This is a genomic window from Azospirillum brasilense, from assembly GCF_003349955.1.
Classification (GTDB): Bacteria; Pseudomonadota; Alphaproteobacteria; order Azospirillales; family Azospirillaceae; genus Azospirillum; species Azospirillum brasilense_B.
In genome coordinates, this window is record NZ_QLKQ01000064.1 from 1 (window position 1) to 44801 (window position 44801).

34 protein-coding genes are annotated in these 44801 nt (G+C 69.7%); 9 read left to right on the forward strand and 25 right to left on the reverse strand.

Annotation, left to right across the window (positions count from 1 at the left end):
• Positions 1 to 270: 270 nt before the first annotated feature.
• Complete coding sequence (locus DXK32_RS23590) at positions 271 to 843, reverse strand: polysaccharide biosynthesis/export family protein (protein WP_114860736.1); 573 nt, start codon at positions 841 to 843, stop codon at positions 271 to 273.
• A 232-nt stretch (positions 844 to 1075) separates the two neighbouring features.
• Positions 1076 to 2380, reverse strand: coding sequence for an outer membrane beta-barrel protein (locus tag DXK32_RS23595; protein WP_114860737.1), 1305 nt, complete (start codon positions 2378 to 2380; stop codon positions 1076 to 1078).
• Between the two features lie 884 nt (positions 2381 to 3264).
• Here DXK32_RS23595 and DXK32_RS23600 point away from each other — a divergent pair.
• The 5 genes from DXK32_RS23600 (at position 3265) to DXK32_RS23620 (ending at position 8550) form a co-directional block, all read left to right on the forward strand.
• Positions 3265 to 3705 carry a MarR family winged helix-turn-helix transcriptional regulator gene (locus DXK32_RS23600; RefSeq protein ID WP_114860738.1) on the forward strand — a complete coding sequence of 147 codons (441 nt, stop codon included), beginning with the start codon at positions 3265 to 3267 and terminating at the stop codon, positions 3703 to 3705.
• Between the two features lie 158 nt (positions 3706 to 3863).
• Entirely contained in the window at positions 3864 to 5090 is a 1227-nt protein-coding gene (locus DXK32_RS23605) for an ABC transporter substrate-binding protein (RefSeq protein WP_114860739.1), read from the forward strand.
• A gap of 162 nt (positions 5091 to 5252) precedes the next feature.
• On the forward strand, positions 5253 to 7094 hold the full coding sequence (locus DXK32_RS23610; protein WP_114860740.1) for an ABC transporter permease: 1842 nt from the start codon (positions 5253 to 5255) through the stop codon (positions 7092 to 7094).
• Positions 7091 to 7837, forward strand: a complete 747-nt coding sequence (locus DXK32_RS23615; protein ID WP_114860741.1) for an ABC transporter ATP-binding protein — start codon at positions 7091 to 7093, stop codon at positions 7835 to 7837. The genes DXK32_RS23610 and DXK32_RS23615 overlap by 4 nt, the downstream gene beginning before the upstream one ends.
• Positions 7834 to 8550: an ABC transporter ATP-binding protein gene (locus DXK32_RS23620; RefSeq protein ID WP_114860742.1), complete on the forward strand. Its 717-nt coding sequence runs from the start codon at positions 7834 to 7836 to the stop codon at positions 8548 to 8550. The genes DXK32_RS23615 and DXK32_RS23620 overlap by 4 nt, the downstream gene beginning before the upstream one ends.
• 24 nt (positions 8551 to 8574) lie before the next feature.
• On the opposite strand, the gene DXK32_RS23625 is transcribed toward DXK32_RS23620, so the two are convergent.
• Positions 8575 to 8820, reverse strand: coding sequence for a hypothetical protein (locus DXK32_RS23625; protein WP_035675101.1), 246 nt, complete (start codon positions 8818 to 8820; stop codon positions 8575 to 8577).
• A gap of 76 nt (positions 8821 to 8896) precedes the next feature.
• Positions 8897 to 9721 (reverse strand): trehalose-phosphatase, encoded by an 825-nt coding sequence (gene otsB, locus DXK32_RS23630; protein WP_114860761.1) that lies wholly within the window; start codon positions 9719 to 9721, stop codon positions 8897 to 8899.
• 503 nt (positions 9722 to 10224) lie between these two features.
• On the opposite strand from otsB, the gene nagA reads away from it, so the two are divergent.
• A complete protein-coding gene (gene nagA, locus DXK32_RS23635) occupies positions 10225 to 11412 on the forward strand; it encodes an N-acetylglucosamine-6-phosphate deacetylase (RefSeq protein ID WP_114860743.1) in 1188 nt (395 codons plus the stop codon).
• Positions 11413 to 11647: 235 nt separating this feature from the next.
• Here the strand turns inward: nagA and DXK32_RS23640 are convergent, their stop codons facing one another.
• A complete protein-coding gene (locus DXK32_RS23640) occupies positions 11648 to 11977 on the reverse strand; it encodes a hypothetical protein (protein WP_114860744.1) in 330 nt (109 codons plus the stop codon).
• 72 nt (positions 11978 to 12049) lie between these two features.
• The gene (locus DXK32_RS23645; protein WP_114860745.1) at positions 12050 to 12964 is read right to left on the reverse strand and encodes an ROK family protein; all 915 of its coding nucleotides are present in this window, start codon (positions 12962 to 12964) and stop codon (positions 12050 to 12052) included.
• Between the two features lie 207 nt (positions 12965 to 13171).
• Here DXK32_RS23645 and DXK32_RS23650 point away from each other — a divergent pair, with 207 nt between their 5' ends.
• On the forward strand, positions 13172 to 15589 hold the full coding sequence (locus tag DXK32_RS23650) for an ankyrin repeat domain-containing protein (RefSeq protein ID WP_114860746.1): 2418 nt from the start codon (positions 13172 to 13174) through the stop codon (positions 15587 to 15589).
• An 82-nt stretch (positions 15590 to 15671) separates the two neighbouring features.
• Here DXK32_RS23650 and DXK32_RS23655 read toward each other — a convergent pair whose 3' ends face one another.
• From DXK32_RS23655 to DXK32_RS23735, 17 genes are all read right to left on the reverse strand, one after another.
• Complete coding sequence (locus DXK32_RS23655; RefSeq protein WP_114860747.1) at positions 15672 to 17363, reverse strand: methyl-accepting chemotaxis protein; 1692 nt, start codon at positions 17361 to 17363, stop codon at positions 15672 to 15674.
• A gap of 502 nt (positions 17364 to 17865) precedes the next feature.
• Positions 17866 to 19278 (reverse strand): M20/M25/M40 family metallo-hydrolase, encoded by a 1413-nt coding sequence (locus tag DXK32_RS23660; RefSeq protein ID WP_114860748.1) that lies wholly within the window; start codon positions 19276 to 19278, stop codon positions 17866 to 17868.
• Between the two features lie 183 nt (positions 19279 to 19461).
• Positions 19462 to 20157: an urea ABC transporter ATP-binding subunit UrtE gene (gene urtE, locus DXK32_RS23665; RefSeq protein WP_014241091.1), complete on the reverse strand. Its 696-nt coding sequence runs from the start codon at positions 20155 to 20157 to the stop codon at positions 19462 to 19464.
• Between the two features lie 160 nt (positions 20158 to 20317).
• Complete coding sequence (urtD, locus tag DXK32_RS23670) at positions 20318 to 21064, reverse strand: urea ABC transporter ATP-binding protein UrtD (RefSeq protein ID WP_035675131.1); 747 nt, start codon at positions 21062 to 21064, stop codon at positions 20318 to 20320.
• 5 nt (positions 21065 to 21069) lie between these two features.
• On the reverse strand, positions 21070 to 22209 hold the full coding sequence (gene urtC, locus DXK32_RS23675) for an urea ABC transporter permease subunit UrtC (RefSeq protein WP_114860749.1): 1140 nt from the start codon (positions 22207 to 22209) through the stop codon (positions 21070 to 21072).
• 4 nt (positions 22210 to 22213) lie between these two features.
• Positions 22214 to 23818, reverse strand: a complete 1605-nt coding sequence (urtB, locus tag DXK32_RS23680; protein WP_114860750.1) for an urea ABC transporter permease subunit UrtB — start codon at positions 23816 to 23818, stop codon at positions 22214 to 22216.
• Positions 23819 to 24005: 187 nt separating this feature from the next.
• Positions 24006 to 25325 carry an urea ABC transporter substrate-binding protein gene (gene urtA / locus DXK32_RS23685; protein ID WP_114860751.1) on the reverse strand — a complete coding sequence of 440 codons (1320 nt, stop codon included), beginning with the start codon at positions 25323 to 25325 and terminating at the stop codon, positions 24006 to 24008.
• Between the two features lie 213 nt (positions 25326 to 25538).
• Entirely contained in the window at positions 25539 to 26402 is an 864-nt protein-coding gene (locus tag DXK32_RS23690; protein ID WP_114860752.1) for a sugar phosphate isomerase/epimerase family protein, read from the reverse strand.
• Positions 26403 to 26557: 155 nt separating this feature from the next.
• A complete protein-coding gene (locus DXK32_RS23695; RefSeq protein WP_114860753.1) occupies positions 26558 to 27730 on the reverse strand; it encodes a dihydrodipicolinate synthase family protein in 1173 nt (390 codons plus the stop codon).
• Positions 27731 to 27746: 16 nt separating this feature from the next.
• On the reverse strand, positions 27747 to 28898 hold the full coding sequence (locus tag DXK32_RS23700; RefSeq protein ID WP_114860754.1) for a Gfo/Idh/MocA family protein: 1152 nt from the start codon (positions 28896 to 28898) through the stop codon (positions 27747 to 27749).
• A 20-nt stretch (positions 28899 to 28918) separates the two neighbouring features.
• The gene (locus DXK32_RS23705; RefSeq protein ID WP_114860755.1) at positions 28919 to 30211 is read right to left on the reverse strand and encodes a hypothetical protein; all 1293 of its coding nucleotides are present in this window, start codon (positions 30209 to 30211) and stop codon (positions 28919 to 28921) included.
• Between the two features lie 188 nt (positions 30212 to 30399).
• Complete coding sequence (locus tag DXK32_RS23710) at positions 30400 to 31224, reverse strand: ABC transporter ATP-binding protein (protein WP_035675144.1); 825 nt, start codon at positions 31222 to 31224, stop codon at positions 30400 to 30402.
• Between the two features lie 26 nt (positions 31225 to 31250).
• Positions 31251 to 32249: an ABC transporter substrate-binding protein gene (locus tag DXK32_RS23715; RefSeq protein ID WP_014241101.1), complete on the reverse strand. Its 999-nt coding sequence runs from the start codon at positions 32247 to 32249 to the stop codon at positions 31251 to 31253.
• Between the two features lie 67 nt (positions 32250 to 32316).
• Positions 32317 to 33189, reverse strand: a complete 873-nt coding sequence (locus DXK32_RS23720) for an ABC transporter permease (RefSeq protein ID WP_014241102.1) — start codon at positions 33187 to 33189, stop codon at positions 32317 to 32319.
• A gap of 157 nt (positions 33190 to 33346) precedes the next feature.
• Positions 33347 to 34045 (reverse strand): TetR/AcrR family transcriptional regulator, encoded by a 699-nt coding sequence (locus DXK32_RS23725; protein WP_114860756.1) that lies wholly within the window; start codon positions 34043 to 34045, stop codon positions 33347 to 33349.
• 92 nt (positions 34046 to 34137) lie between these two features.
• The gene (locus DXK32_RS23730; RefSeq protein WP_162801324.1) at positions 34138 to 36450 is read right to left on the reverse strand and encodes an SH3 domain-containing protein; all 2313 of its coding nucleotides are present in this window, start codon (positions 36448 to 36450) and stop codon (positions 34138 to 34140) included.
• A 242-nt stretch (positions 36451 to 36692) separates the two neighbouring features.
• Positions 36693 to 39440 (reverse strand): SUMF1/EgtB/PvdO family nonheme iron enzyme, encoded by a 2748-nt coding sequence (locus DXK32_RS23735; protein ID WP_114860758.1) that lies wholly within the window; start codon positions 39438 to 39440, stop codon positions 36693 to 36695.
• A gap of 289 nt (positions 39441 to 39729) precedes the next feature.
• Between DXK32_RS23735 and DXK32_RS23740 the strand changes: the two genes are divergently transcribed.
• Positions 39730 to 39960: a DUF3126 family protein gene (locus DXK32_RS23740; RefSeq protein ID WP_035674258.1), complete on the forward strand. Its 231-nt coding sequence runs from the start codon at positions 39730 to 39732 to the stop codon at positions 39958 to 39960.
• Between the two features lie 82 nt (positions 39961 to 40042).
• On the opposite strand, the gene DXK32_RS23745 is transcribed toward DXK32_RS23740, so the two are convergent.
• Together DXK32_RS23745 and DXK32_RS23750 are read right to left on the reverse strand one after the other, a co-directional pair.
• Positions 40043 to 40654: a hypothetical protein gene (locus tag DXK32_RS23745; RefSeq protein WP_114860759.1), complete on the reverse strand. Its 612-nt coding sequence runs from the start codon at positions 40652 to 40654 to the stop codon at positions 40043 to 40045.
• Positions 40655 to 40978: 324 nt separating this feature from the next.
• Positions 40979 to 41398 (reverse strand): cupin domain-containing protein, encoded by a 420-nt coding sequence (locus DXK32_RS23750; protein ID WP_114860760.1) that lies wholly within the window; start codon positions 41396 to 41398, stop codon positions 40979 to 40981.
• A gap of 174 nt (positions 41399 to 41572) precedes the next feature.
• Between DXK32_RS23750 and DXK32_RS23755 the strand changes: the two genes are divergently transcribed.
• Positions 41573 to 44801 (forward strand): AMP-binding protein (locus DXK32_RS23755; RefSeq protein WP_162801325.1); only part of this gene is annotated, 3229 nt, incomplete at its 3' end.

The window sequence follows — 44801 nt, forward strand, 5'->3', positions numbered from 1 at the left end:
CACTCGGCCGCCCCCCGCCGCCAGCGCTCACGAGCCCGCACCTCCCGACGCCCGCGCGCCCTCGGGCCACTCCAAGGGCGCCGATGCCTTCCGCAAAGGCGATCTCCCCTACGGCGAGGGCACCCGCGACGACGGGTGACTGCGCAAAAAAATGTCCCTCCTCCCGGCGGGAAGAGGGACATCGTCATGGCGTCCAATGGCGGCGGGGCACCTGCCCCAGTCTTCCGAAACAAATGGGCCGTCTGGCGAGTGTTCGGAACCGGCTGCCGATCAGAAATAGCGCTCCGGCACGCGCAGCACGTCGTCGGGCATCACCGGCGTGGTGATCGGCGCGCGGCGCAGCTCCTTCTTGGGATCGGCGCCGCGGGTGATCAGGACGTAATCCTCCTTGGCGCGGTAGGTGTAGCCGCCGGCCATCGCCACCGCGGACAGGGCGGTCATGCCGTTGACATACTGGTACTGGCCGGGGTTGCGGACCTCGCCCAGGATGAAGAAGGGCCGGTGGTTCAGCACCTCGACGCTGACCTTGGCGTCGCGGACGTAGCCCTGCGACAGGCGCTTGGAAATGTCGGCCTCCAGCTCGCGCGGGGTGTGGCCGCGGGCCGTCACCTCGCCGATCAGCGGCATGGCGACCTTGCCCGAGCCGTCGACGCGGAACTCGCCGGAGAGCTGCTCCTCGCCGAAGACGATGACGCGCAGCGCGTCGCCAGCCCCCAGGCGGTAGTCCGTCATCTGGGCGACGCCGGGCGGTTCGAGAGGGGCATCCTGGCCACCGGCGCAGCCGACCATCGCGGCGGCGACCACGGTCATTCCGAGCGCGCGGAACACGTTACGTCGATTCATCCCTAACCCTTCTCCATAGCTCGTGAGGACATCGGGTCCGCGCTCCGCGGATGGAGCCGCCGAACCCTGAGCGGTCACGGAGGGAGACTAGCAACTCGCACGCGCTTGGGAAAAAGTGGAGAGGAAGTAACGCCAACGGAGGAAAAGGATTCGCGTCACCGTATAGGCGGAAATGCAAAAGGGGCGCCCATCGGAAGATGAACGCCCCTTTTGCATGCCCTGGACGACCTGATTACATCTGAGCGCCAACGCGCAGATAGACCAGATTGTCGGAGTAGTCGAAACCACTGAGGTTCGAGTTACGCTTTTCGTAAGTATAACCGCCATTCACAAAGACATAGCGGCTCAGCTGGTAGCTGGCGCCGGCCCCCAGCGTGTAGACGTCGTCGGTGCGGTCCACGCCGTTGAAGTCGTCCTGGCGCCATTGGACGCGGGCGTTCAGCAGCAGAGTGCGCAGAAGCTCGTGATCCACGCCGACGGCGGCGACGGTGCGGTTGTAGCTCGATGCGATCTGGCTGCCGCGGGCGTAGGTCGATTCGCGGACCTGACGGCTGAGCGAACCGGTGACCGAGGTGAGCTGGGTCACCGACCAGTTCAGGCGGCCGCCCACGGCCAGACCACCGAAATCCTTCAGCGTCGGATCGTCGTAGGTCCGGCTCAGATAACCGGCATAGATCTCGCCGTTGATCAGGCCGGTCAGGTCGGTGGATAGGCCGCCGACGACCTCATAGCCGTCCGAGTCGCGGTTGACGCCGCCGAAATCCCGGCTCAGCCGGTAACGGGTCCAGTTGTAGGACCCCTGGACGAAGGCCTCGTAGCCCTGGATGAACTCGTAGCCGACGCGGGCCGTGCCCGTGTAGTTCCAGCGGTCGCGGTCATCCTGCGACTCCTTGCTCCCGTTGGTCAGCTCGGCGTCCTGGTAGGAGGTGTACTGGGCACCGCCGGTCAGGCGCATACGCAGGCGGTTGAAGCGCTGGTTGAAGGACGCCTCGCCGCCGTGGGTGAAGTAGTTCACCGGTTCCGCGAAGCGCGGCACCACGGTGCCGGTGCCCAGCGACACGTCGAAGTTCGGGTCGGACCGCCCCTCGTGGTCGCGGCGGCTGAACAGCAGGCCGCTGACCGAGCTGTCGCGGGTGATGTCGTAGCGGCCGTCCACCTGCGCCCGGTAATCGGCGTAATTCTCCGACGAGTAGTCGAAGAAGCGGCCGATGTTGCCGGAGGCCGAGAAGTTCAGGGCGTGGTTGTTGAAATCCGAACGCACGTCGACGCGCGGCTGGGTGACCCAGATGAAGTCGTCGCGCCTGTCGTTCTCGGTGGCGAAGACGTTGCTTTCATAGGTCAGGCCGGTCTCGATGCGCGGCAGGATCCGGAACGATCCGGCACGGATGCCGAGCTGTTCGACCTCCGGACGGCGGCGCTCCAGCACGGATTCACCGCGCTGCAGTTCCTGGGCGCTCACCGGCGTGGCCGCGGGCAGCGCCGTCAGCACGGTGGACGCGAGCGCGAGGGCGAGGAAGGGCAAGGAGCTGGGCTTCATGGGTCACCGCGCTAGGCTGAAATCAGTGGCTCGTATCGGGCGGCCGAATGGCCTCGGAATGTGCATTCGCCGCTCCGGCAGAAGCGGACAGTCGCTGCAAAGACAACTCAAGGCGTGATGTCCGTGCAACAGTGAAGCCGTTCAGCCGTGGTTTTTGCCCGCGCCTGTGTTGTTGGCGCAACAAGACTTGCGTCAGACGGGCGCTCTATTGCCATACGCCCGCACCATTAGAGCTAAGGTCATACGACCACGAAAAGACACACGCCCGCCGCCCCGGGAACCAGCCGTTGGCGGCGTCCGTTCATGCAAAGGCGGTTCTGAGCCGCGCCAACCTGACCTTTGCCAACCCGACCCATGAGGACGCGCCGAGCATGACCAGACCCCTGACCACGCCCCCGCCGCCCAAATCGCCGCGCCACCCGGGTGACGATATCGTGATGCCACCCTACACACCGGGGAGTGTTCCACCGCCCGATGGCGACCTGCCGAGATCCGACCGCGAAAGGACTCCGCCACCGAACACTTACCCGCCGAAACAAAATCCATAATCGAAATGCGGATAACGCTCCGGAAGGACCAAAACACACCCGCATATGCAGATTGCGCCCTAGTCCCTCCGGCAAGATTCTTGAAGCGCACGACTCATCTTCGTTCGCGAGTGCTTTTCATTGCAAATAGTGCCCGGTCCTAGACTGTGGCTCTATGCCGCAGCAACGAGCGTTGCCTATCGCGACTTCCACGCCTAGGCTTTGAAGCGAAGCCTGCTGCATTTGGCGCACTCCCGGGAACACTCCCCGGGTCCGGCGCCGGACCTGTCGCACGGTGTTCCGCCGACACCCGCCGCAACCGGAAACGGTCCGGCTCCGCAACGCTCGTGTGCGCCCATGGATCAGATCGCCCATCCTCCGACCGACGATTACCTGCTGACCGGGCAGGTGCACTATCGCCTTCGCCGGGCTCACCAGCGCGCGTCCTCCATCTTCATGGACATGATCGGCGACTCCCAGCTCACCCCCACCCAGTGGGGCGCCCTGGTCACGCTGCGGACCGAAGGGTCGCTGTCGCAGAACCAGCTGGGCCGGCTGACCTTCATGGACCCGGCGACCACCCAGGGCGTGATCCTGCGCCTGGTCGAGCGCAAGCTGGTGGAGCGCCAGCCGGACCCGCAGGACCGGCGCCGCACCAGCGTCAGCCTGACCCGCGCCGGCCAATCGCTGGTCAACACCCTGCTGGAGAACGCCACCCGGGCGCATCACCGCACCCTGGACCCGCTGACCCCGGAGGAGCAGGCGACCTTCCTCATGCTTCTCTCCCGCCTGATGTGAGACCGGCGGCTCCGGCACCGGCCCGCGGAAAACTGGCGTGGTGCGGCGCAACGGAACGGTGACTTTTGCGGTGGGTTTGCTATGAACGCAGACATTGCGTTCACGCTGCCGTTCCAAGCGTTCGGGCAGCCGCCAACCGCGCCGGGATACCGCCGACCATGAACCGCCGCCATTTCCTGCTCGCGCCGGGCGCCGCCGCCCTCGCCGCCGCCCTTTGCGTTGCCGCGCCGTCGGCATCCCACGCCCAGGCGGAAAGCCAGCCGATCCACGTCGGCGAGATCAACAGCTACACCGGCCTGCCGGCCTTCACGATCCCCTACCGCCAGGGCTGGCAGCTCGCGGTGGAGGAGGTGAACGCGGCGGGCGGCCTGCTCGGCGGGCGCAAGCTGGAGGTCGTCTCCCGCGACGACGCCGGCAAGCCGGACGACGCCGTACGCGTCGCGCAGGAGCTGCTGTCGAACGAGAAGGTCGAGCTGCTGGCCGGCACCTACTTCTCGCACGTCGGGCTGGCCGTGGCGGACTTCGCCGCCCGCAACAAGCTGCCCTTCGTGGCGGCGGAGCCGCTGACCGACGCCATCACCTGGACCAAGGGCAACCGCTACACCTTCCGCCTGCGCCCCAGCACCTACATGCAGGCGGCCATGCTGGTGGAGGAGGCGGCGAAGCTGCCGGCCAAGCGCTGGGCCACCGTCGCCCCCAACTACGAGTACGGCCAGTCGGCGGTGCAGTGGTTCCGACAGCTCCTCTCGGAGAAGCGTCCGGACGTCGAGTTCGTCGCCGAACAGTGGCCGGCCCAGGGCAAGCTGGAGGCCGGGCCGACCGTGCAGGCGCTGGCCGCGGCCAAGCCCGACGCCATCTTCAACGTCACCTTCGGCGCCGACCTCGCCAAGTTCGTGCGCGAGGGCGAGGGGCGCGGCCTGTTCCGCAACCGCACCGTCGTCAGCCTGCTGACCGGAGAACCGGAGTATCTCGACCCCATGAAGGACGAGGCGCCGGAGGGGTGGATCGTCACCGGCTACCCGCAGGAGCAGATCGACACGCCGGAGCACAAGGCCTTCCGCGAGGCCTATGTGAAGCGCTTCAACGAGCCGCCGCGCCAGGGCTCGGTCGTCGGCTACGCCACCTTCAAGGCCATCGCCGCCGCCGTGGAAAAGGCCGGCTCCACCGACGCCGAGAAAGTCGTGGACGCGCTGTCCGGGCTCGACCTGTCCAGCCCCTTCGGCCCGATCACCTTCCGCGCGCTCGACCATCAGGCGACGATGGGCGCCTATGTCGGCAAGACCACGGTGAAGAACGGCCAGGGCGTGATGACCGGCTGGCGCTACGCCGACGGCGCGGACTATCTGCCGTCCGACGAGGCCGTCCGCAAGATGCGCCCGGAGTAAGGGGCGGCGTTCTTGCCCCCACCCTTCCCACGGCTACGCCGCGGGCCCCTTCCCTCCCCCGCTCCGCAGGAGAGGGATTTTGATCCCCTCCACCGCATAGCGGGGGAGGGCTAGGGAGGGGGCAAAACCTCGCTCCCCCGCCGACCCTGCCGAAAAGAGCCGATGTCCTTCTACCTCGTGCAATTCCTCAGCGGCCTCGCCACGGCGGCGACGCTGTTCCTGGTGTCGTCCGGGCTGACCATCGTGTTCGGCGTGACGCGGATCGTGAATTTCGCGCACGGCTCCTTCTACATGCTGGGCGCCTATCTCGGCTGGACGCTGGTGGAGCGCTGGGGCGGCACGCCGCTGGGCTTCTGGGGCGCGGTGGCCGCCGCCTCGCTGGCGGTCGGGCTGCTCGGCGCGCTGATGGAGGTCGGGCTGCTGCGCCGCCTCTACCGCTCGCCGGAGCTGTTCCAGCTGCTCGCCACCTTCGGCGTGGTGCTGGTGATGCAGGACGCCGCCTCGTGGATCTGGGGGTCGGAGGATCTGCTCGGCCGGCGGGCGCCGGGGCTGCGCGGCTCCGTGGACATCCTCGACCAGCCCTTCCCGCTCTACGACCTCGTGCTGATCGGGCTGGGACCGCTGGTGCTGGGCCTGCTCTGGCTGCTGTTCAACCGCACGCGCTGGGGCACGCTGGTCCGCGCGGCGACCCAGGACCGCGACATGGCCTCGGCGCTCGGCGTCGATCCGGCGCGGCTGTTCACCGGGGTGCTGTTCCTGGGCTCGGCGCTGGCCGGGCTGGGCGGCGCGCTCCAGGTCCCGCGCGAGGCGGTGAACCTGCACATGGACATGGCCATCGTGGTCGAGGCCTTCGTCGTCGTCGTGGTCGGCGGCATGGGCAGCCTGACCGGCGCCTTCGTCGCCTCGCTGCTGATCGGGCAGTTGCAGGCCTTCGGCATTCTGGTCTTCCCGCAGATCACGCTGGTCCTGGTCTTCCTGTTCATGGCGGTGGTGCTGGTGATCCGCCCCTACGGCCTGCTCGGCCGCGCCGAGGACGCGCCGCCCACCGCCGCCAGCCCCGGCCCGCCGCTGATCGCCGCGGCCGGCATGGCGCGCTGGGTGCCCGCCCTGCTGCTCGCCCTGCTGGCCGCGGTGCCGCTGGTCGCCGGCGACTACGCGCTGATCGTGCTGACCGAGGTGGTGATCCTGGCGCTGCTGGCCGCCAGCCTGCATCTGCTGATTGGGCTGGGCGGCCTCGTCTCCTTCGGGCACGCCGCCTATTTCGGGCTCGGCGCCTACGGCGCGGCGCTGCTGGTCAAGCATCTGGCCGCCCCCATGCCGCTGGCGCTGGCCGCTGCCCCGCTGCTCGCCGGGCTGGGGGCGCTGGCCGCCGGCTGGTTCTGCGTGCGACGGTCGGGCCTCTACTTCGCCATGCTCACCCTGGCCTTCGCACAGATCGTCTGGTCGGTGACCTTCCAGTGGTACGGTTTCACCGGCGGCGACAACGGCATCCTCGGCGTCTGGCCGCCGGATTGGGCGGCCGGCAAGGCGGCCTATTACTGGCTGACCCTGGCGCTGGCCGGCGGCGCGCTGCTGCTGCTGCGCCGCGCCGCCTTCGCGCCCTTCGGCTACACGTTGCGCGCCGGGCGCGACTCCGCGCTGCGCGCCGAATCGGTGGGCATCAACGTGCGCCGCCACCAGTGGCTGAGCTTCGCCCTGGCCGGCTCCGCCGCTGGTCTGGCCGGCGGGCTCTACGCCTTCGCCAAGGGCAGCGTCTTCCCCACCCTGATGGCCGTGCCGGTGTCGGTGGACGCTCTGGTCATGGTGCTGATGGGCGGCATCCAGACGCTGAGCGGCCCGGTGGTGGGCGCCGCCCTGTTCCACCTGCTGGAGACCGAGGCGATGAGCCGGACCGACTGGTGGCGGCTGGTCCTGGGCGCCGTCATCCTGGTGCTGGTTCTGGCCTTCCCCAAGGGCGTCGCCGGCTTCGTCCGCGACCTGTGGACCCGCGGGAGGGAGTCATGAGCCGCCGTCTCGCCGTCGAGAACCTCCAGCGCGCCTTCGGCGGCGTGCAGGCCGTGCGCGGCGTGTCCTTCGCGCTGGACGCCGGGGAGGTGCTGGCGCTGATCGGACCGAACGGCGCCGGCAAGACGACCTGCTTCAACCTGCTGAACGGTCAGCTGCGCCCCGACGCGGGCACGGTGCGGCTGGACGGGGTGGACATCGTCGGCCTGCCGCCGCGCCGCGTCTGGCGGATGGGCGTCGGCCGGACCTTCCAGATCACCGCCACCTTCGCCTCGATGACGGTGCGCGAGAATGTGCAGATGGTCCTGCTCTCCGTCCACAGGCGCCTGTTCGGGCTGTGGACCCCGGCGGCGGCCGGGTTCCGCGACGAGGCGATGGCCCTGCTGGAGCGCGTCGGCATGGGCGCCCAGGCGGAGCGTCCCTGCGGCGTGCTGGCCTATGGCGACCTGAAGCGCGTCGAACTCGCCATGGCGCTGGCCGGCGATCCGAAAATCCTGCTGATGGACGAACCCACCGCCGGCATGGCCCCCGGCGAGCGGCAGGAGCTGATGGCGCTGACCTCTTCCCTCGTCCGCGAGCGCGGCCTCGCCGTCCTGTTCACGGAGCATGACATGGACGTCGTGTTCGGCCACGCCACCCGCATCATCGTGCTCGACCGCGGCCAGCTGATCGCCGAGGGCTCGCCCGACGCCGTGCGCGCCGACCCGCGCGTCCAGGCCGTCTATCTGGGAGGTGCCGCATGACCGGCCGGCCGCTTTTGAGCGTCCGCGGGCTCCAGGCCTGGTACGGGCGGGCGCACATCCTGACCGGCGTCGATTTGTCGGTGGAGCGGGGCGAGGTGGTCGCCCTGATGGGCCGCAACGGCGCCGGCAAGACCACGACCATGAAGGCGGTCATGGGGCTGCTCGACCGGCACGCCGGCTCGGTGGTCTTCGACGGGCGCGACGTCTCCGCCCTGCCGCCGCACCGCATCGCGCGGCTCGGCCTCGGCTACGTGCCGGAGGACCGGCGCGTCTTCACCGACCTGACGGTGGAGGAAAATCTGGAGGTCGGCCGCCAGCCGCCCCGCGACGGCGCCCCCCACTGGACGCCGGAGCGGCTCTACGCCCTCTTCCCCAACCTCGCCGAGATGCGGGGCCGCCGCGGCGGGCGGATGAGCGGCGGCGAGCAGCAGATGCTGACTCTGGCCCGCACGCTGATGGGCAACCCGTCGCTCCTGCTGCTCGACGAACCGTCGGAGGGGCTGGCCCCGCGCATCGTGCAGCAGATGGCCGACGCCCTGCGCGCCCTGAAGGCGGAAGGGCTGTCGATCCTGGTGTCGGAACAGAATCTCGCCTTCGCCGCCGCGGTCGCCGACCGCGCGAGCGTCATCGAGAAAGGGCAGATCCGCTTCGAAGGCCCGATGCGGACGCTGCTGGAAGACGAAGGAGTGCGCCGCGCCTATCTGGCGGTGTGAGGAGGCAGGCGGCGCGGAGGCGGTTCACACCAGCATGTCGAGGACGCGCTTGGTGTTGTCCTGCGCGGCCTGCATCACCTTGACGTTGGCGGCGAAGTCGGTCTGGGCCGAGGAGAGGCTGACCACCACCGCCGGGTCGAGGTTGCCGGCGGCGAGCTGCGCCCCCGCCTCGTCGGCACGGGACTGGGCGCCCTGAAGCCCCGCCAGGGCGGAGGCCTGGGCGTCCTGCAGAGACGGCATCCGCGGTGCGCCGAGCGCGCCGATGTCCATGGTGGAACCTCTCGATTGGCCGAAGACCACCCTACCCCTTTTTCGGCGGAAAAGCGATGGAGACCGGCGGGCTGGTTCAGCCCTCCGCCAGCCAGACGGCCAGACGGTCGAGAAAGGCGCCGGCTTCCGCCGGGTCCTTCAGGCTCCATCCGGTGGCGCTGGGGGCCGGCGGGTCCATGACGCGGATGCCGACTCCCCGCCCCTCTCCACGCGCCGCCAGAGCGCGGAAGGCGTCCTCGTCCGTCTCGTCGTCACCGAGGTAGAGGGGCAGCGTCTCCGGACCCGCCAGACCCAGCGTGTCGAGCAGCGACAGCACCGCCTTGCCCTTGTCCCACGGGACGTTGGGCCGCAGCTCGTGGATTTCCTTGCCGCCGGTGACGCGCAGGTTCGGAAAGGCCGACGCGACGTCCCGCACCGCGTCGCCGACCGGCGCCTTGCGCTCCGCGGCGACCCGCCGGGTGTGGATGGCGATGGCGAAGCGTTTGCGCTCGACCAGAGCGCCCTCGACGCCGTCCAGGCGCCGCCGCAGCTCCGCTTCCGCCGCGTCGAGATCGCCGAGATACTCCTCGCCGATCTGGGTGCGCAGGCCGGGGCCACGGATGTCGAAGCCGTGGCTGCCGGCGTAGATCAGGTCGTCGATCCCGACATGGCGGGCCACATCCTCCAGGTCGCGCCCACTGACCACCGCCACCGGGCACAGCCCGGCCAGCCGCCGGATCACCGCGCGCACGGACTCGTCGAGGAGTGCCAAGTCGGGCCGCTCCACGATGGGCGTCAGGGTCCCGTCATAGTCGAGGAAGACGGCGGGCCGGCGGTCGCCCAGCATCGCCGCGAAGGCGTCGAACCGGACGAGCGCCGATGGCTTGCCTTCGGTGGAAGCGGGGGACGGCTGGTCGGTCACGGGCGGCTCTCCTTCGTTGTCCGGGCGTTGTCCGGGGCATCGCCGGTGGGCGCTGTCGCGCGGGCGCACGATCGGATCAACGGGAAAGCGCGCCATCAGGTCCGGATGCATCGTTCAACGATGTTATCGCATCCGATACGATTGTGACTCTCCGGTCACAGCGACCCCGGAAAAAGCAACGGCCCCGCAAGGGGCCATTGCTTCGGGGTTTCCACCCACCTGAGATCTTTGTTAATTTTGCAGCGCAGCAAGAGATTGCTGCTTCGCCCTTCTTGGGCGTTTCCTCCCTAAACTCAGGCCGCTGTTCGTCAGCGGCCTTTTTTCTGCCAGAAACCTGTCCCTTCTGGCAATCCCTAACAAACACCATACCCCAACAATTCCAGCGGCATAATCCATACGAAGCCAAGGGATTTGATCGCGCGACGTCCCCTTGCGCCGCAAGCCGCGCCGGGTTTTCCTGTCGGCCCACCGCCGATCCCCGCCGCAGCCCATCGGGTGCCGAATTGAGCCTCGCACACTGCCCCGCCGACGACCGGCCGCTGAAAGCGCTCGTCAACGCCACGCTCCACACCGGCGACTCGGTGCTGGCCGGCGCCGCCCTGCTGCTCGACGGCCCGGCCATCGCCGCCATCGTCGCACCCGAGGCGATTCCGCCGGAGGCCGAGGTGGTCGATCTCGGCGGCGGCATCCTCGCCCCCGGATTCATCGATCTCCAGGTGAATGGCGGCGGCGGCGCCCTGTTCAACGACACGCCCGACCCGCCGACGCTGCGCCGCATCGCCGAGGCGCACCGCCGCTTCGGCACCACCGGCCTGCTGCCCACCCTCATCACCGACTCGGCCGAAAAGCGCGCCGCCGCCGTCGCCGCGGTGCGCGCCGCGCTGGCGGAGGGAATGCCCGGCGTGCTCGGCATCCATCTGGAAGGCCCGCACATCGCGCCGGAACGGCGCGGCGTCCACGACGCCCGCTTCATCGCGGCCCCCGACGCGGGCGACCTCGCCCTGCTCGGCGGCCTCTCCGGCCTGCCGGCCCTGGTCACTCTGGCGCCGGAGGCGGTTCCGCCGGAGCCGATCCGCCGGCTCGCCGCCGCCGGCCTGCGCGTCGCCGCCGGCCACAGCGCCGCCACCTGGGCGCAGGCGAAGGCCGGCTTCGCCGCGGGCATCACCGGGGCGACCCACCTGTTCAACGCCATGAGCCCGCTCGGCTCCCGCGAGCCCGGCATGGTCGGGGCCGCGCTGGAGGACGATGCGGTCTGGTGCGGCATCATCGTCGATGGGCACCATGTCCATGACGCCTCCGTCCGTCTGGCCTGGAAGGCGAAGGCCCGCGGCCGGCTGTTCCTGGTGACCGACGCGATGCCGCCGGTCGGCGCTCCCGAAGATCACCCGGCCGGCACTTTCCAGCTCTACGGCGAGGACATCCGGGTGGAGGACGGGCGTTGCGTCAACGCCGACGGCACGCTGGCCGGTTCCGCCCTGGACATGGCGACGGCGGTGCGCAACGCCGTGGAAAGGGTCGGCATCCCGCTGGACGAGGCGCTGCGCATGGCCGCCGCCTACCCGGCCGACTTCATGGGCATGGCGGGACGGCGCGGCCGCATCCGGCCCGGCCTGGCCGCCGACCTCGTGCATCTCGACCGGCGGCTGCGGGTGCGGGCGACCTGGATCGGCGGCAAAATGGCGCTTTCGTGAAACACCCCCTGCACGCGCGTGCGAAACTGTCGTATAGAGGCCGCAGAATTTCGACCCTCACACGCAGCTTCGAGGAGAGTTACCCATGGACATCGCCCTGATGGTTCTGGCCGTCGTGTTCTTCTTCTGGCAGACCGTTTCCGAGTGATCGGAGGCCGGGTCTCCGGACAAACGAAAGGGCGGCTCCCCGGCGGAGCCGCCCTTTCGCGTTTCTGACCCATCCGTTCGGCCCCCCTCAGTCAGCCAGCGCGCCGCCATGGATCTGCGGGTGCTCCAGCCGTGCATGGGCGGAGGCGACCAGCCTCAACGTCTCCATGATCGTGCCGATCGCCTCGTTCAGGTCGGCCCGGCCGGCGGGCACGGGCATTCCCGACAGGACCGATTCCAGGTCTTCGGCGGCGTCCTGAAGAAGGACACAGGCCTCCTCCAGCTGACGTTTGGCCAGTACGCCGTTTGCAGGATGCGACGGCGCCGCCTTCTGCATATTGCGATAGGCATTTTGATTTGCAGTTTGCAGCGAAGACCCGCGCCGCCCCTTCTGAAATCCCGTGATGAAGCCGAACATGGGCCCTCTCCCTTCCGTGTCGGAGGGTATAGAGCAAAAGCCGCGCCAATTTCGAAACATCGGCCGAAGGGATCACCCCCTGGGCCAAAGCCACGCCGCGCCACGCATACCGCTTTCGGCGCCATGGCGCGCGCGGAGGAAGCGGGTGCGGGGGGCCGGGCTCAGCGCCCAGCGTCCCCACAGGGCCGGCACCGCCTCGTAGAGCCCCGGCAGGTCCGACAGGCCGCCGCCGACCACCACCGCGTCGGGGTCGAGCAGATTGATGACGGCGGCGAGCGCGCGGGCCAGCGCATCGGCATGGCGGTCCAGCGTCGCCCGGGCTTGCGCGTCGCCCAAGCGGGCACGGGCGGCGATCTCCGGCGGGGCCAGCGCCTCCCCCGTCCGCCAATGGTGCAGGCGTGCCAGTCCGGCGCCGCACAGCAGGGTCTCGATGCAGCCCTCCCGCCCGCAGCCGCAGGGCAGCGACGGGCCGTCCTCCGCCACCCGCCAAGGCAGCGGGTTGTGCCCCCACTCCCCGGCGAGCGCGTTGGCGCCGGGCAGGATGCGCCGGTCCGCGACGATCCCGCCCCCGACCCCGGTGCCCAGGATGATTCCGAAGACCAGCGGCGCTCCGGCCGCCGCCCCGTCCACCGCCTCCGACAGGGCGAAGGCGTTGGCGTCGTTGGCGATCCGCACGGGGCGGTTCAGCGCCCGCGACAGGTCGGCGGCAAAGGGCCGCCCATCCAGCCAGGGCAGGTTGACCGCGCGCACGGTGCCCGCCGCGCCGTCGACGACGCCGGGCAGGCACAGGCCGACCGTGGCGTCGCGGCAGCCCGCCCGCTCCTCAAGCGCCGCCACGGTGGCCGCCAAGGCGCCCAGCGTCTCCGCGTAGCCGCGGGGCGTGTCGGCGCGGTGCCGCGCCCGCTCCGTCCCGTCGGGGGCCAAAAGGGTGGCGGCGATCTTAGTGCCGCCCAGATCGACGCCGATTCGCATCGGACCCATGCCCATGCGGGACTCCCAAGCGCGGATGGAGAATGAACGGGGGTGGAAAAAGCAGTCCCCCCTATAGCGCAGCGCTCCGCCCGAATCAGCCATCCCGACGCACGCCTTCTCCATAAGAGGTGGCGGTCCCGTCCCTTTGCACCGTCGCAGGACGGCGGCGGGCCACTAGAGTCAGGAGTGTCACGTCCCATCAATTGGATTGCGCGCGCCCCCATGGACCGTTCCGCTCCGAAAGCCACGCCATCCTCGAATCGCTCTGCGGCGAAGGCGAAGCCCCAACCCCAGGCCGCCGGCCTGCGCCCCGACCAGACGGAGGTCTTCGACGGCCTTCTGCTGGCCCTGCTGGCGCGCAAACGGCTGCTGGTGCTGGTCGGCGAGGCCGGGTCCGGACGAGCGGCGGTCTTCCACCAGCTCGTCGAGCAGGTCGGCTCCGACGGGGCGCTGGTGCTTCCGGTCGCCGCCAGCGCCGGGGCGCAGGTCGAGGATCTGGTGTCCGCCGCCGGCGACGCCGCCCTGCCGTCAGACAGCGACGACCGCGATTTCGACACGCTGATCGAGGAGCTGGAGGAGCGGCTGGACCTCGCCGGCACGGGCCTGCTGGCGGTGGAGAACGCGGGCGTGCTGGCCGCCCCGGCGCTGGCCGACCTGATCGACCTCACCCGTTCCGAGACGCCGAGCGGGCGTTTCCTCCAGGTCCTGCTCTGCGGCACGCCGGAGATGGAGCGGACCTTGGCCCGCCCAGGGCTGGCCGAGGCGGTGCGCGAGCTTGGCGTGATCTACCGCATGACGCCCGGCGCCGGTCCCTCCGTCGCGCCCGCCGCCGCGATTCCGTCCGCTGGGCCCGCCGCCGGGCCGGCTCTTACCCCGCCGCGCGCCGCTCCGCCGCCGCCGCGCCGCGCGGCGGAACGCGACGCCAACGACTGGCCCGCCAACGACTGGGACGCGCCGGACGGCTGGACCATACCGGAGACCGGCGCTCCGGTCGCCGATCTGCCGGTCAAACGCCCACGCCGCCGCGCCGCGCTGGCCGGGGCGGCGATCACCACCCTGATCCTGCTGGGCGCCGCCGGGGCCGGCGTGACCCTGGCCGTTCCCGGCGCCACGCCCGAACGGGCGCTCGATTACGCCCGCCAGGGCTGGCAGGACCTCCGCGGCTTCGTGGCGGAACGGGTGACCATTCCGTTCGGTCCGTTCGCGGACGAGCCCAGCCTGGGCAGCCGGGGTCCCGACACGCTGGCGGTCCCCCGGCCGCAGAACCCCTATCTCGCCTCGCTCCCCGCCGAGGCGGGTGTGCCGGTCGCCGGCCCGGCGCCGACCAGGGCCGACGCGCCGCCGCCCGCCACGCGCACCATGAACGCCACGCCGGCTCCAAACCCGGCCCCGGCCCCGACTCCGGCCCCCACTCCGGCGATGGCGGCAAAGCCGGAGCAGCCGCCCGTCGCTCCGGCGGCCCAGACGCCGAAGCCGCCGGTTCCGGCTGCCGACCCGCTGGCCGCGGAGCACACCCAACCGCCCAAGCCGCGGGCGACCGAGTACCGCACGGAGCAGAGCGAAGGCCCGACCGGTTCCGCCACCCTGCCGCCGCTGGTCGATGAGCCGGCGCCCCAGATGGCCGCCCCGGCGATGCCCCAGCCCGCGACCCCCACGGCGTCCACGCCCTTCTCGGCCAGCGACAACGGCCTGAATCCGCGCGTCCGCACCCTGGTCGATCAGGCCCGCCGGCAGATCGCCGCCAAGCTGCTGACCACGCCGCCGAACAACAACGCCTACGAGACGGTGTCGCGCCTGCGCGAGATCGCCCCGGCGACGCCGGAGATCCAGGACCTTCTGACGACCATGGAGGACACCTACCGCCGCTGGGCCGCGCTGGCGGAGCGCGACGGCAATTGGGACGAGGCGCGGCGCTTCTACGAGCGCGCCCTGATCGTCGCCCCCAACACCGGCGACCTGCGCGACCGCATCAAGGCGGCCGGCGAAGGGCGTGTGCTTCCCGCGACGGCCACGGCCTCCGCCGCGCCCGGCACCCCGCCGACATTCCCGGCCACCGCCGAGGTCCGGCCCGGACTGGACAGCCGCGACGGCGCCATCGCCCTGATGCGCCGCACCGACGAGCTGAAGCGCGCGCTGGACGGCGGCGCCGATCCGAACAAGCGGGTGGACAACGGCAAGACCCTGCTGATGCTGGCCTCCGAACAGGGGCTGACCGACGCGGTGCGGCTGCTCATCGACCGCCGCGCCAAGACGGAGCTGCGCACCGCCGACGGCGCCACCGCGGTGATGTACGCCGCCTGGGGCGGGCACGAGGCGGCGATCCACGCGCTGGCCGCCGCCGGGGCCGAACTCGACGCCACCAACGACGACGGCAAGACCGCCCTGATGGCCGCCGCGGCCCGTGGCCATGAGGGGGTGGTGAAGATCCTGGTCGACCGCGGCGTGTCGGTGGACCGGGTGGCCAGCCACGGCTGGTCGGCCCTGATGTACGCCGCCAACAACGGCCACGACCGCGTGGCCCGGATGCTGGTGGAGCGCGGCGCCAACCCGTTCCGCATGGACACCGCCGGCAACTCCGCCCTCACCCTCGGCGCGCTGCAGGGCCACATGCAGGTGGTCGAGGCGCTGAAGCCGCACTGAGCGGAACGGCACGCACGAAAACGGCGGGCGCCCCAGGGACGCCCGCCGTTCTTGTGTGTGGACCCTGTGAACCGTTGCCCGTTCAGGCGGCTTTGATCTCCGCCAGGAAGCTCTCGATCTCCTTGCGCAGCGTTTCCGACTGGCGGGCCAGCTCGCCCGACGCGCTCATCACCTGACCGGCGGCCGCACCCGTCTCGCCGGCGGCCAGCGTGACCTCGGTGATGCTGCCGGAAACCTGATGGGTTCCCGTCGCGGCCTCCTGGACGTTGCGGGAGATCTCGTTGGTCGCGGCGCCCTGCTCCTCGATGGCGGCGGCGATGGCGGTGGAGATGTCGTTGATCTGGCCGATGATGCCGCCGATGGCCGAGATGTCGCGCACCGCGCCGTCGGTCGCGCCCTGGATGGCGGCGATCTGGGCGGCAATCTCGTCGGTCGCCTTGGCGGTCTGGGAGGCCAGATGCTTCACCTCGCCGGCGACGACGGCGAAGCCCTTGCCGGCCTCGCCGGCCCGCGCCGCCTCGATGGTCGCGTTCAGCGCCAGCAGGTTGGTCTGGCTGGCGATGTTGGTGATGAGGCTGACCACCTCGCCGATCTTCTGCGCGGCCTCGACCAGACCGCGCACCGTCTCGTTGGTGCGGTTCGCCTGCTCCACCGCCTGCCCGGCGATCTGCGAGGAGCGCGACACCTGCGTCGCGATCTCGCGGATCGAGCTGGCCATCTCCTCGGTGGCCGAGGCGACGGTCTGGACGTTGGCGCTGGTCTGCTCGGCCGCCGCCTGGACGGCGGTCGCCTGGATGTTGGTCCGCTCGGCCATGGAGGTCATGCTGTGGGCGGTGGCGTCCAGCTCCGAGGCGGCGGCGGCGACCGTGCGCAGGGAGGCCGCGGAGGAATCTCCGAAGCGGCCCACCAACCGTTCCACGGCTTCCGCCCGGCGCTGCTTGGTCGCCTGCTCCGCCGCCTGGGCGGCGGCGAGCCGGTCGGCCTCGATCAGCCCGTCCTTGAAGACCTGGACGGCACGGGCCATGGCGCCCAGCTCGTCCTTGCGCTGCGCGCCGTCCACGGCGACCGTCAGCTCGCGCCCCGCCAGCCGGTTCATCACCGCGGTGAGCTGCTGGATCGGCTTGGAGACGCCGGCGATGATCACCAGCCCCATCACGGCGCCGAGGATGGTCACGACGGAGATCGCGATGATGAGCAGGGTCTTGCTCGACCCGTAGGTCGCCTCGCCCTGGTCGGCGGCGATGCGGCCATTGCGGATGTTGAACTGGATGAGGTCGCGCATGAGCGCCTGGGCCTTGCGGAACTCGACGCGCGATTCGCCTTTGTAGAGCGCCGTCGCCTCGTCGTTGCGATTGTCGCGGGACAGCGGGAGCACCTTCCGCTGGCTCAGCTCCTGGTAACGCTCCCAATGGCCCATGAGCTTCCGGAACGTCTCGGTCTCATAGCCGGGCGTCAGCATGGATTCATATTTGCGGGCAGCGTCCTGGAAGTTCTCCAGGGCCACCGCCATGGTCTTCTCCTCCTCGGCCTGCTGGGCAGGCTCGATGGTCAGGATGTGCACGGACTCCAGAATCCGGTAGAACTCGAAATAGTCGGTCATCCGGGCGATCTCGCCGACGCTCGGCAGCCAGTTGTCGCGGATGTCCTTCCCCGCGTCGTTCACCGTCGAAATGCGGTCTATGCTGAAAAGACCCAAGCCGATGATGAACATAACCAGTATGGAAAACGAAGACACGATCTTCGTCTTAATCGTAACGTTCGAGAGAACAGACATCCGATACTCCCTCCACGAATTCACAGACAAATCAGTGCGCTGACCTGTGCGAAGCCTTGTTTTGATTGATTTTTCCATGCGCCGCGAAGGGTGCCGCCCGTGATGAACCACGCGATCCCGCAGGATGGCGGATCACGCGGGGGGTGCCCCAACGCACAAGCACACCGGTCGCACGCTTGATCTCAAGACGGGTTGTTGATGCCCTTGGTCTAGGCCATTGGCCCTTTGGATATTTGGCACCGCACGCACATGAAAATAAGAACTGCGCTTGACCCCATTTTTATCGCATGGAACAAGTAAATCGACGGTTAAAACGCTTTGAAAGCTCCAATCTTTTTTCTTTTTATTTGTTACATTCAAGTTTTTTAAAATTTCCCCCTTGAGAAACTTTTGTTTCGCCGCCGAGTCACAGAGCTTCAAACGATGCCGCAGGGAAAAAAAGGCCCGCGGGCGCGATGCGCAGCCGCGGGCCGAACCACGAAAACGTGCAGGTCGGGATGGATCAGAGAGCGGCGAAGCGCGCCAGCATGGCGGCGTGCGAGCGGATGCCATTGTGCAGGCACTTCACCTCGAACTTCTCGTTGGGCGAGTGGATGCGGTCATCCTCCAGCCCGAAGCCGACGAAGATCGAATCGAAGCCCAACGCCTGCCGGATGTAGCCGCCGACCGGGATCGAACCGCCGCTGCCGACCAGCGCCGGCCGGTTGGCGAAGACGTCGCCCAGACCCGCCATGGCGGCGCGCAGATAGGGGCTGTCGGTCGGCACCTGGACGCCCGGTGAGCGGCCGAACACCTTGATCTCCCACCGCCCGTCGGTCGGGGTGCGCTCTTCGAGGAAGCTCTTGATCCCGGCCAGGATCTTCTCCGGGTCCTGGGCCGGCACGAGGCGGCAGGACAGCTTGGCCGAGGCCTTGGAGGCGATGACCGTCTTGGACCCTTCGCCGGTGTAGCCGCCCCAGATGCCGTTGATGTCGCAGGTCGGGCGCGACCACAGCCGCTCCAGCGCGCTGCGCCCGGCCTCGCCCGCCGGGGCCGTCAGCCCGACGCCGGCCAGGAAGGCGCTCTCGTCGAAGCCGAGGTCGCGCCACATCGCCTTCTCCTCGTCTGTGGGCTCGGCCACGTCGTCGTAGAAGCCGGGGAAGCGGACGCGGCCGTCCTCGTCGTGGATCTGGCCGAGGATGCGGGTCAGCGCGTTGATCGGGTTCAGCACCGCGCCGCCGAACATGCCGGAGTGCAGATCGTGGCTCGGCCCATGCAGCGTCGCCTCGACATAGAGCAGGCCGCGCAGCCGCGTGGTGATGGCCGGGGTGTCGATGTTCCAGGCGTTCGTGTCGGTGATGACGCAGACGTCGGCCTTCAGCTCCTCCGCGTTGGCCTTCAGGAAGGGCAGCAGGTTCGGACTGCCGGTCTCCTCCTCGCCCTCCAGCAGGACGGTCACGCGGATCGGCAGGGTGCCGTGCACGGCGTGCCAGGCGCGGAACGCCTCGATGAAGGTCATCACCTGGCCCTTGTCGTCCACCGCGCCGCGGGCGACGATGCGGCGGCCATGCTCGGCCTCGACGATGGCCGGTTCGAAGGGCGGGCTGTTCCACAGCTCCAGCGGCTCCGCCGGCTGCACGTCGTAATGGCCGTAATAGAGGATGTGCGGCACATCCCTATCGTCGGAGGCACCGCCCGGCCCCGGATGGTGGGCGACGACCGCGGGATGGCCGGCCGTCTCGCGCACGGAGGCGTCGAAGCCCAGCCCGCCCAGCTCGCGCACCAGCCAGTCGGCGGCGCGGCGCACGTCGCCCTTGTAGGCCGGGTCGGTGCTGACGCTGGGGATGCGCAGCAGGTCGCAGAGGCGGCCCAGGGAGTCTTCGAAACCGCGGTCAACCTGCTGGAGAACGGGGTCGGCTGACAGGACGCTCGACATTCGGAACTGCCTTCGGTGTGAATGATGGCAGCGATGGTAGCGCATCGCGCTTCCGCGCCAAGCTCCACAAAGCGCAGGGGTGCCATCCTCGCGAAGGCGGCGTTCCAGGTTCCCGCCACGGGAAGCACAAGGATGGCGGAAGCCGGCTCCGCCTTCGCGAGGATACCCCCGGAAGCAGACGAGTCAGACGGTGAGATACCGCCGGACCTCGCTCTCCTCCAGCCCGTCGCGGCTGCCCGCCAGCATGACCTCGCCGCGTTCCATCACCGCCCAGTCGTCGGCCAGATCGCGGGCGAACTCGAAATACTGCTCCACCAGCAGGATCGCCATGGTGCCCTTGTCGCGCAGATAGGCGATGGCCCGCCCGATGTCCTTGATGATGCTGGGCTGGATGCCTTCGGTCGGCTCATCCAGCACCAGCAGCCGGGGCCGGGTCACCAGCGCCCGCCCGATGGCGAGCTGCTGCTGCTGCCCGCCCGACAGGTCGCCGCCACGCCGGTCCAGCATGGACTTCAACACCGGAAACAGCTCGAACACCTCGTCGGGGATCGAGCGGTCGGCGCGCTTCAGCGGCGCGTAGCCGGTCAGCAGGTTTTCCCGCACCGTCAGCAGCGGGAAAATCTCGCGCCCCTGCGGGACATAGGCGATGCCGCGCCGCGCCCGTTCCGATGGGGCGAGCTTGGTGATGTCGCCGCCGTCCCAGGCGATGGTGCCGCCGGTCACCGGCTTCAGCCCGACGATGGCGCGCAACAGCGAGGATTTGCCGACGCCGTTGCGCCCCAGCAGGCAGGTGACCTTCCCCACCTCCGCCGTCAGCGACACGCCGCGCAGCGCCTGCGCAGCGCCGTAATGGAGATCGACAGACCGTACGTCGAGCATGCTTGCTTTCTCCTGAATCCCTTCTCCCCTCCGGGGAGAAGGTTAGGATGAGGGGGCGGCCGCAGGCCGGAAAAGCTCTGCAAGGAGGCTGCGTTTCCGCCCTTCGGGCGCCCCCTCACCCTGCCCCTCTCCCCAGAGGGGCGAGGGAAATACATTTGCGTCACCGGCCCAGATAGACGTCGATGACCTGCTTGTTGGCGCTCACCGTGTCGAGCGAGCCTTCGGCCAGCACCGAGCCCTCGTGCAGCACCGTGACCTTCACGCCCAGTTCGCGGACGAAGACCATGTCGTGCTCGACGACGATCACCGAATGCTTGCCGGCGATGTCCTTCAGCAGATGGGCGGTCTGTTCGGTCTCGGCGTCGGTCATGCCGGCCACCGGTTCGTCGACCAGCAGCAGCTTCGGGTCCTGGGCCAGCAGCATGCCGATTTCCAGCCACTGCTTCTCGCCGTGCGACAGGCTGCCCGCCGGGCGGTCGCGCCGCGGCGACAGGCGGGTGATGTCGAGGATCTCCTCGATCCGCGCCCGGTCCTCCCGCGTCGCCGAATAGGTCAGCGTCTTCAACGGACGGCGCGGCGCCTTCAGCGACAGTTCCAGATTGTCCCAGACCGTGTGCATCTCGAACACGGTGGGGCGCTGGAACTTCCGGCCGATGCCCAGGTTGGCGATGGCCGGCTCGCGCAGGCTGGTCAGGTCGGTGCGGCCCTCGAACAGGATGGTGCCGGTGTCGGGCCGGGTCTTGCCGGTAATGACGTCCATCATGGTCGTCTTGCCGGCGCCGTTCGGCCCGATGATCGCCCGCATCTCGCCCGGTTCGATGACCAGCGACAGGCTGTTCAGCGCCCGGAACCCGTCGAAGCTGACCGACACGCCGTCGAGATACAGCAGGGTGTCCTCGGTGCTCATCTCTCTCAGACTCCCTTCTGGTCCGCCGGCTTGGCGGTGACCGTGGCGCGCGCCGGCAGCCGGTCGCGGAGCTGCGCCGCCAGACCGAGGATGCCCTTGGGCAGGAACAGGGTGACCAGGACGAACAGGCCGCCCAGCGCGAACAGCCAGAACTCCGGCAGCGCCGCCGTGAAGTAGCTCTTGCCGAAATTCACCAGAACCGCGCCCAGCACCGGGCCGGCCAGCGTGCCGCGCCCGCCGACGGCGACCCAGATCACCGCCTCGATGCTGCTGGCGGGAGAGAATTCAGACGGGTTGATGATGCCGACCTGCGGCACGTAGAGCGCGCCCGCCACGCCGGCCATGCAGGCCGACAGCGTCCAGGCGAACAGCTTGTAGCGGTCGGTCTCGTAGCCCAGGAAGCGCACCCGGCTCTCGGCGTCGCGCACGGCGATCAGCACCTTGCCCAGCTTGGACGCCACCACGGCCGAGGCCAGGATGTAGCCGGCCGCCAGCGCCACCACCGTCGCCACGAACAGCCCGACGCGCGTCGAGGCGGCCTGGATGTCGAAGCCCAGGATCTCCTTGAAGTCGGTCAGGCCGTTGTTGCCGCCGAAACCCATGTCGTTGCGGAAGAAGGCCAGCATCAGCGCGAAGGTCAGCGCCTGCGTGATGATCGACAGGTAGACGCCGGTGACCCGCGAGCGGAAGGCGAACCAGCCGAAGGCGAAGGCCAGCAGGCCCGGCACCAGCATCACCATGATCGCGGCGAACCAGAACTGGTCAAAGCCGTGCCAGTACCAGGGCAGCTCCGTCCAGTTCAGGAAGACCATGAAGTCCGGCAGGTCGGCGTTGCCGTACATGCCGCGCGAGCCGATCTGCCGCATCAGGTACATGCCCATGGCGTAGCCGCCGAGCGTGAAGAAGGCGGCGTGCCCCAGCGACAGGATGCCGACGAAACCCCAGACGAGGTCGAGCGACAGCGCCAGCAGCGCGAAGCACAGATATTTGCCGAGCAGCGCCACCGTGTGGGTGGAGATGTGCCAGGGCGAGTCCGGGGCGGTGCCCAGCGCCATCACCGGCACCGCCACGGCCAGCACCGCCAGGACGGTCAGCAGAACGCCGGCCTTCTTGTCGAGGCCCATCAGGAAGAAACGGGTCAGCATCGGATCAGGCCTCCACCGCCCGGCCCTTCAGCGCGAACAGGCCGCGCGGACGCCGTTGGATGAACAGGATGATGAAGATCAGCACAAGGATCTTGCCCAGCACCGCGCCCGCGTAGGGCTCCAGGAACTTGTTGACGCCGCCGAGCGCCAGCGCGCCGACCAGCGTGCCCCACAGGTTGCCCACCCCGCCGAACACCACGACCATGAAGCTGTCGATGATGTAGCCCTGGCCCAGGTTGGGGCTGACGTTGTCGATCTGGCTCAGCGCCACGCCGGCCAGCCCGGCGATGCCGGAGCCGAGCCCGAAGGTCAGCGCGTCCACCCGCGCGGTGCGGATGCCCATGGCGTTGGCCATGCTGCGGTTCTGGGTCACGGCGCGGATGCTCAGCCCGAACCACGTCTTGCGCAGCGCCACCAGCAGCGCGCCGAAGACGAGAAAGGCGAAGACGACGATCCACAGCCGCCCGTAGGTGATGGTCAGGCCGCCCAGCTCGAACGCGCCGGACATCCAGGACGGGGCACCGACCTCGCGGTTCGTCGGCCCGAAGATGGAACGCACCGCCTGCTGGAGCGCCAGCGACAGGCCCCACGTCGCCAGCAGCGTTTCCAGCGGGCGCCCGTAGAGCCAGCGGATCACGCTGCGCTCGATGGCGACGCCGACCGCGCCGGAGACCAGGAAGGCGACGGGCAGAGCCACCAGGATGGAGAAATCGAACAGGCCCGGCGCCCACTGGCGGAAGGCCTCCTGCACCAGGAAGGTGGCGTAGGCGCCGATCATCACCATCTCGCCGTGCGCCATGTTGATGACGCCCATGACGCCGAAGGTGACGGCCAGCCCGATCGCCGCCAGCAGCAGCACCGAACCGAGCGACAGGCCGTACCACAGGTTCTGCGCCGCCCCCCACAGGGCGAGCCGCTGCTCGACGGACGCGATGGCCTTCATCGCGGCGTCCTTCACCGCGTCGCTTCCGGTGTTGGCAGCGCCGTTCAGCAAGGCCCGCGCGTCCTGGTCGCCGCGTTCCTGAAGCACAGCGACGGCGGCGATCTTGTCGGCGTCGGGCGCCTCCCCGGCCAGCAGGACGGAGGCCCGCGCCTGGGTCATCGCGCGGCGGACGCGCTCGTCGGTTTCCTTGGCCAGCGCGGTGTTCAGCGCGTCCAGCGCGTTGGCGTCGCGGCTCTTGAACACCGCCTCCGCGGCCTGCCGGCGCGTGCCGGCGTCGGGGCTCATCAGGGTGAGCGCGCCGAGCGTCGCGCTGATCGTGCGGCGCAGGGCGTTGTTGATGCGGATCTTCTCGACCGCGTTGCGGTCCGCCTCGCCCAGCGCGGCGCCGGTCAGCGGATCGGTCAGGGCGTAACCGTTGCCGGCGCGCTTGGCCACGACCACGGCGCCGTCCGCCTTGCGGACATGCAGATCGCCGGCCTGGAGGGCCTCGATCACCGGCACGACGGCGGGATCGCCCGTCTCGGCCAGCCCGGCGATGGCCTTCTCGGTCTCGGCGTAGCTGCCGGCGCCCAGGCCGCGGACCAGCGGTGCCAGATCGGCGGCGAAGGAGGCAGGAGCGGCCAGCGCCAGAAACGCGGCCAGCAGCCAGCAGAATGCGCGGTGCATCGCGGTTCCTGTGATGTGTCGGAAGTCGTTTTTAGAGAAGGGCGTTGCCCCCACCCTTCCCGCTTCGCGGGCCCCTTCCCTCCCCCGCTGACGCAGGAGAGGGAACAATCCCCTCCCCTGCGTCAGCGGGGGAGGGTTAGGGAGGGGGCATCACGCAGCCGTAAGCTTACTCAGACCTCAAGAAGCCTCACGACCCCTTGCCGCCGCACTTGCCGGTCTTCACGTTGAAGTTGCCGCAGGACATCGGGGCGCGCCAATCGGAGATCAGGTCCTTGCTGTCCGGCAGGAAGTCCGACCACTCGTCGCCGGCCACGAGGCCCGGCGTCTTGGAGACGGTCTCGAACTGGCCGTTCTCCTGCACCTCGCCGATCAGCACCGGCTTGGTGATGTGGTGGTTCGGCAGCATGGCCGAGTAGCCGCCGGTCAGGTTCGGCACGGCGACGCCGACGAGGCTGTCGATCACCGCATTGCTGTCGGTGGTGCCGGCCTTCTCGACCGCCTTCACCCACATGTTGAAGCCGATGTAGTGGGCTTCCATCGGGTCGTTGGTGACGCGCTTGTCGTTCTTGGTGAAGGCCTGCCACTTCTTGATGAAGTCGCTGTTCTCCGGCGTGTCCACCGACATGAAGTAGTTCCAGGCGGCGAGATGCCCGACCAGCGGCTTGGTGTCGATGCCGGCCAGCTCCTCCTCACCCACGGAGAAGGCGACGACGGGGATGTCCTGCGCCTTGACGCCCTGGTTGCCCAGTTCCTTGTAGAAGGGGACGTTGGCGTCGCCGTTGATGGTCGAGACGACGGCGGTCTTCTTGCCGGCCGAGCCGAACTTCTTGATGTCGGCGACGATGTTCTGCCAATCGGCGTGGCCGAACGGGGTGTAGTTGATCATGATGTCCTCGGACTTCACGCCCTTGGACTTCAGGTAGGTTTCCAGGATCTTGTTGGTCGTGCGCGGGTAGACGTAGTCGGTGCCGGCCAGCACCCAGCGCTGCACGCCTTCCTTTTCCGCCAGATAGTCGACGGCGGGGATGGCCTGCTGGTTCGGGGCGGCGCCGGTGTAGAAAACGTTGCGCGAGGACTCCTCGCCCTCATACTGCACCGGGTAGAACAGGACGCTGTTCAGCTCCTCGAACACCGGCAGGACGGACTTGCGGCTGACCGAGGTCCAGCAGCCGAACACCGCGGCCACCTTGTCCTTGCTGACCAGCTCGCGGGCCTTCTCGGCGAACAGGGGCCAGTTGGAGGCGGGATCGACGACGACCGGCTCCAGCTTCTTGCCGAGAACGCCGCCCTTCTTGTTCTGCTCTTCGATGAGCATCAGCATGACGTCCTTCAGCGTGGTCTCGCTGATCGCCATGGTGCCCGACAGGGAATGGAGGATGCCAACCTTGATGGTGTCCTGGGCCGACGCCGGGGCGGCGAAGCCCACGGCGAACGTGACGGCAAGACCCGCGGCCGCCGCAAGGGTGCGACCGGTCTTGAAGCCCGACTGGAACCCCGTCTTCAACATTGTGAATACCCCCCGTTCTTTGGTCTGGCGCCCGCCTCAGGCGCCCGGGGGTGTCCTTCGCAAATGTGATGCCACGACGCGCCGCAGAAGGGCCGGATCAGGGAATCCGCAGCGATTTGCAGCCCAGTATTCGCTTACGAATTATGCATGCCAGCCTTTTTATGATCGAATTTTATTCACTTCTGGCGAAATGGCTGATTTTTAGGCAACCATTCACACCGAAGACCGATGCCGTTCGACACAGACCTCCAGCACCTCATCCAAAGGTCGTGCCCACCAGCGGCGCGAGAATATTTCAACCTCCGAATAGCCTTGGAATCCAACGGCTTCCACCCAACCACGGATCATTGGTATATCAATCATTCCGTCGCCCATCATGCCCCGGTCCTCCAGCAGGTCGGCGGTCGGCACCAGCCAATCGCACACATGGAAGGCACACAGGCGATTTCGGCCCGCACGGCGGATCTGCGACTCCAATTCCGGATCCCACCAGACATGGTAGACGTCCAACGCCACGCCCAGCGCGCCGGTTCCCTGCGGGTCCAGCCGGTCGCAAAGGTCGAGCGCTTGGCCCATCGTGTTCACGCAGGCGCGGTCGGCGGCATACATCGGGTGCAGCGGCTCAATGGCGAGCGGCATCCCGGCGCCGCGGGCGTGCTCCAGCAGTTCGGCGATGCCGTCCTCCACCTGGGCGCGGGCCAGGGCGATGTCCTTGGACGGCGGAGAGCCGGGGCGGGAGAATTGCGGCAGCCCGCCGACCACCAGCACGAGGCAGGGGGCGCCCAGCGCCACAGCCTCGTCCACCGCGCGGCGGTTGTCGTCGCGCACCTCGGCCCGGCGGTCGGGGTCGGCGGGGAACATGCCGCCGCGGCAGTAGCCGGACAGCTCCAGCCCCAGCTCCTTCACCGCCCGGACGGCGCGGTCCAGCCCCACCGCCGCCACCTGATCCCGCCAGGGGGAGACGGCCCGGATGCCCTGGCGGGCGCAGGCGTCGAAGATCTGCAGCAGGTCGCCCTGCTTGCGCACCGTGGCCGTGTTGATGGACAGCCAGCGATGATCGCCGGAGAAGTCACGCATGATCTGGAATCTCCCATCATTCTCGTCCCCTCTCCCCCTAGGGAAGAGGGTCAGGGTGAGGGGGCCCCGCGATGCCTGAGCGTACGGTCCCCCGAGAACCCCCTCCCCCGGCGCCTTTGGCGCCACCCTCTCCCCAGAGGGGAGAGGGGCTGACGTCACACCGCCTCGATGCCGCGGACGGCCAGGACGTCGGCCATGCGCCACACCGCCTCCTCCGGATCGCGCAGCAGCCCGGCCTTGTCGGCCAGCCGGAAGATCTCGGCCAGATGCAGGGTGGAGCGCGTGCCCTCCTGCCCGCCGATCATCGTGAAATGGTCCTGGTGGCCGTTCAGGTAGGCCATGAAGACCACCCCGGTCTTGTAGAAGCGGGTCGGCGCCTTGAAGATGTGGCGGGACAGCGGGACGGTCGGCTCCAGGATCGCGTGGAAGCGCCCCTCCTCGCCCGCCGCCAGTTCGGCCAAGGCCGCCGCCGCTGCCGGGGCGATGGCGTCGAAGATGCCCAGCAGAGCGTCGGAATGGCCTTCCGCGTCGCCGGCGATGAGCTCCGCGTAGTTGAAGTCGTCGCCAGTGTACATGCGCACGCCGGGGGCCAGACGGCGGCGCATGACGATCTCCTTGTCCTTGTCGAGCAGGGAAATCTTCACCCCGTCGACCTTGGCCGCGAAGTCGTTGATGATGCCGACCGCGGTGTCGAGCGCCACCGGGAAGTCGTTGGTCCCCCAGTAACCGGCCAGCGCCGGGTCGAACATGTCACCCAGCCAATGGATGATCACCGGCTGGCGCACCTGGGACAGGATGCGGCTGTAGACGCGGACATAGTCGTCCGGCCCCTTCGCCACGCGGGCCAGCGCGCGCGACGCCATCAGGATCACCCGCCCGCCGAGGTCCTCGACCGCGGCGACCTGCGTCTCGTAGGCACGGATCACGTCGTCGAGGGACCGCGCGTCCTCCGGCGCCAGATGGTCGGTGCCCGCCCCGCAGGCGATCAACGCGTTGCCGCGCGCCTTCGCCGCGGTCAGGGAGCGCCGGATCAGCTCCAGCGAGGCGTTCCAGTCCAGCCCCATGCCGCGCTGCGCGGTGTCCATCGCCTCGGCCACGCCGAAGCCGAGGTCCCACAGATGCTCTCGGAAGGCGATGGTGCGGTCCCAGTCGATGGCCGGGGTCAGCCACGGGTCGTTGTCGGCCAGCGGGTCGGCCACCATGTGGGCGGCGGCGTAGGCCACGCGGTTCAGGGGCCGGTCGGTGCGGGCGGGGAAACCCCGCGCCGGGGCGACCTCGTAGCTTTCCAGCGACCGGTCGGCGCGCGGCAGCTTGATGGTCAGTGCCATGAACAAGGCCCTCCGGTCAGGCGGTCAGCGAGGGAACGTCGACCCAGCGGCGTTCCTTCCAGCTCTTCAGCGCGGCCTCGACGAGCTGAACGCCCTTGGCGCCCTCGATCAGGCCGTGGTCGAAGGGGGCGTCCTCGACGACGTGGCGGATGAAGGACTCCCACTGCGTCTTGAAGCCGTTGTCGGTCGGATGGTTGTCGGGCACCGGCTGCCACGTCGCGTAGAAGTCCATGGTCTGCTTCTGGTCCGGGTTCCACACCGGGCGCGGCGTGCCCTGGCGCGGCTGGATCACGCAATCGCTCAAGCCCGCGACGGCCGAGCCGTGGGTGCCGTCCACCTGGAAGGTCACCAGATCGTCGCGATACACCCGCGTCGCCCAGGAGGAGTTGATGTGGGCGATGACGCCGCCCTCCAGCTCGAAGGTGGCGTAGGCCGCGTCGTCGGCAGTGGCCTGATAGCGCTTGCCGTGCTCGTCCCAGCGTTCCGGGATGTGGATGGCGCCCAGGCAGGAGACGCTCTTCACCTGCCCGAACAGGTTGTCGAGCACGTAGCGCCAATGGCAGACCATGTCGAGGATGATGCCGCCGCCGTCCTCCTCACGGTAGTTCCAGGAGGGACGCTGCGCCGGCTGCCAGTCGCCCTCGAACACCCAATAGCCGAACTCGCCGCGCACCGAGAGAATCTTCCCGAAAAAGCCGCTGTCGCGCAGCATCTTCAGCTTCTGCAGGCCGGGCAGGAACAGCTTGTCCTGCACGGTGCCGTTCTTCACCCCGGCCTCCTCGGCCAGCCGGACGACGCGCAGCGCCTCCTCCAGGTTGGTGGCGATGGGCTTCTCGCAATAGACGTGCTTGCCGGCGCGGATCGCCGCCTGAAGCAGCGTCGGGCGCATCTGGGTGGTGCCGGCGTCGAAGAAGATCGTGTCGTCGGGGTTCGCCAGGGCCGCGTCCAGATTGTCGGCCCAGCGCTCCACGCCGTGGCGCTGGGCCAGCTCGCGGATCTTCTCGGCGTTGCGCCCGACCAGGATGGGGTCCGGCATGACGCGGGACCCGTCGGACAGCGTGACGCCGCCTTGCGCCCGGATGGCGAGGATCGACCGGATCAGGTGCTGGTTCATGCCCATGCGGCCGGTCACGCCATGCATGATGATACCAAGGCGCTTCGTGCTCATGTCGATGACTCCCTAGGGGATTATTCGTTCTGCAGAGGGGACAGGCGGTCCCATCGGGGCTGCGCCGCGCTGGCGAAGCCGGGGACGGCCAGGGTTTCGGTCGGCAGGCTGCCGCCCGCCGTGGCGAGGCGGACGATGCCGTCCCGCCGGGTGTAGAAGCCGGGATGCGCGTCGAGGAAGGCGTCGGCCTCCGGCGCTCCGTCGAAGCCGTTTCCGTACTGGTGGCCGTTGCGCTCCGCGTCGGCGATGCCGAGCAGCGCGACCAGGGCCGTGTCCTGTTGCACCGCCAGCCCGGCCTGACAGGTCAGGTCCTCCGCCGCGACGAAGTGCGGCGCGCCCCAGGCGGCGCAGCGCGCCCGGTTGAGAATGGCCTTGTAGAGACCCTTGCAGGACTTGGACGACACGCCGCGGTAGCCGGCGGCGCGGGCGCGCGGGAAGGCGTCGTAGCCGTCGTCGGACTCGTCGATGATGAAGGGGATGCGTTCCGCCACGGCGCCCAGCGGCGCCTCCAGCGCGCGCTCCCGAGCCAACGGCTGCTCGATGTAGTGCAGGCGCCCGCGGAACCCGGCCAGCGCCGGCTCGCGCTCCAGCCCGTCCAGGAAGGCGGCGAGGGCCGCGGCGTCCACGTACTGCTCGTTGCCGTCCAGCGTGGTCCGGTAGTCGCCCGCCGCCGCGTCCAGCACGCCGGCGATCGCCGCCAGGCGCGCCAGGTCGGCGGACGGATCGCCGCCCAGCTTGATCTTGAAGCGGCCCAGCCGCTCCCGCGCCAGCAGGGCGCGCAGGCTCTCCGGCTCGTCGAGCAGCCCGACCGTGTGGCGCAGCGCCACGGAGGCCCGCGGCTCCAGCCCGGCGAGGAAGCGGTCCAGGTCGAAGCCCGCCAGATCCGGCGTCAGCCGCGCGTCGATGCCGGCGCGGTTCGCCCGCATGCCGGTGAAGACATCCATGTTCAGAACCCGCAGCAGCCCGTCCAGCACCGCCTTGTCGATCAGCGCCGGCCCGTAGGCGGCGGTCAGGTCGGGCAGCCCGGCGGCCCGGCAGGCCACCCGCTGCGTCTCGTAGGCCGCCGCGTGGTGCCCGAAGGCGGTGTCGGCGCGGTCCGTCCGGTAGGCGTCGCGGGCGAGGCGCAGGGAGCGGCGCAGGCCGTCCACCGTCTCGTCCGGGCTGCGGTCCGGGCGTTTGTCGAACCACTTCGGCATCATCATCTCGGCGGTGCCGCCCCACGCCTCGCCGACGCCGTCCACATGGACCAGGGCGCGGACGAAGGCCTGGGGGGCCGCCTCCACCGTCACGCTGCCGAAGCGGAAGGGCTTCACGAAGCGGACGGGGCGTTCATAGAGGTCGATGGCGCGGATGGCGAGGAGGGGTGCGGGGCCCCCACCCTTCCCGCTTCGCGGGCCCCTTCCCTCCCCCGCTTCGCGGGAGAGGGTGTCAATCCCCTCCCTCGCCGAAGGCGGGGGAGGGTTAGGGAGGGGGCAAGACTCGTCCATCTCCTCACTCCCCCTCAATCCAGATGCCCTTGGGCGTTGAAATGCGCCCGGATGCGCTGGGTCAGCTCGATGAAGACCGGGTGCCCCATGACATCCAGCGAGCGCGGGCGGGGCAGCGGCACCTCGTAGGTCGCGGCGATGGCGCCGGGACGCTCCGACATCACCATCACCCGGTCGGCCAGGAACACCGCCTCGGGGATCGAGTGGGTGATCAGCAGCACCGTCTTGCCCGTCTCGTGCTGGATGCGCTGCAGCTCGACGTTCATCTTCTCCCGCGTCATGGCGTCGAGCGCGCCGAACGGCTCGTCCATCAGCAGGATCTTCGGGTCGTGGACCAGCGCCCGGCACAACGAAGCGCGCTGCTGCATGCCGCCGGACAGCTGCCAGGGGTACTTGTTCTCGAACCCCTCCAGCCCGGTCATGCGGATCAGCGCGCGGGCGCGCTCCAGATACTTGTCGCGCGGCAGGCCGCGGACCTCCACCGGCATCATGATGTTGCGCAGCACCGTCCGCCAGGCGAGCAGCACCGGGCTCTGGAACACGATGCCCACATCGTCGTGCGGCTCGGTCACCGTGGTGCCTTCGATGGTGATGGCGCCCTCGCTGACCGGCAGCAGGCCGGCGACCAGCTTCAGCAGCGTGGACTTGCCGCAGCCGGACGGGCCGACCACCACCAGGAACTCGCCGTCCCGCACGTCGAAGGTGATCGGGCGCAGGGACGGCACCTCCCCGTCGCGGCTGCGGTAGGTCTTGGTCACGCCGTCGATCTGGATCAGGGTCTTTTGCGACAGGCGGGCCGTTTCGGCCGATCCGACGACTTTCAACTGGGGCTGAGCCATGTCCCTGCTCTCCTGTCCGTCCGGCCTCACTGGCCCGCCGCGGCGGGATCGGGGAGGAAGTCGCGGGTGTAGAAGGCCTTCGGGTTCTTCTTCGCCGCGGCGTCCAGACCGCCGTACTCGACCAGCAGGTCCACGGTCTCGGCCATGTTGGCGTCGGTGACGCGGAAGGGCCGCTGCCCCTTGGTCTCCGCCGTGCGGTAGAGCGGCGTGGTCAGCTCGAAGCCTTCCAGCAGGGTGGCTTCCTGGCCGCCCTTGGGGTTGGCCTTGAGGATGGCGGCCACGGCCTCCTTCGGGTTCTTCTCCGCCCCTTCGACCGCCTTGGTCGTCGCGGCCATGAAGCGCTTCACGAGGTCCGGCTTGTCCTTCAGCGTGTCGGTGTGGGCGATGATGCCGGAGGAGACCATGTTGACGCCGTAGTCGGCGAAGCGGATCGGCGTCACCGACTTGCCGGTGGCGTCCTTGATCTTCATGCTCTGGTCCATGACGTAGCCCAGCAGCAGGTCCGCCTGCCCGTTGATGACAGCGTTCAGCTTGGTCTGGGCGTCGCCGGACACGACGCGGAAATCGCTGTCCTTCAGGCCGGTCTTCTTCAGGAACAGCGGCCAGATCTGGGACATGCTGTCCCCCGGCGTCATGGCGACGGTCTTGCCCTTGATGTCCTCGGGCTTGCGGATGTTCTTGTCGGTGAAGCCCATGGCCGACATCGGGCTGGTCTGGAGCAGCACGCCGGGCGAGGTGACCGGGGCGCCCTTCACCGCCGCCTTCATCATGGTCGGCACATCGACGTAACCGAAATCGACGGTCTTCGCGGCCACCGCCTGGGTCGTCACCGCCGAACCGCGGCCCTCCTGGATCTCCAGGTCGATGCCCTCGGCCTCGTACAGGCCCTTGTCCTTGCCGTAGTAGAAGGGGGCGTGCTCGCCATACACGTACCAGTTCAGCATCAGCACGACCTTGTCCGCGGCCTGGGCCGGCAGCGTCGTGGCCGTGAGGGCGCAGAGCGCCGCGAAGAGCGTCCGTTTCATCTCGTCTCCTCCCAAAGATTGTCCGGCCGAAAAGTGCCCGGCGTCGCTTTTGGTTTTGTGGTCGGCGTTACGACGTCGGGATGTAGTTGTGGCGTTGGCTCGCGTGCCAGGGGATGGCGAGCCGCTCGATCACGTCGATGACCCAGAAAAGCACCACCCCGATCAGCGCCAGCACCACCAGGGCCGCGAACATCAGGGGAAGTTCGAAATTGCCGATGGAGCGCTGCAGGACGAAGCCGATGCCGGAATTCGCCCCGACGAACTCGCCCACCACGGCGCCCACCACGGCCAGCGTGATCGACACCTTCAGGCCGGCGAAGATGGCCGGCAGGGCGTGCGGCAGGCTGACCATGCGGAAGGTCTGAAGGCGCGTCGCCTTCATGGACTTGGCGAGGTCCATCATGTCGCCGTCCACCGACTTGAAGCCCTGCACCGCCGACACGACGATGGGGAAGAAAGCCAGCAGGAAGGCGGAAATCACCTTGGGCAGCAGCCCGAAGCCGAACCACACCACGAACAGCGGCGCGATGGCGACCTTCGGGATCGACTGCGAGAAGACCAGCAGCGGGTAGACGTAGGATTCCACCGTCTTCGACCCGGCGATCAGCATGGCGATGGGAATGCCGAACAGCACCGACAGGGCGAAGCCGCCCAAGGTCGCCAGCGTGGTCGGCACCGACGCGGCCAGGAGCTGGTCCCAGTCCGCGGCGAGCGCCAGGGCGACGTCGCCCGGTTTCGGTATCAGATAGGGCGGGATCGCGAAGATCCGCACCGACAGGTCCCACAGGACGGTCAGGACCACCAGGAACAGCACCGGCCGGAACCAGCCGGAATTGAGCAGGCGCAGCAGCGTGGCACCCGCCCCGCCCCGTCGCGCCGCCGTTCCCGAAGCGGGACCGCCACGGGACGCATTCCCGTGAGCCGCCGCATCGACAGCCATCGCTCCTCCTCCCCCGGTCGTTGCGGCGCCAAGGCGAGGCGCTCTTTTAACCGGCTGGTTAAAAGTAAGCCCGGCGCGGCAAAGCGGTCAACCCTGCCAAAGAGGTAGGACGGATGGTCAGGTATGCGAATTGTTCATGATGAAACCACCAGCGGATTCACGCCCGCAGCGACGACAGGATCAGCTCCACCATATGGTCCAGCCGCTCCGCCTTGGCCTCCTCGGCCAGCAGATCGCGGCCGAAGATGACCGACAGGGTGTGGACGTTGGACAGGTAGAAATAGGATTGCCCGGCGATGGAGATGTAGAGCTGCACCGGGTCCACCCCCGCCCGGAAGATCCCGGTGGCGATGCCCCGTTCCAGCACGTCGGCGATCATCTGCACGAAGGGCGAATGCATGGCGTGCACCTTGTCGGAGGTCTTCAGCAGCTCCGCCCGGTGCAGATTCTCGATGTTCAGCAGCGCCATGAACTCGGGATGGTCGAGGAAATACTGCCAGGTGAAGTGGATCAGCCGGGCGATGGCGGCAGGCGGGTCCAGCGTCTCCAGGCTCAGCGTGCGTTCGGTGGCGCGGATGTGCTCGTAGGCGCCCTCCAGCACCGCCAGATACAGGCTCTCCTTGTTGCCGACATGGTAGTAGAGCATGCGCTTGTTGGTGCCGGCGACCTCGGCGATCCGCTCCACGCGGGCGCCGCCCAGCCCATGGCGCGCGAACTCCTCCGTCGCGGCGGCGAGGATGCGGGCGCGGGTGCCCTCCGGATCGCGGGTGACCTTGGCGGGCTTGGCCGGCTTGATTGGGGCCGGCTTGGATGTGGAAGCGGAAACGGTCTTCTTCGGGTCGGTCAGCGTGTCCATCCAGGCCGGTCCTCGCATGGCGCGGCCGGAGGGCGAGCCGCAATGCCTTCCAATGTGGAGCATATCAGCCGAAACGGAAAGACGAAGCGGCGCTACCGACTCAAGAGCGTCGCGCCGCGCCAGATGCCGGGCTGCATCGCGCCGGCGGCGTCGATGGCCGCCCCCGGACCGTCCTGGATGCCGCCGCGGAACTGCCCGACATGGCGGGTGCCGCCGCGCATCGACAATTCGCCCGGCCCCGCCGGAAGCCGGTCCACCACCACGCCGTTGAACCGCTCGCCGTTGGTGAAGGCCAGCTCGCCATGGCCGTCCACCCGGCCCTGGCGGACCTCGCCCGCGTAGGAATCGCCGTTGGCGAAGCGGTAGACGCCCGGCCCGTTCGGCACGGCGTTCACGAAGGCCCCCTCGAAGCGGTCGCCGGACGGGAATCCCAGGACGCCGTAGCCGGACATCTGGTCGTCCTTCCACTCCCCCTCATAGACCTGACCGTTGGCGAAGCGGTAGACGCCGACGCCGTTGCGGCTGATCGTGCCCTGAAGGGAGAAGTTGCCCAACCCGCGGTTCCACGCCCCCTCATAGACGTCGCCGTTGGGGAAGCGGTGGACCCCGTAGCCCGACTCCCCGCCGCGGGCCTGACCGGCGGCGCGGCGGGCGGCGGCCTGGGCCTCGCGCGCCTTCGCCTCGGCCCCGCGCCCGGCGGTGGCGGACCGCGACGCGCGGGCGGCGGCGTTGCGCCCCGCCTGCACGGCGTCGCGGTAGGGTTCGGCCAGCCCGGCGAGGACCGGGTCCGCGCCGGACGCCGAGCGGCCCGCGGCGCTTTCCCCGCTGCTGTCGGGAAGGGCGGCCAGCCGCGTCGGACCGGTCGTTCCGGACAGCGCGCCGGCCACCGGATCGACGTCGTTGCGGACCACCGTGGGCGGCGGGTAGGCGCTGGGCGCCGCACCTCCCATGGATACAGCCTCTCCCGACCGGCCCGCCAGCGTCCCGGTGGTGACGTAGCCCTCCTGCCCCGACGAATCCCGCACCAGCACCCAGCCGGAGTCCGGTGCCGCCTGGAGCAGCGTCACCCGCTGCCCCTGCTCCAGATCGCGCAGGCTGCGCGCGCCCAGAACCGGGCGTGCGAACAGGTTGGCGTCGCGCGCCACCGTGTAGACGCCGGGAGCCAGCATCGCCGGCTGGGGCGGTTGCTGGGGCGTCGTCGGTTGGGAGGAGGCGACCGGCACCTCCTCCGGCTTGGCGAGGTTGCTGGCGAAGGCGAAGCCGGTCTTGCCGTCCTGCTCGACGCGCAGCCAGCCGCCGTTGCGGCGGGTCCGCCCGGTGACCGTGACCTCGCTGTCGTGACGCAGCGTGCCGACGACCACCGCCTTGGTGTCGGGACCGGCACGCAGGTTGGTGTCGCGCGTCACCACCCGCTTCTCGTTCAGCGGGTCCACCTCCACCTCGGCGACCGCCGGAGCGGCGGGCTTTTCCTCCGCCTTCTGCGGCAGCGGCTTGGGTTCGATCGGCTTGGGTTCTATTGACTTGGATTCGGCCGGCTTCGGTTCGGGGGCCGTCGCCTCCACGGCGGGCGGCGCCTCCTCCGTTCGGGCAACGACGGGGGCGGACGGCGCGCGCGGGCCGGGCACCAGCACAAGATCCGTGCCCAGCCGGTCCTGAAGCCAGGGGTGCTGCGTCCCCCGCGTGCGTCCGACGACGGTGCGGGCGACCTCGGCCAGCGCGTCGCGCAGCGGCACGCCCGGCTTGACCATCTCCTGCGCCAGGGCGGCGGAGAAGGCGTCGGCCCCCTTGCCGGACGCCGTGGCGGGCGGGGTGCCGGGCCGGTGCGAATAGACGACGAACAGGTTGTCGAGCGCCGCCGGGGCGGCCAGCGCCGGCTTGACGGAGCGCCCCTCCTCGCCCATCGCCGAAGCCAGCCGGTCGGCCAGCGGGTGGGCGGGCACCGGGTCGAACACGGCGACGGCCTTGCGCCCGCTGCGCTGGATCTCCTTCAGCGCGTAGTCCAGCTCGATGGTGTCGAAGATCACGTCGTATTCGGAGCCGGGCTTGGCGTCCACCGGCACCAGGAAGCCCTTGGCCGACAGGCTCAGCGCCACGCCGGAGTAATAGAGGAAGCCCAGGTCGGCCTGCCCCAGCGCGTCCTGGAAGCGGGTCAGCGCCGCGACCATGCCGCGGTGATCGAGGTTCTCGGCGGCGGTGACGGTGAAGCCGGCGCGGCGCAGCGCGTCGGCGACGACCGCCGCGTTGGCGCCCACCCCGGCGGCCGGGCCGCCCTCCTGGTATTGCGCGTTGCCGATCACCAGCGCGACGCGCTTGTCGTCGGCGAACGCCCGAGGGGCGAGAGCGGTGTTCGCCGTCACCAGGACCAGCGCAACAGTCCAAACGGCGCTCCGGGGCCAGCGCAACACGTCGATACCCTCCACTTCAAACCTTCTTTGACCACCCCTTTAGGGAGTCACGGGCCGCGGCGGCTGTAACGAATTTGGTCGAAGCCGCCAGCGGCCTCCTGTTTTCGGGCCGTCCGCTCCGCAGATCGCCATGCCTTGAACGGCCAAGTCTAGCGCATTGGCCCAACACCGATTTCTGCAATTTCGGGGGCGCCGGGGTCCCATCCGCAGACGGTGCGTCCCACCAACGAACGCGCGCGGAGTCAGTTCAGATCGCGGGCCACCCGCAACCCATCGGCGAAATAGCGCACGTCGGCGTCGTAGCCGATGCGGGCGGTGACGGCGATGGCGTCCTGCCCGTCCCGCCAGGAGCCGCCGCGCAGCACCCGCTTGCGACAGTCGCCCTCCGTCCAGGCGCCGCCGTCCGCCGGGGCGCCCTTGTAGCCGGGGTTCCAGCAGTCGGCGACCCACTCCGCCACCCCGCCGCTGGTGTCGTAGAGGCCGAAGGCGTTGGGCTGGAAGCTGCCGACCGGCGCCGGCAGGGAGCGGTCGGCGGCCCCGCCGCAGTCGCGGCAGTTGGCCAGCCGCGCCCCCGGCGTCAGGCTGTCCCCCCAGGCGAAGCGCGCCGCGCTGCCGCCGCGCGCCGCGTATTCCCATTCGGCCTCGCTGGGCAGGCGGTAGCGCTGGCCGGTCTTGCGGCTGAGCCACTCGGTGTAGGCCAGCGCGTCCTCCACATGGATGTTGTGGACCGGCGTGTCGTCGGAGGGGTTGCGCATCCGCGGCATGGCGGCGCAGCCGCCGCCCTCCACGCAGGCCCGCCAGTTGGCGACCGTCACCTCGTAGACCCCGATGGCGAAGGGCTTGGCGAAGGTGACGCGGTGGGGAGGACGCTGGCTGGCATCGCCGCGCTCGCTGCCCATGACGAAGCTGCCGGCGGGGATGCGCATCATCGGCGGGCAGGCCGGGCAGTCCTGGAAGCTGCTGCCGTTGCCCTGCGCCCGCCCCTGCGAGCCCCCCGGCTGGACCGGTGCGGCGAGTGCCAGCCGCTGACGGTCCTCCGGCCCGGCGGGGCGCAGCGCGGGGCCGCGAACGAAGCCCTGCACGCCGCCTTGATTTCCGTCCTCCAGGGCCACCCGATACCAGTCGGCGTCGGCCACCCGGCCCAGCACCCGCACCGCGCCGTCCTTGGCCAGGGCGCCGACCCGTTCCGACCGCGCGTCCGGCCCGGCGCGCAACTCCGCGTCGGCGACGGCGACGTACATCCCCTCCCCGGCGGTGTCGAGCTGGAGTTCCGGCGGCGGAGACGCCTTGCCGCCGGGTGATCCATTGCCCGTTCCATTGCCAGACGAGCCGCTGTTTCCCGCCCCGCCCGCCGGGGTGGCGGCCGCGACCTTGGCCGATTCGGCGCGCAGCCGGTTCAGCCGGTCGCGCGCCGGGGCGGCGAAGGGGCCGGTGCCGAACAGCCGCAGGAAGGCGTCGAGCGCGTCGGCGTCGCGGCTGTCGCGCACGCGGCGCCACAGCGATTCCTCCAGATCGGCCTGCGGCGGCGCGGCGCCGGCCTCCTCGACCTCCAGAAGCGCGCTCATCGTCGTGCGCCCGCCGCGCCCGTCCTCGACCAGCACGCTGAACACCCCGGCGCGGCCGGCCGGCGCCCGCTCCGGGTCGAAGGTCAGCGCCGTAAGCCGCTCCGGCGCCAGCTTATCGCCGGGCTTCAGCGGGGTGGTGCCGTCGCGCACCTTGCCGCGTTCCGGAACGGCGCTGACGGTGAAGGTTAGCGGATCGCCGTCCGGATCGGTCGGCACCTCCAGCCGCAGGCTGTTGACGACGGCGCGCACGCTGCGCTCGGCGACGGCGACCGGCGGGCGGTTGCTCGGCTTGATGACGATCGGCACGGCGCCCCGCGCCACCCCGCCGCGCCCGTCCATCACCGCGAACTCGAAGCTGCCGGCGTCGCCGAGGTGGGTGGCGTCGGCGCGGAAGGTCGCGGCGGTGAGCTGGTCGAGCGTCAGATAGTCGCCGATCAGCACCACCCGGTCGCCGATGCGCACCCCGCCGCCGCGCGGCAGGCCGGTCACCTGGGCGAAGAGCTGGTCGTTGTCGGGATCGCTGGGCCGCGCGATGCCCAGCCCCTCCGTCCCGCCGCGGTCGAAGACCTCCAGCGTCTTGAAGGCGGCGAGCTGCGGCGGCCGGTTCTCCGGCAGCGGGTTGAAGTAGAAGGGGGCGGCGCCCAGCGAGCCGTAGAGGAAGGGCTCCTGCCGGCCCTGGGTGACCTGCATCACATCGTCGCGCACGCGGCGGAAGAACAGGCTCAGCTCCAGCCCCGGCACGTCGAAGTTCTTCAGCAGCGACGCGGTGTAGGGGCTGTGGTCGCCCTGCCCGTCCTCGGCCACCGCGTCGGCGCGGGTGGCCATGGCGACCAGCGTGTCGGTCGGCGTGTCGTCGACGCGGGCAAAGCCGGAATGCACCTCCGTCTTCTTGGTGCCCGACCGCACCAGCCGGTCGGCGAAGGGGTTGTTGCGGCAGGCGTCCAGAATCAGGATGCCCAGTTTGCGCGCCTGGGCCAGTTCGCCCATCGGCAGGTTCAGCGGCAGCGCCTCGTAGACCAGATCGCGCTCGCGCTCCAGCCGGGCGTCGGCGGGGATCAGGAAGTTGGTGCCGCCGACCTGCATGCCGTGGCCGGCGAAATAGAGCAGCGCCACGTCGGCCTGCGCCGCCTGGATGCCGAAGCCGCGCAGCGCTTCGGCCATGCCGCGGTTGTCGAGGTCGTAGCGCTCGTCGACCGTAAAGCCCAGCTTGCGCAGGGCCGCCGACATGGCGCGGGCGTCGTTGCGCGGGTTGGGCAGTTCGGTGGCGTGGCGGTAGGCACCGACACCGATGACCAGCGCGATGCGCTGCTCCGGCGCGGGCGCCGCCAGGCCGGGCGCCACCCACCCCGCCACGGCCAGCAGCAGGCCGGCGGTGATCGCCAGGACGAGACGGAGGGAGACGAGACGGCAAAGACGCGCAGCCATGGTCACCCCATGCCATGGTCACCGGACGGCGGAGCGGGAACGCTCACACGTTCCAATCCCTCCAGTATTTGGCCGCGCCACCCGGAACAAGAGGACAAAACCGGCTAAGGGCTTCCCGCAGGCGGGGGCATGGCCATCCGCAAGAAAGACGGGGCCGGCGGCGGGCGGCGCGGCGAATGCGCGAGCCGGGGCTATGTTGTGCTTTCCCTTTGCCCGAAAGGTTTCTATATGACCCCTTCGACAACACAGGGATCATGCCATGCCGCCCGCCAAGCCGACGGTCGCCAAGATGACCGAAACCGAAATCGCCCGTGTGCAGAGCTATCTGCGCAAGACGCTCGGCAACGACAAGATCATCATCCAGCCGCCCGAGAAGGCCGGCCAGTCCGCAGAAGTCATGCTGGGCGATGAGTTCGTCGGCACCCTGCACCGTGACGTGGACGAGGGTGAGGTCTCCTACGCCCTGCACGTCGTCATCCTGGAAGAAGACCTGCCGGCAGCCCCGACGGCCCGTCGCTGAGTCACGCCTTTCCAGCGCGGTCCTCTCCCGCCCCGTGGCGGGAGGGGCGTCTGCGCATCGGCGATGTCAAGCTTAGCGCCCCTCAGCCCGGCCGGCTGTGGCGGCGCAGTTCCGCAGCCAGTCCGGCCATCAGCGTCTCGCCACCCGACAGGGTGAGGCCGCGGACCAGGACCAGCGCCGGCAGATGGTTCCGGCGCAGCAGAAGCAGCCGGTAGCCGGCGCGCGGACGCCGCCCCTTTCCGGGCTTTTCCTCCTCCATGTCCACATCCCCTCCGGCCAGCGCCAGTTCGCGTTCGTGCTGCTGCGGGGTCATCGTCTGGATGCGCGCCACGAACAGCGGGCGCTTGCCCTGCGGCGGGTAGAGCGCCACGCCGCGAATGGTGTTGTGCGGGATGAGCTGCCCATGGGCGGTCAACCCCTCCGGCGCCACGACCAGCCGGACGGCGCTGCGCCTTGCGGCTCGCAGCAGCGTGATCACCCACATCAGCAGAAGCGGGATCGCGCACAGCATGCCCAGCCAGCGCAGCATGGAGGCCGCCGGCTCCAGGGTCAGTTCAGCGACCACGACGAAGCCGGCCAGCAGGATCGCCGCGTAGAGCAGATGGGCGAAGCGCTGGGGCGGCACGCTGGAGGGCGACGCCTCGAACACCGTTGACTGCCCCTTGTCCTCGCGGGAGATCTCGACCTCGGGCATCCCGTCCGCATCCTCGTCACGCCGCGCAGGCCGTCCTAATACCTCCGACGCGCGCAACTTGCCAGCGGGGCGGCGTCCGGCATTCCAGGCACCTGTCCGGACATCCGGACAGCCGCGGCGCGGGGAGGCTCCGCAGAATTGCGGAAATCCGCCCTTCCGCGCCCTGGCCAAGCTCTGGCACGGGCATTGCTTTCCATGGCAACGAAGCGTCCCGTGGCCGCGTCGTTCCCTGTGGCCATGGCGGCGATTCCTCCAAAGCATCTGGCCGGCCGCACCGTTGTTTCCATGACGGGTGCGACCGGCACTTTTTTGGCGGATGCAGCGTCAGGTCCCGGCGGGCGGCTCGGCCCCCTCGGTCGGGAAGTCGGCGGGAAAGGTAATCTCCAGCATCTCCAGATCGTCGGAATGGGCGATCTCCACATGCCGGATGCCCGGCGGCTGGTGCACGCTGGAACCGGCCTGCAACAGCACCTCCCCCACGCCTTCGTAAGCGAACTTCACCCAGCCCTTCAGCACGTAGACCATCTGGAAATCCAGCGCGTGCCGGTGCCAGCCGCCATGCGACGGCTCGCCGGGGCGGGCGCGGATGACGTGGGCGCTCGCCTTGCCCGCCGTGGCGGCGCGGATGCCCAGGTCGCGGTATTCGAAGAAGGGCCGCAGCCCGTCGCGCTTGAAGTCCGCCGGATCGGCGTGGCTGACCGCGAAGGTCACTGAATCGTTCGCCGGCGCGTCGTTCTTGGACATGCCGTTTCCTCCCGTTGTCATTGATTGCACCGAGTATGACCGAAAGCCGCGTATACGGCATACCCCCGCCGCGCACGGCGCCATTGCGGCGGATGCAGGGCGCCGCGCTATAGTGATGCCCGCCGCGCGCAAGACGTGGCCGCCAAGGAAGAAATGCCCGATCGGGAGGAAAGCATGGATCACGCCGTCGCGGAGTCCGCCGGACAGCCGCCGCTGCCGCAGGACGTAGCCGTCAATCCCATCCGCTCCGCCGCGGACTGGCAGGGCCAGCGCGCCGCCTGCGCAGCCGATCCCGGCGCCTTCCACGGCGCCATCGCCGCACAGACGATCCACTGGTTCGACGGCGCGCACTGGCTGATGCGCGATGCCGACGGCGTCTGGCGCGGCTGGAACGCCACCACGGGTGAGACGGCCGAGCGGGCGGACTGGACGCCCTGGACGCAGGCCTTCGACGGGTCGGAGGCGCCCTTCTACCGCTGGTTCGCGGGCGGGATGACCAACGCCGCCTTCAACGAGGTGGACCGCCACGTCCTGTCCGGCCACGGGGCGGAGACCGCCTACTGGTACGAGGGCGACCGCTGGGACGCCGCGGCCAACGGCGGGCGCGGCGGCCCGGTCCATCACGTCACGCTGACCCGGCGCGAGCTGCTGATCCGCTCCGCGCTGGCCGCCCTGGCGCTGCGCGGGCTGGGGTTGAGGCAGGGTGACCGCATCGCGCTGAACATGCCCAACATCCTCGACCAGATCGTCTGGACCGAGGGGGCGAAGCGCCTCGGCGTCATCTACACCGCCGTCTTCGGCGGCTTCTCCGACAAGACGCTGTCCGACCGCATCGAGAACGCCGGCGCCCGCGTCGTCATCACCGCCGACGGCGCCAGCCGCAACGCCGAGATGGCGCCCTTCAAGGAAGCCTACAGCGACCCGGCGCTCGACCGCTTCGTCGCCCTGCCCACGGCGCTGCGCATCACCGAGGAGGTCCTGCGCGCCAAGCTGGGAGACGACACCCTGATGGAGCCGGTGCGCCGCGGCTTGGCGGGCGAGATCACCGTCGCCCCCGCCGACGTGATGCGCGAGCTGGGCCGCGCGCTGGACCGCGCCGGGACGCTCGACGCCGCCACCGTGGCGGACCTGCGCGCCAGCGTCGCCGAGGCGCTGACCGCCGCCCCGCCACGGGTCGAGGCGGTGATCGTCGTCCGCCACGCCGGGCTTCCCGACATTCCCTGGACCGAGGGCCGCGACGTCTGGGCGCACGAGCTGCTGGCAAAGGCCGAGGCGGAGCTGTGCGCCGCCGCCGGCTTGGACAACATGGAGGCGCTGCGCGCGCTGGACGACCGGGCGCTCTACGCCGCCGTGGCGAAGGCGGTTCCCTGCGTGCCGCTGGACGCCGAGTATCCACTGTTCATCATCTACACCTCCGGTTCCACCGGGAAGCCGAAGGGCGTGGTGCATGTCCATGGCGGCTACGTCGCCGGCCTCGCCCACACCATGAAGGTCAGCTTCGACGCCCTGCCGGGCCGCGACGCGATCTACGTCGTCGCCGATCCCGGCTGGATCACCGGCCAGAGCTACCTGATCACCGCCAGCCTCGCCGCCCGCATCCCCGGCATCGTGACGGAGGGGGCGCCGGTCTTCCCCAACGCCGGGCGCTTCGCCTCGATCATCGAGCGGCACAAGGTCACCATCTTCAAGGCGGGCGTGACCTTCCTGAAGACGGTCATGACCCACCCGGAGAACCGCGCCGACGTCGAGCGCTACGACCGCTCGTCCCTGCGGGTCGCCACCTTCTGCGCGGAGCCGACCAGCCCCGCCGTCCAGGCCTTCGGCATGGCGGTGATGACGCCGCAATACATCAACAGCTACTGGGCGACGGAGCATGGCGGCATCGTCTGGACCCACCCCTACGGCAACCCCGACCAGCCGCTGCGCGCCGACGCCCACACCTACCCGCTGCCCTGGGTTCTCGGCGACGTCTGGGTGCCCGAAAGCGAGCCGGACGCCACGGGCCGCGTCGCCTTCCGCCCCGCCGAGGTCGAGGAGAAGGGCGAGATCGTCGTCACCGCCCCCTACCCCTACCTGACCCGCACCATCTGGGGCGACGCGGACAACGTCGGCAAGCCCGGCTGGAAGGGCGACTTCGACCGCTTCGTGGCGACCTATTTCGGGCGCTTCCGCGACGCCGACGGCAAGCCGGTCTGGGCCTACTTGCAGGGCGACTTCGCGCGGCGCTACGGGGACGGCCGCTTCAGCCTGCACGGGAGGTCCGACGACGTCATCAACGTGTCCGGCCACCGCATGGGGACGGAGGAGATCGAAGGCGCGATCCTGCGCGACAAGCAGATCAACCCCGACAGCCCGGTCGGCAACGTCATCGTGGTCGGCGCCCCCCACCGCGAGAAGGGACTGACCCCCGTCGCCTTCGTCCTTCCCGCCAAGGGCCGCGACCTCACCGCCGACGACGAGCGCCGGCTGAAGGATCTGGTGCGCCAGGAGAAGGGGGCGGTCGCCGTCCCCTCCGACATCCTCGCCGTCCCGGCCTTTCCCGAGACGCGCTCCGGCAAATACATGCGCCGCTTCCTGACGGCGATGATGAACGGGGAGCCGCTGGGCGACACCTCCACGCTCCGCAACCCGGAGTGCCTGACCGACCTGGAGGCCCGCATCGCCGCCTGGACGCGCGGCCAGCAGCGCGCGGAGGAACAGACCCTCATCGAGCGGCAGCGCTTCCTGTCCGTCCAGTACGACCGGCTGGCCGAGGGCGTGCGCCTGGCAACGGTCACCATCGACAACCCGCCGGTCAACGCCCTGTCCGACCGTCTGCTCGACGAGCTGGACACGCTGGTCGCCCATCTCGCCCGGCGGACGGACGTGCGCGCCGTGGTGATCACCGGCACCGGCCGCAACTTCGTGGCCGGCGCCGACATCCGCCAGCTTCTCGACGAGGTGCGGGACGAGGACGAGGCCCGCGCCCTGCCCGCCAAGGCCCACGCCGTCTTCTGCGCCCTCGCCGCGCTGGACAAGCCGGTGTTCGCGGCGATCCGCGGCGTGGCTCTCGGCGGCGGCTGCGAACTGGCGATGGCCTGCCACGTCCGGGTGGCCGATCCGCGGGCGCGGCTGGGCCAGCCGGAGATCAACCTGTTCCTGCCGCCGGGCTATGGCGGCACGCAGCGTCTGCCGCGTTTGCTTCTCCGGAAGGACCCGGAGCGGGGGTACGGGCGGGCGCTGGAGATCCTGCTGTCCGGGCGCCAGATCGACGCCGGGACGGCGCTGGAGTATGGGCTGGTCGATGTGGTGGCGCGCGGCGCGGACGACGCGCTGACGCTGGCGAAGGCGATGGCGCGGGAGGCCGCCCTTGCCCCCACGAACACCCTTGCCCCCACCCTAACCCTCCCCCGCTTCGCAGGGG

Bases quoted from the DNA above. Each gene is read 5' to 3' on its own strand.
- DXK32_RS23655 (WP_114860747.1), bottom strand. From the start codon at position 17,363: ATGTCTGTTCTCTCGAACGTTACGATTAAGACGAAGATCGTGTCTTCG.
- DXK32_RS23715 (WP_014241101.1), bottom strand. From the start codon at position 32,249: ATGAAACGGACGCTCTTCGCGGCGCTCTGCGCCCTCACGGCCACGACG.
- DXK32_RS23610 (WP_114860740.1), top strand. From the start codon at position 5,253: ATGTCCTTCTACCTCGTGCAATTCCTCAGCGGCCTCGCCACGGCGGCG.
- DXK32_RS23710 (WP_035675144.1), bottom strand. From the start codon at position 31,224: ATGGCTCAGCCCCAGTTGAAAGTCGTCGGATCGGCCGAAACGGCCCGC.
- urtD (WP_035675131.1), bottom strand. From the start codon at position 21,064: ATGAGCACCGAGGACACCCTGCTGTATCTCGACGGCGTGTCGGTCAGC.
- DXK32_RS23750 (WP_114860760.1), bottom strand. From the start codon at position 41,398: ATGTCCAAGAACGACGCGCCGGCGAACGATTCAGTGACCTTCGCGGTC.
- DXK32_RS23600 (WP_114860738.1), top strand. From the start codon at position 3,265: ATGGATCAGATCGCCCATCCTCCGACCGACGATTACCTGCTGACCGGG.
- DXK32_RS23695 (WP_114860753.1), bottom strand. From the start codon at position 27,730: ATGGCACTGACCATCAAGCTGCCGCGCGCCGACCGGTCGCTGGAAAGC.
- DXK32_RS23640 (WP_114860744.1), bottom strand. From the start codon at position 11,977: ATGTTCGGCTTCATCACGGGATTTCAGAAGGGGCGGCGCGGGTCTTCG.
- DXK32_RS23690 (WP_114860752.1), bottom strand. From the start codon at position 26,402: ATGCGTGACTTCTCCGGCGATCATCGCTGGCTGTCCATCAACACGGCC.
- DXK32_RS23595 (WP_114860737.1), bottom strand. From the start codon at position 2,380: ATGAAGCCCAGCTCCTTGCCCTTCCTCGCCCTCGCGCTCGCGTCCACC.
- urtC (WP_114860749.1), bottom strand. From the start codon at position 22,209: ATGCTGACCCGTTTCTTCCTGATGGGCCTCGACAAGAAGGCCGGCGTT.
- DXK32_RS23700 (WP_114860754.1), bottom strand. From the start codon at position 28,898: ATGAGCACGAAGCGCCTTGGTATCATCATGCATGGCGTGACCGGCCGC.
- urtB (WP_114860750.1), bottom strand. From the start codon at position 23,818: ATGCACCGCGCATTCTGCTGGCTGCTGGCCGCGTTTCTGGCGCTGGCC.
- DXK32_RS23625 (WP_035675101.1), bottom strand. From the start codon at position 8,820: ATGGACATCGGCGCGCTCGGCGCACCGCGGATGCCGTCTCTGCAGGAC.
- DXK32_RS23720 (WP_014241102.1), bottom strand. From the start codon at position 33,189: ATGGCTGTCGATGCGGCGGCTCACGGGAATGCGTCCCGTGGCGGTCCC.
- DXK32_RS23620 (WP_114860742.1), top strand. From the start codon at position 7,834: ATGACCGGCCGGCCGCTTTTGAGCGTCCGCGGGCTCCAGGCCTGGTAC.
- DXK32_RS23740 (WP_035674258.1), top strand. From the start codon at position 39,730: ATGACCGAAACCGAAATCGCCCGTGTGCAGAGCTATCTGCGCAAGACG.
- urtA (WP_114860751.1), bottom strand. From the start codon at position 25,325: ATGTTGAAGACGGGGTTCCAGTCGGGCTTCAAGACCGGTCGCACCCTT.
- DXK32_RS23745 (WP_114860759.1), bottom strand. From the start codon at position 40,654: ATGCCCGAGGTCGAGATCTCCCGCGAGGACAAGGGGCAGTCAACGGTG.
- DXK32_RS23605 (WP_114860739.1), top strand. From the start codon at position 3,864: ATGAACCGCCGCCATTTCCTGCTCGCGCCGGGCGCCGCCGCCCTCGCC.
- DXK32_RS23590 (WP_114860736.1), bottom strand. From the start codon at position 843: ATGAATCGACGTAACGTGTTCCGCGCGCTCGGAATGACCGTGGTCGCC.
- DXK32_RS23725 (WP_114860756.1), bottom strand. From the start codon at position 34,045: ATGGACACGCTGACCGACCCGAAGAAGACCGTTTCCGCTTCCACATCC.
- DXK32_RS23645 (WP_114860745.1), bottom strand. From the start codon at position 12,964: ATGGGCATGGGTCCGATGCGAATCGGCGTCGATCTGGGCGGCACTAAG.
- urtE (WP_014241091.1), bottom strand. From the start codon at position 20,157: ATGCTCGACGTACGGTCTGTCGATCTCCATTACGGCGCTGCGCAGGCG.
- DXK32_RS23735 (WP_114860758.1), bottom strand. From the start codon at position 39,440: ATGGCTGCGCGTCTTTGCCGTCTCGTCTCCCTCCGTCTCGTCCTGGCG.
- DXK32_RS23650 (WP_114860746.1), top strand. From the start codon at position 13,172: ATGGACCGTTCCGCTCCGAAAGCCACGCCATCCTCGAATCGCTCTGCG.
- DXK32_RS23660 (WP_114860748.1), bottom strand. From the start codon at position 19,278: ATGTCGAGCGTCCTGTCAGCCGACCCCGTTCTCCAGCAGGTTGACCGC.
- DXK32_RS23615 (WP_114860741.1), top strand. From the start codon at position 7,091: ATGAGCCGCCGTCTCGCCGTCGAGAACCTCCAGCGCGCCTTCGGCGGC.